The sequence below is a fragment of the Bacillus sp. CR71 genome (assembly GCF_003429245.1).
Classification (GTDB): Bacteria; Bacillota; Bacilli; order Bacillales; family Bacillaceae_G; genus Bacillus_A; species Bacillus_A thuringiensis_S.
This window is the reverse complement of record NZ_CP031748.1, coordinates 4,901,048-4,958,718: the sequence shown is the minus strand read 5'-3', so window position 1 is coordinate 4,958,718 and position 57,671 is coordinate 4,901,048. Positions and strand designations below refer to the sequence as shown.

Below are 57,671 nucleotides of genomic sequence, written 5' to 3'. Positions count from 1 at the left end.
GTCGAATATTGCTGAAGTAATTCGTTTCTCTCGCGCTGGTAGTTTGCGCCGCGCGAGAGAAACAGTGAAAGATTTAGATTTTATCATTGCAACCACAGAACCAGCAGCGGTACGTGAGCATTTACTACAATTCGATAATATGATTGAAGTAATCGCAAGTGGAGATACGAAAGTTTCGGTTCGTCTTCAATATGAATATGATATTTCAATCGATTTTCGTTTAGTAAAACCAGAAGAGTTTATTACAACTCTTCACCATTTCACAGGATCAAAAGACCATAACGTAAAAATGCGTCAAATCGCAAAAGATAGAGGCGAGAAAATTAGTGAGTACGGTGTAGAAAACTTGGAAACAGGTGAAGTGAAAACATTTGAGAATGAAGAAGACTTCTTCGCTCATTTCGGTCTGCCATTTATTCCGCCAGAAGTGCGTGAAGATGGAAAAGAAATTGAATTAATTAAAGAGTATCCGAACTTAATTCAGTTTTCCGATATACAAGGTGATTTACATATGCATACAACTTGGAGTGACGGTGCTTTTTCTATTGAAGAAATGGTACAAGCGTGCCGTGCTCGTGGATATAAGTTTATGGCGATTACTGATCACTCGCAATATTTGAAAGTAGCGAATGGTTTAACGAAAGAGCGTCTTCGTGAGCAAGCGAAAGAAATTGAACGTATGAATGAAAAGTATCCAGACATTACAATTTTACGCGGAATTGAAATGGACATTTTACCAGATGCCTCGCTTGATTTTGATGATGAAGTATTAGAAGAATTAGACTATGTCATTGGAGCGATCCACTCTAGCTTCTCACAAGACCGTGAAACGATTATGAAGCGTCTGCGTACTGCACTTGAGAATAAACATGTCACAATGATTGCTCATCCGACAGGACGTCTTCTCGGGCGCCGTGAGGGTTATGATGTAGATACAGATTTATTAATTGAACTCGCAAAAGAGACAAATACAGTTTTAGAATTAAATGCGAATCCGAACCGTCTAGATTTAAGCGCGAAATTATTAAAACAAGCACAAGATGCTGGTGTAAAAGTAGCGATTAATACGGATGCTCATACACTTGAAATGTTAGAAGATATGGAAACAGGTGTAGCTGCAGCACGTAAAGGTTGGATTCAAAAAGATAACGTGATTAACACGTGGGATATTGAACGTTTATTAGACTATATTAAACGTAATAAGTAACACAAGGGGGACCTGCAACATGTTAGAAAGAACGTTGCGTGTATTAGAATACAATAAAGTAAAAGAACAATTACTTGAACATACAGCCTCTTCACTTGGCCGTGATAAAGTGAAGCATTTAGTGCCGAGCACTGATTTTGAAGAAATTGTAGAAATGCAAGATACAACGGATGAAGCAGCGAAAGTCATTCGTTTAAAAGGTAGTGCACCATTAGGTGGCATTACGGATATTCGTTCAAATGTGAAGCGTGCAAAGATTGGAAGCATGTTAAGCCCGAATGAGCTACTTGATATTGCGAATACGATGTATGGTAGTCGCAATATGAAACGTTTCATTGAAGATATGGTTGATAACGGTGTCGAGCTTCCGATTTTAGAAACTCATGTCGCTCAAATTGTATCTTTATATGATTTAGAAAAGAAAATTACAAATTGCATCGGTGATGGCGGTGAAGTAGTCGATAGCGCGAGTGATAAACTGCGTGGTATTCGTACTCAAATTCGTACTGCGGAAAGTCGTATTCGTGAAAAGTTAGAAAATATGACGCGTTCTTCAAACGCGCAAAAGATGCTGTCTGACTCGATTGTAACGATTCGTAACGAACGTTACGTAATCCCAGTAAAACAAGAATACCGCGGCGTATATGGTGGTATTGTTCACGATCAATCTGCTTCTGGACAAACGTTATTTATTGAACCGCAAGTCATTGTAGAATTAAATAATGCACTACAAGAAGCACGAGTTAAAGAAAAACAAGAAATTGAACGTATATTATTAATGTTAACAGAAGAAGTGGCAGTAGAAGCCGATATCGTTTTATCAAACGTAGAAGTAGTTGCAAATCTTGATTTCATCTTTGCGAAAGCTTTTTATGCGAAGCGAATTAAAGCAACGAAACCAATCGTAAATAACGAGCGTTATATGGATTTAAGACAAGCTCGTCATCCGCTAATCGATCCAGAAATTATTGTGCCAAATAACATTATGCTAGGTAAAGATTTCACGACAATTGTTATTACAGGACCGAATACAGGTGGTAAAACAGTTACGCTGAAAACAGTTGGTATTTGTGTATTAATGGCGCAATCTGGTCTTCACATTCCAGTAATGGATGAGTCAGAGATTTGTGTATTTAAAAACATCTTTGCTGATATTGGTGATGAGCAGTCGATTGAACAAAGCTTAAGTACGTTCTCCTCACATATGGTGAACATTGTAGATATTTTAGAAAAAGCTGATTTTGAAAGCTTAGTTTTATTTGATGAATTAGGTGCTGGAACAGACCCGCAAGAAGGTGCTGCACTAGCAATTTCGATTTTAGATGAAGTATGTAACCGCGGTGCTCGTGTTGTTGCTACGACGCATTACCCAGAATTAAAAGCATACGGATACAACCGTGAGCAAGTTATTAATGCGAGTGTTGAGTTTGATGTAAATACATTAAGTCCAACTTATAAATTATTAATCGGTGTACCAGGTCGCAGTAACGCCTTTGAAATTTCAAAGCGCCTTGGATTATCTGATCGCGTTATTGATCAAGCACGTAACCACATTAGTACAGATACAAATAAAATTGAAAATATGATTGCGAAGTTAGAAGAAAGCCAGAAGAACGCAGAGCGTGACTGGAACGAAGCAGAGGCACTTCGCAAACAATCTGAGAAACTTCATCGTGAGTTGCAACGTCAAATTATTGAGTTTAACGATGAGCGTGATGAAAAATTATTAAAAGCGCAAAAAGAAGGGGAAGAAAAAGTCGAAGCTGCGAAGAAAGAAGCAGAAGGTATTATTCAAGAACTTCGTCAATTGCGTAAAGCACAGCTTGTAAATGTGAAAGATCATGAGCTTATTGAAGCGAAGAGCCGTCTAGAAGGCACAGCGCCAGAGCTTGTGAAGAAACAAAAAGTAAACGTAAAAAACACTGCGCCGAAACAACAGTTACGGGCAGGTGATGAAGTAAAAGTATTAACGTTCGGTCAAAAGGGTCAATTACTTGAAAAAGTAAGTGATACAGAGTGGAGCGTACAAATCGGTATTCTGAAGATGAAAGTAAAAGAATCTAACATGGAATACATTAACACACCGAAGCAAACAGAGAAAAAAGCAGTCGCAAGTGTGAAGGGTAGAGATTACCACGTTTCATTGGAACTTGATCTTCGCGGTGAACGTTATGAAGATGCAATGATGCGCGTTGAAAAATATTTAGACGATGCCCAGCTTGCAAGTTATCCTCGTGTATCAATCATTCACGGTAAAGGAACAGGAGCGCTTCGCCAAGGTGTACAAGATTACTTGAAGAAGCACCGCGGCGTGAAGAATTACCGTTACGGTGACATGGGCGAGGGAGGCCTAGGCGTAACAGTTGTCGAATTAAAATAGAAAACAACGAAACAAAGGGGAAACCATTATATGTTTATGGACAAACTTGCAAAAGTATTGTTAGCTTGTTGTGGAATATTTTTGGTGATTGGGGTTATTTATTTAGTTGTTTTTGCGAATTGAAAAAGCGTCAATCGTGGCATAATGATATTGCCATAGATTGACGCTTTTAATATATGTGAAAAGGAATAAAACATGAAAATCAACCAATACATAAGCGAAGCAAAATCCTGCTCAAGACGTGAAACAGATCGCCTCATTAAAGCTGGACGCGTGGCTATTAACGGCGAAATATGTACGCACGGTGCACTCGTGAGCGATGGTGATGTAGTAACGATTGATGGGCAGGTTATTGCAAAAGAAGAGAAAGAGAAGGTGTATATAGCCTTTCATAAGCCGGTCGGAATTACTTGTACAGCAGCCGATCATATTGAAGATAATATTATTGATTATATCAATTATCCAGAGCGAATCTTTCCAGTTGGGCGATTAGATAAAGCATCAGAAGGACTTATCTTATTAACGAATGACGGTACGATTGCGAATCAAATTTTACATGGTAATCATGAGCACGAGAAAGAATATGTTGTCACAGTCGATAAACCTTTTACGGACTGGTTTATTAATGAGATGTCCAGCGGTGTAAAGATTAAAGATGGTATGACGAAGCCGTGTAAAGTGACGAGAGTCGATCAATCAACATTTCGTATCATTTTAACGCAAGGGATGAACAGGCAAATTCGTAGAATGAGCCGTGCTTTCGGGTTTACTGTAATAAAGCTAAAGCGAGTACGCATTATGAATATAGAGCTAAATGAGCTTGAAGTAGGAAAGTGGAGGAGCGTTACATCGGAGGAAATAGACATTCTAATAGATCAGTTATAGGGAGGAAAAGTTTTCTCCCAATATTTTTTGTCAGAAAAAATAAAACTATTGATTTTTTAAAAAATAGCCCATATAATAAAAAACAACAAGTTTCGACAAGATATTTTATAAAAGTAATGATGAGGACATGAGTTGTATTTTACGATTCTCAGAGAGGGGAGCCTTAGGCTGTGAGCTTCCTAATACGAAAAGACAAGCTTACCACCTCTAAACTTCAAGAGTGAACTGCATGCATGATGCATTGTAATTCTTGGCGGATAAAACCGTTATCAATTTACACGAGCTATAAAATGAGCTTATTTCGTTATAAATTCATTTTATTAGAATAAGGGTGGAACCACGATTTCAACACTCGTCCCTTTGTTAGGGACGGGTGTTTTTTGCGTTCTTTTACGGGGAAGTGTGCTTGAAAGAGGATATGTGACGGATTCTTTTTCAGAATATTTTGTCAATTAATTATTTTAGGAGGTTAGTAGAAATGAAATCATCTTTAAAGTTTTCAGAGATGTTTGCAATAAGTTTAATGTTATTTGCACTGTTTTTTGGTGCAGGTAATATGATTTTTCCACCAGCGTTAGGGCAAGGTGCTGGAACGGACGTATGGATCGCGCTGTTTGGTTTTATTGTAACAGGCGTTGGACTACCTTTATTAGGCGTAATTGTTATAGCTTTAAAGGGAGATATTAATGAGCTAGCAGGACGTGTACATCCTATATTCGCACTTGTTTTTATCACTGCCATTTATTTATGTTTAGGCGTATTCGTAAGTGTGCCGCGTACAGGAACAGTAGCTTATGAGATGAGTGTTGCACCGTTTTTACCAAGTGAGATAGCAGGTCAGTCATATCCACTTGTTATCTTTACACTTATTTTCTTTGCAGTAACTTTCTATTTAGCTTTAAATCCTTCGAAATTAGTGGGGCGTATTGGTAAAGTGCTAACTCCAATATTATTAGCTGTTATTGCAATTATCGTAGGTAAAGCACTTATTACACCAATTGGAGAATTTGGTGCACCGACAGAAGTGTATAGTGCTCCTCTCTTCAAAGGATTTATTGATGGATATTTAACTTTAGATGGACTTGCAGCACTTGTATTCGGAAATGTTGTAATTCATGCGTTAAAAGAAAAAGGCATTACAAATAAAAATAGTATTGCAAAAGTAACAATCTTTGCAGGATTTATTGCAGCGCTTGGTCTACTACTTGTGTATTTAGCGCTTGCTTATCTTGGAGCTTCTAGTGTGTCACTTGGAATGGGCGCAAACGGAGGAATTATTTTAACAAATGTGGTGAATCATTTATTTGGCAGTTACGGAACTTTATTACTAGGGATCGCAATTACAGCAGCATGTTTAACAACTTCTGTAGGTATTGTTGCAGCTTGTGGTGATTACTTCTCTTCCTTATTACCAAAGCTTTCTTATCAAAAAGTCGTTTTCATTTTCTGTGTATTAGCATTTATGGTAGCAAATCTTGGGTTAACTCAGTTAAATGCATTAGCATTACCAATCTTAATCGCTATCTATCCAATTGGAATCGTACTTATCGTATTATCACTTGTTGAAAACTACGTTCGTCTTCCATTAGCGATGTATGTGGGGGGGATTGTAGGAGCATTTGCAATCAGTTTCTTTGATGGATTACACAATGCAAACCTTCAAATTGCAGCGCTAGCACCTATTTTAGATAAGATTCCATTATATAGTGTAGGAATTGGTTGGTTAGTTCCAGGCATAATCGGTATAGGATTTGGTTATATAGTTTCTAAGTTTCAAAAGCAGGAAATTGCTGTAGAAAAATAGAGAAAAGAGGCTTTCTATAATAGAAAGTCTCTTTTTTTGTAGAAAAAGCCATATATAGAGAAATTCAGATATTAAAAATTTTATACGTAATATAGTTGACAAAAAATTTATGAGTAGGCTAAGATTGACTTAGTTGTGGAAATATTGGAAGGGAAGTGAGGGATAAGGGGTTTCTATAACTATAGTGTTGTTATGGGAAGAGGTGAAAGAAGAGGCGAAGAGATAGTTTATTTTTTTTGATTTATATTGAGAATGATAATCAATAAAAAAGTTTTATAATTTTTTCTCAGTTTCTATGCCTTTGTATAAGGAATAGGGTGAGATATTATTTTTAATATTCAATGAGAATGATAATCAATAATACTTATGTTACATAAAAGAATGCTAATTAAATAATAGGTAAAAGAGATTATTTTTTTCTTATAAATTGAGAATAATTATCATTTTCAAAAAGTGAAATGAAAGATAACCAAGGAGGAAACAAGAAAAATGAAAAAGGTTTCTGTATTACCCGCTTTTATTATAACGTTCGTATGTATGCTAGCTTTTCTTGTAATGCCATACGGAAATGCTTCAGCAAAACTAGCTGATGGTACTTACGATATTAATTACGTAATTCAAAAAGCGGAAAATGATTCAGCTTCAATGGCAAATGACTATTTTGAAAAGCCAGCAAAATTAGTAGTGAAAAACGGTGAGATGAGAGTACAAGTTCCGATGAATCATAGTGCTTGGATTACAGAATTTAAAGCACCAGAGAACGGGGATTTTGTTGATGCGAAAGTTGTTAGTAAAGATGAATCGGCAGATAAAAGAACAGTAGAGTTTAAAGTAGATGATTTATCCAAACCGGCAGCTGTAAAAATTCATGTTGTTGTACCAAATGCAAACTATGACCACCACTACACAATTCGTTTTGCTTTTGATGCAAATGTAAAAGCTGTAGGTGGCGATAACGGCATAGCTGCTACTACAAAAAATAATGATCAAGCGAAAACAGATACACAAGTAAAAGAAGAGAAAACAAAAGTAGAGAGTAAGGAAACAGCTAAAGAAGTGAACAAAGAAACAAAAAATGAAAATGGAAAAGCTGAAAAAACAGATAATCCAAAAACAGGCGATGAAGCACGTATTGGATTGTTTGCAGCGTTAATTCTTATTTCAGGTGCTTTCTTAATTCGTAAAGTGAAGTTGAGTAAATAAATCTTTTGAAGGGTGATGAATATATGTTTAAACAATTTAAAATGATTATTGCCGTATTTGCTATTTTATTTACGTTTATCGCAACACTAGGTTTACAAGATGCAAAGGCTGCTACAAAACTAGCTGATGGAAAATATAATATTGCTTTTACTGTATGGAAAGGCGATAAAGATGAATCGTCTAGAATGAATAGTTATTTTGAAAGCCCAGCAACATTAACAGTTAAAAATGGAAAACAATATGTTTCATTTAAAGTGAAAGATAGTGCTTCTATTAAAAGTTTCCAAGTAGAAAAAGATGGTCAATTTGTAGAAACAACCGTGTTAAGTGAAAACAAAAAAGATAATACTAGAGTTGTAGAATTTGAAGTTGCTGACTTGTCAAAAAAACTAAATGGCAAGGTGAAAATTAATATTCCAATTATTAATTATAATGCTTCGTATGATATTCGCTTTGTATTTGATGGGAATAGTATTAAATAATTTTCAAAAGGGAGAGTCGTTCCATTGAACAGGTATACAAAAATTATTGTTGCTATGTTTTTAATGATATTTACATTCGTATCAACATTACAACCACTTGCAGTTCAAGCAGCTACCAAGTTGGCTGACGGTGAATATTCAATTGGCTTCAAAGTTTTAAAAGATACATCAGATGAAGAATCAATGATGAATCAATATTCAGTAAGCCCGGGAACTTTAAAAGTGAAGGATGGGAAAAAGAAAGTATCCTTTACATTAACAAATAGTTCATGGATTACGAAGTTTGAAACAGAAAAAGCAGGTAAGCTAGTTGCGACAAATGTAATTAGTGAAGATAAAGAAAAAGATACAAGAGTAGTAGAATTTGATGTAGAAGATGTAGAGAAGGTATTAAATGCAAAAGTAAAAGTAGATATTGATTTTTTAAATTATCATCATGAGTACGACGTTCGTATTGCATTTGATCAAAATAGCATTACACCAATTCATGTAGAAAAACCAAATGAAAAAGAGGACCCAGCTAATAAGCCAGATCCAAATGAAACTACCGATCCAGGTCAGAAGCCCGACCAAAAGCCTGACCCAGATCAACAACCAAATTCTAACACAATTACAGATGGTGCGTACAGCATTCCATTTAAAGTATTAAAAGATCAAACAGATGAAGAATCTAAGATGAATACTTACATGGTAAATCCAGGAGTATTAAAAGTAGAAAACGGTAAGAAAAAAGCAATTGTAACACTAAAAAGTAGCTCATTAATTAAAAATTTCCAAACGGAAAAAGATGGCGCATTTGTTGATGCAAAAGTAGTGAGTGAGGATAAGGAAAAAGATACAAGAGTAGTAGAGTTTGAAGTAAACGATTTATCTAAAAAACTAAATACAAAAGTATTTATCGAAATGGCATCAAGAAATTATAAGCAAACGCATGATGTACAACTTTTATTTGAACAAGATAAACTTGAACAAATTAAAAATGAAGAGAAACAACCAGAAGTAGAAAAACCAGAAGTAGAAAAACCAGAAGTAGAAAAACCAGATGAAAATAAAAAACCAGATGCTGAAACAATTAAAGATGGTGAATACAGCATCAATTTTAAAGCGTTAAAAGATCAAACAGACGAAATTTCAATGATGAACACATATACAAAAAGTCCAGGTGTGCTAAAAGTAAAAGATGGTAAGAAGTATGTATCATTTACGTTAACGAACAGTTCTTGGATTACAAAATTTGAATTTGAGAAAAATGGTTCGTTTGTTGATGCAAATGTAATAAGTGAAGATAAAAAAGCTGATACACGCGTAGTGGAAGTAGAAGTGCCAGACTTATCGAAAAAGTTAAATGCAAAAGTAAAAGTAGATATCGATTCAATGAATTATCACCATTTTTACGATATTCAATTTGCATTTGATAAAGGTAGCATTAAGCCGTTAGATAACCAAGGTGGAAACGACAATCAAGGCGGAAACAACAACCAAGGTGGAAATAACAACCAAGGCGGAAACAACAACCAAGGCGGAAACAACAACCAAGGTGGAAACGACAATCAAGGCGGAAATAACAACCAAGGTGGAAACGACAATCAAGGTGGAAACAATAACCAAGATAATAACACAACAATTGATCCAAAAGCTCTTAAAGATGGTGAATACAGCATTGGCTTTAAAGTGTTAAAAGATCAAACAGATGAAATCTCAATGATGAACACATACACAAAAAGCCCAGGTGTATTAAAAGTAAAAGATGGTAAGAAATACGTATCGTTTACATTAACAAATAGTACATGGATTACGAAATTTGAATTTGAGAAGAATGGTTCTTTCGTTAATGCAAAAGTGTTAAGTGAAAATAAAGAACAAAATACAAGAGTAGTAGAAGTAGAAGTAAACGATTTGTCTAAAAAATTAAATGCAAAAGTAAAAGTTGATATTGATTCAATGAATTATCACCATTTCTACGATGTTCAATTTGTATTTGATCAAGACAGTATTAAAGCTTTAGGGAACCAAGGTGGAAACGACAACCAAGGCGGAAACGACAACCAAGGCGGAAACGACAACCAAGGCGGAAACGACAACCAAGGTGGAAACAACAACCAAGGTGGAAATAATAACCCGAGAGTAATAGTTGATCCGAAAAATTTAGTAGATGGCCAATATGATATTACATTTAAAGTATTAAAAGATAAAACAGATGAAATTTCAAAGATGCATGACTATGTTGTAAATCCAGCGAAATTAATCGTAAAAGATGGTAAAAAATACATTGAGATGACGCTGAAAAATAGTGCGTGGATTACGAAATTCCAAACGGAAAACAAGGAACTATTCGCTGATGCGAAAGTAGTAAGCGAAGATAAAAATGCAAATACGCGAGTAGTACAGTTTGAAGTAGAAGATCTATTTAAAAAATTAAACGCAAAAGTAAAGGTAGACATCGATGAGATGAACTATCATCATTTCTACGATGTACAAATTCAATTTGATACAAATAATATCGGCGCGTTAGGAACTATTAAAGAGGAACCGAAGAATGAACCGGAAAATCCAGTGACTACACCGAAAGTAGATAATGTAAAAACAGTAGGTACTCCTGATTTTAACCGAAATGCAGATGGTCAGAAGAAAAAAGAAGATACAAAAAATGATTCAAAAAAAGAGAAAAACTCAAAAACTGCAGATACAGCACAACTTGGTTTATATATGGTGTTACTGCTAGGTTCACTTGCTTTACTAGTTCGTAAATATAGAGCAGGTAGATTGTAATTTTTGGAGTCTTGATGCATGTTCGCGTGCATCAAGACTTGTTTCATATTGTATGGAAGGGAGTGGTGATTGAGAGTGAAGAAAATCGTAAGTGTACTAATGGCTATCATTTTGTTAATGAGTATAGCCGGGTGCTCGTCACCAAAAAAAGAAACAGCAAAGCAGGTAAAGAGTGAGAGTAAAGAGCGCGTTGTTGCAACAACAGTGGCTGTTACTGAAATTATGGATGCGTTAGAAGTAGATTTAGTCGGTGTTCCAACAAGTTCTAAAACTTTACCGAAGCGATATAAAGGTTTACCTGAAGTTGGGAATCCAATGAGTCCAGATATGGAAAAGGTAAAGTCATTAAAGCCTTCAGAAGTGTTATCTGTGACAACACTTGAATACGAATTAAAGCCAGTTTTTGATGGTGTGGGTATGAAAGCAAACTTTTTAGATTTAACGAGTTTAAAAAATATGCAAAGTTCTATTAGCGATTTAGGTAAGAAATATGGACGTGAAAAACAGGCTGAAGCAGTAGTAACTAAGTTAGATAAAAAGGTTGCTAGCATTCAAAAGGAAGTAAAAGGAAAGAAAGAACCGACAGTGCTTATTTTATTAGGTGTGCCGGGAAGTTATTTAGTAGCAACAGAGCATTCTTATATTGGAGATTTAGTAAAACAATTAGGTGGTAAAAATATTGTGCAAGGTGAACAAGTAGAATATTTAGCTTCTAATACAGAGTATTTAAAGAAAGCTGATCCAGATATTATTTTACGAGCAGCTCATGGTATGCCTGATGAGGTTGTAAAAATGTTTGATAAAGAATTTAAAACAAATGATATTTGGAAACACTTTGCTGCGGTTAAAAATAACCGTGTTTATGATTTAGAAGAGCGTTTATTTGGAACGACAGGCAATTTAGCAGCAATTGAAGCTTTAGATGAATTGAAAAAAATGATGTATCCGTGATGCATTTTAATATAAAGGAAGAGTAGAATGAATAAAAAAACTTGGAGTTTCCTCATTGTTACTGCATTGCTCATTGTTATGACATCATTGTCAGCGATGAAAGGGAGTTTAGAAGTAGGTATTGTTGAACTTGTACAAGGGATATTTATAGGTGGAAATGAAGATGTTGAAGTCATTAAAGATTTACGTTTCCCTCGTATTATTATTGCGCTGTTCACTGGAGCGGCTCTTGCTGTTTCAGGGGTGCTTTTTCAAGCTGTTATGAAGAATCCACTCGCTGATGCTGGGGTAATCGGTATATCTTCAGGAGCAAGTTTTATGACACTCGTTATTATTACTTTGTTCCCGCAATTCTTTTTCTGGACCCCCGTATTCGCCTTTTTAGGTGGTGCGCTTGCGTGTTATCTCGTTTATTCGTTTTCATGGAAGTCAGGGTTAAGCCCACTTCGCATTATTTTAATTGGTATTGCCATTAATGCGATGTTTACTGGATTAAATGAATCATTCGTTACGATTTGTGGGTATTTTATTAAAAGTATTAAGCAAACGACGACTTCTAACATAACAATGAAGACGTGGGGCGATGTAGAAATAATGGTGACTTATGGAACGATTGGTCTTATTCTTGCTCTGTTCGTAGGAGCTTGGTGTAACTTATTATCGCTACAAGATAAGACTGCGAAAAACTTAGGCTTGCACGTGACGAGAGTTCGTCTTATTATTTCTGCCATTGCAGTACTCTTAGCGGCAGTATCAACAGCGATTGCAGGTGTTATTGCTTTTGTAGGATTGCTAGTTCCGCATATTTCAAGACAATTGGTCGGTTCAGACCATAAAGTATTAATTCCATTTTCTGCTCTTGCAGGGGCGTTATTAATTTTGACGGCGGATACGATTGGAAGGTTAATTGTGCCACCTAATGAAATTCCAGCAGCAACAATTATGGCGGTTATTGGTGGTCCATTCTTAATATTCTTGCTTAGAAAGAGTGATAAAGTTCATGGAAATTAAAAATGTAACCTTTTCATATGATAACGTAACAAATCGTTTAAAGTCTGTTAGTAGTGAAATAGAAATTGGGAAAATTACAACAATCATTGGCCCGAATGGATGCGGGAAATCAACATTACTTAGTGTCATGTCTAGAAATCACGTTCCTAGCAGTGGAGAAGTAATACTTGATGGGAAAGCGATTAGTGAATATAAACCGAAAGAGTTTGCTAGAAAGCTAGCAGTTGTCCACCAACAAAATGAGGCTCCAGCAGATATTACAGTGGAAAAGCTAATAAGCTTTGGGCGTATGCCATATAAAAATATTTTCTCTCCGCAAACAGATGAAGATAGAGAAGCGATAGAGCGTGCACTAGTATGTACGAATTTACAAAGTAAGCGTGATAAGCCAATCTATGCTTTATCCGGTGGAGAGAGGCAGCGAGTTTGGATCGCAATGACATTAGCTCAAAATACACCAATGCTTTTCTTAGATGAACCGACAACCTATTTAGATATTTACTATCAGCTAGAAATATTAGAATTAGTGAAAGAGTTAAATGAAGTGTATGGATTAACGATTGTAATGGTATTACATGATATTAATCAAGCCATTCGTTATAGCGACCATATTATCGTTATGAAAGATGGAGAGATCATTACGAAAGGTAATCCTAATGATGTAATAACAGAAGAGATGGTTAAAGCAATATATGGTGTAGATGTCATTGTAAAACAGGATGAAGATACTGGATTGTATATGGTACCTATGGGAATCTAAAGGCTGAGTATAATCCGTTTTGAGGTGATAATTTGAATAGCAAGAACGGACGGAAAAAGAATTCTTTTTTTCAACGCATACTTACAATTGCGTTTTTAGGAATCTTTTTCTATTCAATGTATGAGTTGGGTGGGATTTTCATGGATTATTATGAAAATCGTAAAGTAATGGCTGAGGCACAACATATTTATAAAAGAAGTCCAATGGAAGAAAAATCGGAAGACGGAGAGGTACGTAAACAGTTTCAGGATCTCCAGAAAATTAATCCAGAGATAGTCGGATGGATTACGATGGATGATACACAAATTAATTATCCAATCGTTCAAGCAAAAGATAATGATTACTATTTATTTCGTAATTATAAAGGTGAAGATATGAGAGCGGGAAGCATTTTTATGGACCATCGTAATGATGTGAAATCTCAAAATCGAAATACGATTTTATATGGCCATCGTATGAAAGACGGTTCTATGTTTGGTAGTTTAAAAAAAATGTTGGATGAAGACTTTTTCATGTCCCATCGTAAATTATATTACGATACATTATTTGAAGGATACGACGTTGAAGTTTTTTCAGTATATACGACAACAACGGACTTTTATTACATTGAAACGGATTTTGAAAATGATGCAGTATATACATCGTTCTTAAAGGAAGTTCAAGAAAAATCACTGTACAAAACGGATACGGAATTGACGGCTAATGATGAAATCGTAACACTTTCTACTTGTGACTATGCGCTTGATCCAGAGGCTGGAAGGCTAGTTATACACGCAAAGTTAGTAAAAAGAAATTAAAGAAAAAAGTATAGAATATGAGAAGTGATAGATAACGCTTCTCATATTCTATACTTTAAAAAAGAACTGTTTTTACTGTGCTGCAGCCATTGGCATACGTACAACTTTTACATCATAGTAAGCAATTTTATTATCAAGAATATATTCTGGCATTCCACCTTGATGTGAGTGAGCATCTTTAAATGCGGCGCTCTTTGTCCAACCTTGGAAATCTTCTTTTGCATTCCATCGAGTGCTAATTGTTACCTCATCATAATCAACTGTATTTTGCGTTAAAAGAACTTCTAGACCTAAAAAGCCTGGCATCGTTTCAACTTTACCTACTTTATTAAAACGCTCAATTAATTTATGTCCATTTCCCTTTGTAATTTTAGCTGTATTTGTAACAATAATCATGTTTATTCCTCCTATAAATGTAGCTATATTTTCAAGAACTCATATACATTAAATGATAATGAAAATCATTATCATTGTCAATGGTAAATGTGAAATATATAATTTTTTTCTATTATTTTGGACAGTGAGATTTCCATTTCAAAACGTAGTAAATATGTGGCGGTTAAGTGCGAGAATGAGCGAGTTGTACTAGCAAAGCAATAATATGGTATAGTGAAACGAGGCTGTTTTTTCGGGCTCGTTTTTTAAATGCTTCCTATAGAGAAAGCATGCAAATGGAAAGGAAGTTATTATATGCGATCAGAAGTAACTATAAAAATAAAACCGAAATTTATAAAAGAAATTAAAAGTGGATATCCACTTATTTTAAAAGATGCAATTCAAAATTTAAACGATGTTCGTGAAGAAGGGACAATCATCAAAGTAGTAGATGAGAAGAACAACTTTGTCGGAAAAGGTTATTATGGAAAACAAAATAAAGGATACGGCTGGATTTTAACGAGAAAAGAGAGTGAACAAATTAATCAATCTTTCTTTGAAAGTAAAATCAAATCTGCCTTACATAAACGAAAACAATTTTATAAATCAAGTGATACGACAGCATTCCGCGCCCTAAACGGTGAAGGTGATGGTCTTGGCGGACTAATTATCGATTATTATGACGGCTACTACGTAGTAAGTTGGTATAGTGAAGGGATTTATACTTTCAGAGATGAGATTATAGCAGCTCTGCAAAAAGTAGCAAACTTTAAAGGCATTTATGAGAAGAAGCGTTTTGATACGAAAGGGAAATATATTGAGGGTGATGATTTCGTAGCAGGAGAGCGCGGTGAGTTCCCGCTTATCGTAAAAGAGAACGGTGTGAACTTCGCTGTTTATTTAAATGACGGGGCAATGGTTGGTGTATTTTTAGATCAACGTAACGTTCGAAAACAAATTCGTGATAAATATGCAAAGGGAAGAACAGTGTTAAATATGTTCTCTTATACAGGTGCTTTCTCTGTATTTGCAGCGCTTGGCGGAGCGAGTAAAACGACGAGTGTTGACCTTGCAAATCGTAGTTTAAGTAAAACGATTGAGCAGTTTAGTGTCAATGAAGTTGATTATGAAGCACAAGATATTATTGTAGAAGATGTATTTCTTTACTTCAAATATGCAGCTAAGAAAAAGATGAAATTTGATATGGTCGTACTTGATCCTCCAAGCTTCGCCCGATCAAAAAAATATACATTTAGTGCAGCAAAAGATTATAAAAATTTATTGAAAGAAACAATTGCTATTACAGAAAATAACGGTATTATCGTTGCTTCTACAAATTGTAGTGCATTCGATATGAAAAAGTTTAAAGGCTTTATCGATACAGCCTTTAAAGAAATGAATGGCAAATATAAAATATTAGAAGAACATTCTTTACCAGAAGATTTCCGTACCATTGATCAATTTAAAGAAGGAGACTATTTAAAAGTAGTTTTCATCGAGAAAATTAAAGGTTAATAAAGAAAAAGGAGCTCGAGTTTACTTGAGCTCCTATTCTTATTGAACGATATTTTGTACTCTACCGACTTGCCCGTCCTGCAATCGCACTTTAATGCCATGTGGATGGGAAGGGGAGTTTGTTAAAATATCTTTTACAATGCCACGTGTTAATTTGCCTGTTCGTTGATCTTGTTTTAATACAATATCAACTTCAAGGCCGGGTGCGATATTAGAACGTTTTTGTCCGTTCATTTACACACCTGTACGTCTACGTTGGTTGTTTGTCTTCTTTGTTTGTTGGTTTTGTAATTTTTTCGTTTCTTGGTTTTGATTTTTTGCATTTTGACCATTTCCATTTCCTTGCTTTTTCTTAGCAAGTTGTTCACGCATTAAATCAGCTAAGCTTACTTTTTTGTTTTCTGACATGATAAGTCTCCTTTATATAAAGTTAATTATGAACAATCGTAGTGAATTTCATCATATCATTGTTAAGGAAGGAAGGGAAGTTGGTTTGAAAATTCATATAACTGTTTCCAGCATTCATTCGTTGCGATACAATTGATATGTTAATGTTTGTAAAAAAAGGGGATAGACATATGTCACATCATATTTTATTAGTTGAAGATGATATTTCAATTCAAGAGATGGTGGAAAAATATTTATTAAAGGAAGGCTTTCAAGTTACGATGGCGTCTGACGGGGAAGCAGGGGTGCAAACCTTTTTTAAATCATCTTTTGATTTAGTGATCCTTGATATAATGATGCCGAAGTTAGACGGATTAGAGGTTGTACGTATTATTCGTGAAAAAAGTGCTGTTCCGATTTTAATGATGTCGGCAAAAGATACAGATGTTGATAAAGCTGTTGGCTTAGGACTTGGAGCAGATGATTACATTTGTAAGCCATTTTCTATGATTGAATTGGCTGCACGTGTAAAAGCAGGGATTCGGCGGTCTACGAAATACTCGGCTACAGAAACAACAGAAAAGATGATTCAGATTGGCGATTTAACAATCGATCCAATTAATTTTACTGTAGAAAAAAACGGGAACCCTCTCAAGCTCACTTTAAAAGAATTTGAGATTTTAAAACTGTTCGTAAAAAATCAAAATCGTGTATTTACAAAAGCGCAAATATATACGTTAGTTTGGAATGAAGAGTATTACGGTGATGATAACGTTATTAATGTTCATATGAGAAGATTGCGTGAGAAAATTGAAAGTGATCCATCTAATCCAGAATATATTAAAACGTTATGGGGCATCGGCTATAAGTTGGAAGTGATGTAATATGGTCAATTTGTTAATAGGTATTATTTTTATATTGTTATGTGTCATTTATATGCAATATAAAATGAGAAAAAATAGTAGTAAAAATTTACGATACACATATGAAAAGTTAGAAAGTATTGTAAATGACAAAACAGGCGAGACGTTACTCGTTATGACAGATGATCTAGAATTGCAAAAATTATTAGTGGCAATTAATCAATTATTAGATGCAAAACAGAAAACGAATGCAGATCATGCCAAAGTAGAAATTTCGATGAGAAAAATGCTTTCAAATATTTCGCATGACTTGAAAACACCACTAACAGTTATTCTTGGATATACAGAAATGTTAAATAAGGATAAAACGATAAGTGAAGAAGAACAACAAATATTACTTGAAAAAGTGCATACGAAAACATTAGAAGTGATGGAGCTAATTCATAAGTTTTTTGATTTGGCAAAATTAGAATCTGGTGACAAAGCAATTGAAATGACAAAAGTAAATATGAATGAAGTTTGCCGCGAGAAGATTTTATCTTTTTATGATTTAGTGACGACGAAAGGTTTTCAGGTTCATATTGATATACCAGAAAGAAATATATACGCACTTGGAAATGTAGAAGTATTAGGCAGAGTATTGAATAATTTAATATCAAATGCAATTACATATGGAGATGATGGAAAGACACTCGGTATGACTTTAAGAGATGATGAAACGAGTGTGTATATAGACGTATGGGATAAAGGAAAAGGAATTGATGAATCTCATATTGATAAAGTGTTTGAGCGAATGTACACACTTGAAGATTCAAGAAATAGATCGTACCAAGGAAGCGGTCTAGGATTAACGATTACGAAACGGCTTGTGGAAGCGATGGACGGAGAAATACATCTTTCTAGTAAGCCCTATGAAAAAACAATTTTTACAGTTGTATTAAAAAAGATGCTGTTTTAGCTTGTAGAGAAGTAAATTCTACAAGCTTTTTTTCAGCGTAAGGAATTTGTAAGGAACGGGTAAGAAAAAAGAGATTTCTGTTGTCTATTATAGAAATATAGAGTATTGCGAAAGGGGAAAGTAACATGACATATATAGTAAAAACAAACCAGTTAACGAAAGTGTTTAAAGGGAAAGAAGTTATTTCCGGTGTTAACATGCATGTGAAAAAAGGAGAAATTTATGGTTTTTTAGGACCAAACGGTGCTGGTAAAACAACGATTATGAAAATGATTACAAATTTAATAAAACCGACGAGTGGTGATATAGAAATTTTCGGTGAGAAATTAACAGATACATCGTATGAAGTATTAAAAAGAATGGGGACAATTATTGAATACCCAATCTTTTATGATAAATTAACGGCGAAAGAAAACTTAGACCTGCATTGTGAATATATGGGCTACTACGATAAAAATGCAATTGACCATGCTTTACATTTAGTGAAACTACAAGGGGTAGATAATAAAAAAGTAAAAGATTTTTCATTAGGAATGAAACAACGACTCGGTATTGCAAGGGCAATCGTGACAAAGCCAGAATTGCTCATTTTAGATGAACCAATTAACGGTTTAGATCCAATTGGCATTAAAGAGTTACGAGACTTATTTAAAATGCTCTGCAAAGAATACGGTATTACATTATTAGTTTCTAGTCATATTTTAGGTGAGATGGAATTAATGGCCGATACAATTGGTGTGATTCAAAATGGAAAACTAATAAAAGAAGTTTCAATGAAGAGTATTAACGGAAAGCAAACAGAGTACATTGAAATCACTGTTCCTGATGTGAAACGTGCAGCTTATATTTTAGAAGATAAACTTGGTATAAAAAACTACAAAATAATGAGTGGAACCATGATTCGTGTGTATGATACGTCAGTGTCTCAGCAGGCCATTTCAAAAGCACTTATTATGAACGATGTGGAAATTGAAAGTATTAATAAGAAACATAGTTCCTTAGAAGAATATTTCTTAAATGTAATGGATGGAGAAGGTATTCATGCTTAATGGACTGTGGCTGAACCTGGTAAGTGGATTTATCGTAATGCTAATAAGTGGAATTTTATATTATAGAAAACCAGAGCGGAAATGGTTGTTAATTCTACTAGTGATAGGAATGTTAAGCTTCGTTACTGCTGGAATTAGAATGTTAGCAGCATAAAGACAGTTATATAAAGAATGGAGGAGTGGTTTGTATGCTTAGATTAATGAAGCCCGAATGGAAGAAACATAAATTATCTAGTTACTTTAAAGGGGTAGCAATTTGTATTATAGCAATTTTCGCTGCAGTAAGCCTTATGGCGTTGGGAATTAAAGCCGAGGGAGACGTGCTCTTCTTTGACTTCACGCAACAAATGGTTTTAATAAACACTTTTATTAGGATAACATTCATTATTTTTAGTTCGGTCATTTTATCACGGTTAGTAATAGACGAGTATAAGAACAAAACAATGCAACTATCGTTTATGTACCCGCTGCAAAGGAAAATGCTAATGAGGGCGAAATTAACAATTGTTTTTTGTTTTTGTTTTGTGAGCACGATTATCGCTACTTTCATTATTAGTTTGCTCGTTTATTTTGTGAGTCCAATGATGGGACTGATTGAAACACCTGCTACGATAGGCGAAATAATAGCTATCGTTCCAGCTACTATTATAAGTGCATTTATGATATCTGGTATAAGTTTAATTCCTTTATTTTTTGGAATGAGAAAGAAATCGACACCTACAACGATTACTTCCGCAGTAATAATTGGTATGCTGATTAGTGGTAACGTTGGGGCTGGAAACGGTCAAGTAAGTATGTTTGATTTTATAGCTATCCCAATTGTGCTCTGTTTATTAGGGATTTTCATTAGTTATCTATCTTATCGTAAAATCGACAAGGTTGATGTGGCATGAAGTAAGCTTAAAACAACAACGAACTGGGGTATGAATGGTGAAAAAGATAATAGTAATTGCAATTTTACTTATTACAATTGCTAGTGTGGTTTTGGGGGTTAAGGTGTTTCAGGGGAAAGGAGGACTATCATGTTACGTCTTATGAAGCTAGAATTGAAAAAGTTTAAGCTTGGCTGGTACGTAAAAGGGGCAGTTATTGCAAATATTACTATACTGGCATTAATGATCTTTACGAGCATCGTTGCTCAAGTAGAAGGTGATCCGGAAATAAGAGATCCGCAGATGATGTTGTTAACGGCTAGTACATTAGTAAGAGCAACATTTATTGTTTTTGGTAGTGTGTTAATCGCAAGGTTAATAATTGGTGAATATAAAAATAAAACAATAATACTTATGTTTTCTTATCCTATTAATCGGAGAAAAATGATGATTAGTAAGTTGGTCATTACAGCGACATTAACATTTATAACAGTTATTGTATCTAACATTTTAATAGTAGGAGTTTTCTTTGGGATAGATAGCTATTTTTCAATTCTTCCTAATCCATTTACAGTAGATCAATTAGTGCAAGAAGGAATAAATCTTGTTCCTTTAGCTATTGCAACTGCGGGAATAAGTTTAATCCCGCTATATTTCGGAATGCGTAAACGTTCAGTGCCAACTACAATTGTTTCATCTATTATTGTTGTGTCAATCGCAATTAATAACCAGCCAATATTTCCGATAGCGACTTTTCTACCTCTTCAATTCACATTTTCAGCGATCGGTATGGTGATTGCTTATTTTGGGATTAAAAATATTGAGAGTGAAGATGCATTATAAAGTTTCACATGAAACAAGTTACAGAAAAAGACAAGATATGTAAACATCTTGTCTTTTTTGTCGTTACATTTTAGGAGCTTCCATTCCAGCCGCAGCCCATTCTTCTTTTGCGGGACCATATACGCCAGGAACTGTTAAGCCGGCTTGTCGCATTAAAACCGTCATTTGCCCGCGGTGGTGATTTTGATGATTAATGAGTGTCATTAAAAATATAGAATTCGGCATAGGGCGACCAAAGAAGTCATTAATAGTAGCTAAGTCTTTATCAGTCCATTTACTTTGAAGTGTTTCAACAAAAGCCGCGTTTACTTTACGGTATTCATCTGCAATTGTTTTTGCAGAAGTTGGAACAGGATAATCTTTCGATTCTCCTTCAAACTTTAGCCCTGTGCCAGATAGTATAACAGGAATTGCCGTCACGATGTGCCAAGCAACTCTTCCTAAAGTCCAATGTTCAGGTGCAATTTCCTGTGATAAAGATGCATCGGTTAATGAATCAAGCATTTTCTGAGTAGACTCTGCTTCGTATGTCCATGATTGTAAAAAGCCTTCAATTGTTTGGTACATTATTGTTATCCCCCTCTACTTATGTTCATAGATTAAGTTCGAGAAGAAATGACAAGTTCCCTTTATGTTTTAATGATGGTATTTAAAATTTTATATATAAATTTTATGATACTATTGAGTGTATATAGAATTATATTAATTTAGGGAGATATTATGAAAAGATTGATTTTAGGAATCATAATTTTATTTTTAATGGTAGGATGTAGCAATGAAACCTATAAAAAAGCAATGGATCAAGGGAAATTGGCGTTAGCGAGTAAAGAATATGACACGGCAGTAGCATCATTTGAGCTAGCATTAGAAGAGAAAAAGGATGATAAAGAAGCAAAGGTATTAAAAGACCAAACTACTAAGATGATAAGTTCGATAAAAGAGAAATCGAGTGGAAATATAGAACAAGCAATAGGTTTGTTTCAAGAAGTAGAAAAGATGAAAGATGGTTCCGCAATCCTTCAAAGTCAAGCGAAAGAACAAAAAGATTCGCTCATAGAGCATAAAGAGTTAAAAGGTCAATATATAGGTCAATTGGAAAAGGCAGAGAAGTTAAAGAATGATAAAAAGTATGAAGAGGCTAAAGGGATAGTAAATAAAATTGTTAACGATACTGGCCAAAATCAACAATTTATTTCGGAAAATCAACGGGCCGAAGAGCTGAATAAGCAAATCGATGGCTTACTAACTCAACAAGCAGAAGTTAAGAAAAAAGAGGAAGAGTTAAAAAATGAAAAGAAAAAAGAGGCTGATATTGGAAAGTTAAAGGGGTCTTGGATGTCATCAGAAAGTACAGACAGGCCAGTTGGGTTGGAAATAGAATCTATTAATAGTGAGAAAACAGGCGGAGAATTTATGGAACATAATATTTTTGGGAAAGGGACTACTATAGGAGACTTTCGAATATTAAGTGTGGACCAAGGGATTATTTCTGTAGAGCTTGTATTTTTAGTGGGGGAAATAAAGCATAAGGCTGATTTGAAAATTGAGGAGAACACATTAACTGTACATCATGAGTTTATGGGGAGTACTAAATCTGTGAAATTAGTGAGATCAGAGTAATTTATCCGGCTATTCGTCGAACAGTAAAACTTCCACCTCAAGATTCGGCTGGAGCAAAGAAGTTAGGTGGGAGATCCACTGCTCATAAAAGTCCGATTGGTGTGGGCTAATAATCAGCGGGGATGAAGAACCCCTCCACTAATTAAAGTTTCACTTTATTTAGTATATAAAAAGGAGGCTTCTAAAACGAAGCCTCCTTTTTAATTAACCTTCTTCCCACTCTTCCTCATCAACCATAAGAAATAAGGTGCTCCAAGTACAGCAACGACAAGTCCAGAAGGAATTTCTTTCGGATATGCAATTGTTCGTCCGAGTAAATCAGCAATGGAAAGAAGGATTGCTCCAAATAGTGCGGAGCAAACGAATAATCTTTGATGATTCATACCAACGACGATTCGTGCTAAGTGTGGCGCAACAAGACCTAGAAAGGCAATTGTACCGACAGCTGCGATATTTACAGATGCAAGTAGTGTTGCTAACACAATGAGGGCAAGGCGCGTTTTATTTACTGGTTGCCCGAGTCCCGTTGCTAAATCGTCTCCAAGTACGAGAACATCAAGTTGTTTTATTAAGAAAAAGATAATGAATACAAGAATTAGCGATGGATATAGAATGATATTTTCTAAGTGATTCCATCCTCTTGCATACGTGCTACCTGATAGCCATGTTAAAGCAGCAGCAACGTTCAAATTTGCTCTAACGATAAAGATTTGAATAATCGCTGAACCGAGAGCTGAAATACCAATTCCTATTAAAGCAAGGGCTGTTGGGCTAAATCCTGATTTCCATGAGAAGAAGAGAACAATTCCAACTGAAAGTAGTCCGCCGATAAATGCACCAATTGGTAGGAAGAAACCAGGAAGTGCGGGAAAGACATACATAATAGTTAAAGCACCAACACCAGCTCCCGATGAAATACCAATAATAGAAGGATCGGCGAGTGGGTTTCGTAATATACCTTGGAAAACAAGCCCACTTATTGCAAGGCATGCGCCAGCAATAGCAGCAACGAGCATTCTTGGTAAACGAAGGTTCATCATCATATTTTTATCAAATTGTGTTAATTGTCCTGATATAACATTTGTAATACTTTCGATATAAGCGTTACTACCGATTGTAACACCAAGAGTAATTGTCACAATGCAAAGTGTGATAGAGATAATGATTACCTTTTTATAAGAGTAATAGCGAGAACTAGCTCCAGCTGCATTCGCTCCGTTATCATTCATATATTGTTTCGATTTCATCATTCGATAGACTAAGTAAATAAGCCAAGGTGATCCAATCATTGCCGTGACTGCTCCGACAGGAAGTTCAGCCCCAGTTGGATCTATTAGTCTACCAACGACATCAGCTCCAAGTAATAGTACAGCTCCCCATAAGAAAGAAGAGAGAAGGAGAGTAAAGTGTTGACGGTAGCCAATAAGACGCATTAAATGTGGTGCAACTAAGCCAACAAATCCAATTGGTCCAACAACAGTTACAATTACTGCTGTTAAAAAGATCGCAGCAATGAAGGCGATAAGACGTGTTACTGCTGTTTTTTCACCAAGAGAAACAGCGACATCATCACCAAGTAAGAGAATGTTGAGTTTACGAGACATAAATAGTAAAACTAGGAAAGAAATAATGATAAATGGAAAAGCAAATTGAACGCCATCCCAGTTATTTTGAATAAGAGATCCAGCTCCCCATAAAAATAAACCAGCTGTTTCATTTTCATAGAAAAGCTGCATCGTTCCAGTAAAGGCAGAAAGCATTAATGTAACGACCATACCAGCTAGTGCCATTCTAAGTGGGGTTCCCTTTTTTCCACCAGAAATACGGTATACAAATAAAGCGGTAATAGCACCGCCGATAAATGTGAAAAGAAGTGAATTAATTTGCAGACCTTTTGGTAAAAAAATTGTAGCCGCTACTAGAAAGAAATATGCGCCAGAGTGAATACCCATTGTACTGGATTCAGCAAGTGGATTTTTCGTTAATGTTTGTAAAATGACCCCAGATGCAGCAAGAGCACCTCCAGCTAAAATGGCAATTACGGCCCTAGGTAATCGAAGCATAATTAAAGTTTGATGCTCTAGTGATTGGTTCGGTGAGATAAGAGCATCAATAATCATACTATAGGAAATGTTTGCTTGACCTTGTCCGATATGAATAAAGAAAAGGAGGAGCAAGAGAGCTGCTCCTCCGAATACAAGACTTGCTCGAAGTGTATGTTGTAGGCTATTCATTGTGTAATCACTTCTTCGCTGTCATTACATCTGCTACTTGTGTTGCTAAAGATGTTGCAGACTCAGGACCACCGAAAATCCAAGTGTCGCCTTTTAATTTATACATTTTGTTTTCTTTTTTGAACTTTAATTCTTCCCAAGCAGGGTTGCCTTTTAGTTGAGTGTCAAAAATGTTATCTTCATCCGCTACAATGTAAATGAAGTTTGAATCTTGTACACTTTGTAATGATTCTACAGTTGTTTGTTTGAAACCATCTGGCTCAGATTTTCCTGCTTCAAAAGTATTTGTTAAACCTAATTTTTTTGTAACTTGTAAAGCTAAAGAATTGTCAGTTAAGATACGGAATGTTGGTACGTTTTTAGCAGTAAATGCTTGTGCCATTGCGATGTTTTTATCTTTTAAGTCTGCTTTCTCAATTTTTGCTTTTGCATCAGCGAAGGCTTTATCCATATCAGCTAATACTTTTTTACCTTCTTCTTCTTTTCCAACTGCTTTTGCAATTTGTTTAAATGTTTCTGTCATTTCAGCAAAGTGATCGTTATTGCTTGTTGATGGATCAAACATAACTGTTGGTGCAATTTGCTCTAATTCATTTTTAATTGCTTTACTACGGAATGAAGCTGTGATAATTAAATCTGGTTTTAAACGGCTAATTTCTTCTAAGTTTGGTTGTTGACGTGTCCCTACATCTACAACATCTTTACTTGGTTTTGTTTTTGTATTTACCCATTTATTATAATTCTTAATGTCTGCCATCCCTACTGGCTGAACACCAAGTGCTAATAAGTCTTCTGAATATACCCACTCAAGTACAACTACTTTTTTCGCTGGTTTATCTAACTTTGTTTCCCCTTCAGCGTGTTTAATTGTTATAGCTTGATTTTTATTGTCCGCTTTTGTTTCCTTTTTCTCCTCTTTTTGCTGTCCGCATCCAACAGCGAATAGAAGAACTACTATGAAAATACTGAGAATTTTCTTCATCTTCTGCCCCCAAATTAAGTGTTTTTTGTAACTAGCACCATAAGTGAAAATGGTTATCAATTACAACACCCAAATCATACTATGAGGATAATTTAAGTGTCAATATTTTTTTAAAATTTTGAATAAAAATAACAAGTTATACGGATTTTTATATATTATAGTTGCTATTTATGAAGAATCAGCCTCTTTACTAAAAAGATTGGCGAATGTGGAAAGTTTAAATGGGAACTTGTCTGTGTACGAAAGCGTAATGTGTATGGTTAATAATCTGTGGAGATGGGGCGAAAGTACAAGCAAAAGGAGAGTGAATCGCATGTAATAATTACTAGAATGTATGGAGGAAATCTGTGTTTTATCCCCCACTAGGCTAAGTATTTCTTTGTTATTTAGATAGGTGTTTTTTGATTCGGTGATTGCGCTAAAAAGATCGAATGTAAAGGAAGTGATCAACATGTCTTCATGGAGTAATAACATAAATGGATATTGTGGGTGTAATAATCAAAATGGTGTACATGTTGATTCATGCTGTTTTAGTTGCGATGGGACAGTTCCTAAGGTTGGTCCAACCGGTCCGACGGGAGCGACAGGAATAACAGGAGCAACAGGCTCAACGGGAGCGACAGGAGTAACAGGCGACACAGGGGCAACGGGAGCGACAGGAGTAACAGGAGCGACGGGAGTAACAGGCGATACAGGTCCAACGGGAGCGACAGGAATAACAGGGGCAACGGGAGCGACAGGAATAACAGGAGCAACAGGCCCAACGGGAGCGACAGGAGTAACAGGCGATACAGGGGCAACGGGAGCGACAGGCCCAACAGGAGCAACAGGCACAAGTATAACGGCAACATACGCATTTGCAAATAATACGTCGGGAACAGCAATATCGGTACTACTAGGTGGAACAAATGTCCCGCTTCCAAACAATCAGAATATCGGTCCAGGTATTACAGTGTCTGGGGGGAACACAGTATTTACGGTTGCAAATGCAGGGAACTATTATATTTCATATACAATTAATATAACCGCTTCATTATTAGTTAGTTCACGAATTACAATTAATGGGGCACCGCTTGCTGGGACTATTAATTCTCCTGCATTAGCAACGACATCATTTAGTGCGACAATTATTACGACCCTTGCGGCGGGGAGTGCAATTAGTTTGCAATTATTTGGTTTGTTAGCTGTTGCGACATTATCAACAACTACCCCAGGAGCGGTATTAACGATTATAAGATTAAGTTAATGACAAACTCTCTTACTCTTTTAAGATTAGGAGAGTTTCTACATATAATAAGAAGTTAATGAAGTAAAGCATAGTTATAAAAAAGTCAGAATATTATGATTGTAACGCTATGGTGACTATAATATAATGAAAATAACCATCATGAATGAACATTCATTTATCCCGCATTAACGGGCAGTAAGATCCCGCCTCAAAATTCAGCGAAAGTAAAGAAGTTAGCTGGGTGATTAACTGCCCGTAAAATCCCGATTGGTGTGGGCTAATAATCAGTGGGGCTGAAAAATCCCCACTGATTAAAGTTTCACTTTATTTTTTATGTATTTGAAGGGGGAATGAAGGTGGAAAAAACATGGTTGAAAAGTTATCCAGAGGAAATTCCTAGTACGATTTCTTATGATATTCAGCCACTTCATGGATATGTAGAACAGATGGCTTCTCGCTACCCAGAAAAGAAAGCGCTTCACTTTTTAGGGAAGGATATTACGTTTTCGGACTTCCATGATAAGGTGAAGAGGTTTGCAAATTATCTTCAAAAGCTCGGTGTGGAAAAGGGTGATCGAGTTGCTATTATGTTGCCGAATTGTCCGCAAGCTGTAATTGGTTATTACGGTACATTACTTGCGGGAGGTATCGTAGTACAAACCAATCCACTGTATACAGAAAGGGAATTAGAATATCAGCTTCATGACTCGGGAGCAAAAGTAATTCTTTGTCTCGATTTAGTGTTTCCAAGAGTAACGAATGTTCAATCTGCTACAAAAATTGAGCATATTATCGTAACTCGTATTGCAGACTTTTTACCATTCCCTAAAAATCTATTGTATCCATTTGTGCAGAAAAAACAGTCGAATTTAGTTGTGAAAGTATCAGAGAGTGAAACGATTCATCTTTGGAATTCAGTAGAAAAAGAAGTGAATACGAATGTTGAGGTGCCTTGTGATCCTGAAAATGATCTAGCTCTTTTACAGTACACAGGAGGAACAACCGGATTTCCGAAAGGAGTTATGTTAACGCATAAAAACCTCGTCTCTAACACGTTAATGGGAGTTCAATGGTTATATAATTGCAAAGAAGGAGAAGAAGTCGTTCTTGGGGTTCTTCCATTTTTCCATGTTTATGGTATGACAGCTGTTATGAATTTAAGTATTATGCAAGGATACAAAATGGTCCTTATTCCAAAGTTTGATATGAAAATGGTTTTTGAAGCGATTAAGAAGCATAAAGTGACATTGTTTCCAGGGGCACCAACTATTTATATCGCTCTTTTAAATAGTCCGCTTTTAAAAGAATACGATATTTCTTCTATTCGTGCTTGTATTAGTGGATCAGCACCACTGCCAGTAGAAGTACAGGAAAAGTTCGAAAAAGTTACAGGTGGTAAACTAGTAGAGGGATATGGTTTAACAGAATCATCTCCGGTTACACATAGTAATTTTTTATGGGAAAAGCGAGTGCCGGGTAGCATTGGAGTTCCGTGGCCAGATACAGAGGCAATCATTATGTCACTTGAAACTGGTGAGGCATTACCACCAGGAGAAATAGGGGAAATTGTAGTGAAAGGTCCTCAAATTATGAAAGGATACTGGAATAAGCCAGAGGAAACAGCGGCTGTATTGCAAGATGGCTGGCTCCATACAGGTGACGTTGGATACATGGATGAAGATGGATTCTTCTATGTAAAAGATCGCAAGAAAGATATGATTGTCGCGAGTGGATTTAATGTGTATCCTCGTGAAGTTGAAGAAGTATTATATGAGCATGAAAAAGTGCAAGAAGTAGTGACAATTGGAGTTCCAGATCCGTACAGAGGAGAGACAGTTAAAGCATTTGTTGTGTTAAAAGAAGGTACGGAGTGCTCTGAGGAAGAATTAAATCAGTTTGCACGTAAATATTTAGCGGCTTATAAAGTGCCGAAAGTATATGAGTTTAGAGATGAATTGCCGAAAACGACAGTAGGGAAAATTTTACGCCGTGTTTTAATGGATGAAGAGAAGAGAAAGAATGAGGATGAGCAAACGGGCTAAGGCCCTTTCTTTTTGAAAAAATAGGATTGACACTTTTCTAAATAGTCAGTATTATAAGAATATGAATGACTATTCATTCAGTCATCTTCTTGAAGGGGACAGTAAAGTGAAGAAAAATAGACCGAAATACAATCAAATTATTGATGCGGCAGTCATTGTGATTGCGGAGAATGGGTACCACCAAGCGCAAGTTTCTAAAATCGCAAAGCAAGCTGGGGTAGCTGATGGCACGATTTATTTATATTTTAAAAATAAAGAAGATATATTAATATCCTTATTCCAAGAGAAGATGGGAGATTTTGTCGAAACAATTCGTCAAAAAACAGCAGGAATTGAAAGCGCTGTATCGAAGTTATTCATGTTGGTAGAAACGCACTTCTTGCTGTTGTCACAAAATGATCCCCTTGCTATCGTTACGCAATTAGAGCTCAGGCAGTCCAATCAAGACTTGCGCCTTAAAATAAATGAAGTATTAAAAGGCTACTTACAAGTTATGGATGAGATTTTAGAGACTGGTATAAAACAAGGTGAATTTCAAGCAGATTTAAATGTTCGCGTGGCAAGACAAATGATCTTTGGAACAGTAGATGAAGTTGTGACCAATTGGGTAATGAGCGATCATAAGTATGATCTGGTCGCACTTTCAAAAACGGTACATGGGCTACTCATTGCAGCTTGTGGTTATCGTCAATAATGGGAGGGATCATGTTGAAATTCCTATCTGTAAGAGTTGAAGATCATATCGCGGTGGCGACGTTAAATCATGCACCAGCAAATGCGATGTCTTCACAAGTTATGCATGACGTTACTGAATTAATTGATCAAGTGGAAAAGGATGATAACATTCGTGTTGTTGTTATTCACGGTGAAGGACGTTTCTTCTCAGCAGGAGCAGATATTAAAGAATTTACATCTGTTACTGAAGCGAAGCAAGCAACAGAATTAGCACAGCTTGGACAAGTTACGTTTGAGCGTGTTGAAAAATGTTCAAAACCAGTTATTGCGGCAATTCATGGAGCGGCACTGGGCGGCGGCCTTGAGTTTGCTATGTCTTGCCACATGCGCTTTGCAACTGAAAGTGCAAAACTTGGTTTACCTGAATTAACACTTGGATTAATTCCTGGCTTTGCAGGTACACAGCGCTTACCACGTTATGTTGGGAAAGCAAAAGCTTGTGAAATGATGTTAACAAGTACACCAATTACTGGTGCAGAAGCATTGAAATGGGGACTTGTTAACGGATTGTTCTCTGAAGAATCACTTTTAGATGATACGCTTAAAGTCGCAAAACAAATTGCTGGAAAAAGTCCAGCAACAACTCGTGCTGTACTAGAGTTATTGCAAACGACCAAATCGTCTCATTACTATGAAGGTGTACAACGTGAATCACAAATTTTTGGTGAAGTATTTACGAGTGAAGATGGAAGAGAAGGTGTAGCTGCATTTTTAGAAAAGCGTAAACCTTCATTTAGTGGCAGGTAGTTCAATTATTTTTTTAATATAAATTAACAGAAAATTAAAATTGATAGAATCTTTCTGAAAAACAAGGGGGTAAATGGAATGAACATCTACGTACTCATGAAACGAACATTTGATACAGAAGAAAAAATCGTAATTAAAAACGGTGCAATTTACGATGGCGAAGCGGAATTCATCATCAACCCTTACGATGAATATGCAATTGAAGAAGCAATTCAAGTAAGAGACGCACAAGGTGGAGAAGTTACAGTTGTAACAGTCGGTGGCGAAGATAGTGAGAAAGAACTTCGTACTGCATTAGCGATGGGCTGTGATAAAGCGGTATTAATTAATATTGAAGATGATGTAGAAAATGGTGACCAGTTCACGACAGCAAAAGTGCTTGCTGAATATTTAAAAGATAAAGATGCAGATCTAATTTTAGGTGGAAACGTTGCAATTGATGGTGCATCTGGACAAGTAGGTCCACGCGTAGCTGAAGCGTTAAATATTCCGTATGTAACGACAATTACAAAACTTGAAATTGACGGTACAAATGTGAAGATTGAGCGTGATGTTGAAGGTGATACAGAAGTGATTGCAACTTCATTACCAGTGTTAGTAACAGCACAGCAAGGTTTAAATGAACCTCGTTATCCATCGCTTCCAGGTATTATGAAAGCGAAGAAAAAGCCACTAGAAGAATTAGAATTAGATGATTTAGATTTAGAAGAAGATGATGTGGAAGCAAAGACAAAAACAATTGAAATCTATTTGCCTCCTAAGAAAGATGCAGGAAAAGTGTTACAAGGCGAGCTGCAAGATCAAGTAAAAGAACTTGTATCGTTGCTCCATACAGAAGCGAAAGTAATCTAATAAAATACGAAATTATATATGCAGGAGGGAAAATCTATGGCTCGTAAAGTATTAGTAATGGGTGAAGTTCGTGATGGATCGCTACGTAACGTTTCGTTTGAAGCGGTAGCAGCAGCAAAAACAATTGCAGAAGGCGGTGAAGTAGTAGGTCTTCTAGTTGGAGACAGCGTTGCCTCTTTTGCAAATGAATTGATTCATTACGGTGCAGATCGCGTTGTGACAGTTGAAAATGATAAATTAAAATCATATACATCTGATGGTTATGCACAAGCGTTTTTAGCTGTACATGCTGAAGAAAATCCAGAAGGTATTGTCTTTGGACATACAGCACTTGGTAAAGATTTATCACCAAAATTAGCAGCGAAGCTTGAAGCTGGTTTAGTTTCTGACGTAACTGCTTTAGAGGTTGAAGGTGGAAATGTTATCTTCACTCGTCCGATTTACTCTGGTAAAGCATTCGAGAAGAAGATTGTAACAGACGGCATCTTATTTGCGACAGTGCGTCCAAATAACATTGCAACTCTGGAAAAAGATGAGTCTCGCAGCGGTGACGTATCTTCTATTACAGTTGATGTGAAAGATTTACGTACAATCATTCAGGATGTTGTCCGTAAAACAGCAGAAGGTGTTGATCTTTCTGAAGCGAAAGTTATTATCGCTGGCGGACGCGGTGTGAAGAGTGAAGAAGGATTTAAACCATTAAAAGAGTTAGCTGACGTACTAGGCGGCGCTGTTGGGGCATCTCGTGGTGCTTGTGACGCTGAATACTGTGAGTACTCATTACAAATTGGTCAAACTGGTAAAGTTGTTACGCCAGACTTATACATTGCATGTGGTATTTCTGGTGCGATTCAGCATTTAGCAGGTATGTCTAACTCAAAAATAATCGTTGCGATTAATAAAGATCCAGAAGCAAGTATCTTCAAAGTAGCTGACTACGGTATTGTCGGTGACTTGTTCGAAGTTGTACCTCTTTTAACAGAAGAGTTTAAAAAGTTAAAAGTACATTCATGATTTAAGTACCCTTGAGTTCCAAGTGAAGTACCCCTATATATAGAAAAAGGTGAGAGATCCCCTGTCTCTCATCTTTTTAGTATTTAATCCGTATTTTTATATAGTATAAAGGAACATTTTTTTGTTACAATACATAACGATACATATTATTCGCCACGTATATAAGTTAATGATATACTCTTGGTAGAATATACTTGAAGGAGGAAATAAAATGGCAATTGTAAACGCAAATGACCAAAGCTTCGCAGCTGAAACTAGCGAAGGTGTTGTATTATTAGATTTCTGGGCACCTTGGTGTGGACCTTGTAAAATGATCGCTCCTGTATTAGAGGAAATCGATGCAGAATTAGGCGAAAAAGTAAAAGTAGTAAAAGTAGATGTTGATGAAAACCAAGAAACTGCTCGTCAATTCGAAGTAATGAGTATTCCAGCTCTTTTCGTATTAAAAGACGGTAAAGTAGTTGATCAAGCGTTAGGTTACAAACCGAAAGAAGCGTTAGTAGAATTAGTTTCTAAACACTTCTAAAATAAAAAAAGCTACCAAATGGTAGCTTTTTTTATTTTCTTTTTTAGATCCTTTCCGTTACAATAAAGGAACGTATGTTGGGTGTTTTGGCATAGTATGTTTTCAAGTGAAAATAAAAATGCTAAGCATGTAGAAATGGAGGGAGACGAGTGCACGAACATTTGAAAGAAAAGTTGGCTATTTTACCAGATCAACCTGGTTGTTATTTAATGAAAGATAAGCAAGGAACGGTTATATATGTCGGAAAGGCAAAAGTGCTTAAAAATCGTGTGCGCTCGTACTTTACTGGTTCACATGATGGGAAAACACTGCGGCTTGTAGGAGAAATTGTTGATTTTGAATATATTGTAACCTCTTCGAATTTAGAAGCACTTATTTTAGAGTTAAATCTAATTAAAAAATATGATCCGAAATATAATATTCAATTAAAAGATGATAAAACATATCCTTTTATTAAAATTACAGCGGAGAAACAACCGCGCTTACTCATTACTCGAAATGTAAAAAAGGATAAAGGAAAGTATTTTGGTCCTTATCCAAATGCACAATCTGCTCATGAAACGAAAAAACTGCTAGATCGTATGTATCCACTTCGGAAATGCACGAATATGCCAGATAAAGTTTGTTTGTATTATCATATGGATCAATGTCTAGCGCCTTGTGTGAAAGAAGTGACGGAAGAACAAAATAAAGAAATTGTAGATGAAATTATTAAGTTTTTAAATGGTGGGCATAAAGAAGTTCGTTCAGAATTAGAAATAAAAATGTATGAGGCCTCAGAGAAACTAGAGTTTGAACGTGCAAAAGAGTTGCGTGATCAAATTGCTCATATTGATGCGATTATGGAAAAACAAAAGATGATTATGAGTGACTTAGTGGATCGCGATGTGTTTGGATATGCAGTGGATAAAGGATGGATGTGTGTTCAAGTTTTCTTCGTTCGAAAAGGCAAGCTAATTGAACGTGATGTTTCTATGTTTCCGATTTACGATGAACCAGAAGAGGGCTTTTTAACGTTTATCGGCCAATTTTATGAAAACAGTAGTCATTTTAAGCCGAAGGAAATTGTCGTTCCAGGAAGTATAGACTCGGAATTAGTAGAGCGCTTTTTAGAAGTGGAAGCGACACAGCCGAAACGTGGTAAGAAAAAAGACCTTGTAGAATTAGCAAATAAAAACGCAAAAATTGCTCTTGAAGAGAAGTTTTACTTAATCGAACGTGATGAAGAACGAACGATTAAAGCGGTAGATCATTTAGGAAAGCAGCTTGGAATTGAAACACCGTATCGTATTGAAGCGTTTGATAACTCAAATATTCAAGGAACAAATCCCGTTTCTGCAATGATTGCTTTTATCGATGGGAAACCAGCGAAGAAAGAATATAGGAAATATAAAATTAAAACGGTTCAAGGGCCAGATGATTATGAGTCTATGAGGGAAGTTGTGAGACGCCGTTATACAAGGGCGCTTAAAGAAAATTTACCTTTACCGGATTTGATTATTATTGATGGCGGAAAAGGCCACTTGGCGGCTGCAAGTGATATTTTAGAGGATGAGCTCGGATTATATATTCCGATGGCAGGTCTTGTAAAAGATGACAAACATAAAACCTCCCATTTAATTATTGGAGATCCCCCGGAACCTGTGGTGCTTGAGAGAAATAGCCAAGAATTTTATTTATTGCAGCGTATTCAAGACGAGGTGCATCGATTTGCGATTACATTCCATCGTCAATTACACGGGAAATCTGTCATTCAATCAGCATTGGATGACATTCCAGGAATCGGTGATAAACGGAAAAAGGTATTGTTAAAACATTTTGGTTCATTAAAGAAGATGAAAGAAGCTTCTGTAGCAGAATTTGTCGAAGCAGGTATGCCAAAAAATGTTGCAGAGACGATTTATACGTATTTAACAGATAAGAAGACGTTGTAGTTTACAATGTCTTCTATTTTTTGTTATAATTTCTGAAGATTTAAAATAAATTGACGTGAATGAAAATACAAAAAAGTCAACTAAACTGATATGTCTAGTTGACTGTAGGTAATGCTTACACTTCAATGAGATCTTTTATATCCCATTTCACAAGAAATGTAATAGAGTCAGAACGTTTTTTCTTTTCTTCATATGACTCTGCAACGACGTTCCGTTGCTTTTGAATTTGTTCAGCGATGAATCCAGCTTCTAGTTGATAAGAAGAATGCCTTTTTTGTTTTTGACGTTCTGCAATGAGTGTGCCTTTAAGTTGGAACTGCATTTCACGACGCTTATGTTCAATAATGCTTAAAGTGCCCCAGCCAGCCTTTTCAAAGAACTGAATGACTTCTTCAATTGTTTCTAGCGGATATTTTCTTGCAAGGTTTCTACCAGACCAGTATAAAATACCATCTAAATCGTTGCCGATTAAATCAGGTAGTAATTCTTCACGTAGCAATTCATAAGCGAAGGCGTTCAATGAAACATCTTCTAAAGATGTTATATCGATTGTATTTTTACTCACAATATTCCCCTCTTTCTATAGGGATTATTATATAACATTTTTCATTTATAAAAACAGATTTTTCTTTAGGGAAATCTCAATATCTGAGAAGAAAAAAAGAATTGGCAAATTATATGCAAATTATGTATACGTTTTCTTGACGCTTCGACAAAAATAGGGGTAAAATGAACTTGTTATCAAATTATGCTGAAATATTTCGAATAATTTTTTCAGTTTTTCTTATGCCAATAGTGAAAAAACATTATTGTTATAAATTAATCTGAAAACAGCAGTCAAACATTCAAGGGGGTAATGGGGACATGAAAGGCCGCGAGTATACGTTTCGTAAGTGGCACTCATTAATGGGGGTCATCCCGGTTGGTGTCTTTTTGACGCAACATCTAATTGTAAACAACTTTGCAACAAGAGGAGCAGAGGCTTTTAACAAAGCTGCAGGCTTTATGGAGCTCCTTCCATTCCGGTATGCGCTAGAAATTTTCATCATCTTTTTACCGATACTGTACCATGCTATATATGGCTTATATATTGCATTTACAGCTAAGAACAATGCGGTTTCTTACGGTTATTTCCGTAACTGGATGTTCGTCTTCCAAAGAATTTCAGGTATCGTTACGCTGATTTTCATTTCTTGGCACGTCTGGGAAACTCGTATTCAAGCAATGTTAGGTAAAGAGGTAAACTATGATATGATGGCAGATATTTTAAACAATCCAGCTATGTTTGCATTCTACTTAGTTGGTGTTGTTTCAACAATTTTCCACTTTGCAAATGGACTATGGACATTCTGCATCAGCTGGGGAATTACAGTATCTCCACGTTCACAAAGAATCTCTACTTATGTAACATTAGCTATTTTCTTAGGTCTATCTTATGTAGGTGTGAGTGCATTATTAGCGTTCATCGATCCACAGCTAGCAAATCAGTAAGGAGTGGGAGAGCATGAAAGGGAAACTTATAGTAGTCGGCGGTGGCTTGGCTGGCTTAATGGCAACGATTAAAGCGGCAGAAGCAGGAGTGAATGTTGAACTGTTTTCTTTAGTACCAGTAAAACGTTCACATTCTGTATGTGCTCAGGGCGGAATTAACGGTGCCGTAAATACGAAAGGTGAAGGGGATTCTCCATGGATCCACTTTGACGATACAATCTATGGTGGGGACTTCTTAGCGAACCAACCACCAGTTAAAGCAATGTGTGAAGCAGCACCTGGTATCATTCATTTAATGGACCGTATGGGTGTTATGTTCAACCGTACGGAAGAAGGACTTCTTGATTTCCGTCGATTTGGTGGAACACAACATCACCGTACAGCATTCGCTGGTGCAACAACTGGACAGCAATTACTTTACGCATTAGATGAGCAAGTACGTCGTCATGAAGTAGCAGGACTTGTAACGAAATATGAAGGTTGGGATTTCTTACGAGCTGTTGTTGATGATGAAGGTGTGTGCCGAGGAATCGTTGCACAAGACTTACAAACTATGGAGATTAAAAGTTTCGGAGCTGATGCCGTGATTATGGCAACAGGGGGCCCTGGTATCATTTTCGGAAAATCAACAAACTCCATTATTAATACAGGTACAGCAGCGTCTGCTGTATATCAGCAAGGCGCATATTATGCAAATGGTGAGTTCATTCAAATTCACCCAACGGCAATTCCAGGAGACGATAAATTACGTCTTATGAGTGAATCTGCACGTGGTGAAGGTGGACGTGTTTGGACATATAAAGATGGTAAGCCATGGTACTTCTTAGAAGAAAAATATCCGGCTTACGGAAACCTTGTACCTCGTGATATCGCAACGCGTGAAATCTTTGATGTTTGCGTAGAGCAAAAACTAGGTATTAACGGTGAAAACATGGTGTACTTAGATCTTTCTCATAAAGATCCGAAAGAACTAGATATTAAACTTGGTGGAATCATTGAAATCTATGAGAAATTTACAGGTGATGATCCTCGTAAACTACCAATGAAAATCTTCCCAGCTGTTCACTATTCAATGGGCGGACTATGGGTTGACTATAAGCAAATGACGAGTATTCCAGGTTTATTTGCAGCAGGTGAGTGTGATTATTCTATGCACGGTGGTAACCGCCTTGGTGCAAACTCACTATTATCAGCAATTTATGGTGGTATGGTAGCAGGACCAAACGCAATTGAATATATGAAAGGTCTTTCTAAATCATCAGATGCTGTTTCGTCTACTGTATATGAGCAAAATGAATTAATCGAAACAGAGAAATTTAACAATATTTTAACGATGGATGGTAATGAAAATGCATATGTTCTTCATAAAGAGCTTGGAGAATGGATGACAGATAACGTTACAGTAGTTCGTGAAAATAAAAAGTTATTAGAAACAGATGCGAAAATTGAAGAGTTAATGGCTCGTTACAAACGTATTAACATTAACGATACAGCGAGATGGAGTAACCAAGGTGCTTCATTTACACGTCAACTTGCAAATATGTTTGAGTTAGCACGTGTTATTACAATTGGCGCATATAACCGTAATGAGAGCCGCGGGGCGCATTACAAACCTGAATTCCCAAATCGTGATGATGCAAACTTCTTAAAAACTACGATGGCAAAATTTGAAGGAGAAGGAAATGCACCAGCATTCCATTACGAAGACGTTGATGTTTCATTAATTAAACCACGTAAACGTGATTATTCTTCAAAACATGATGTAGCTGCTAAGGGTGAAGAGAAGGGGGATAAACAACATGTCTGAGAAAACAATCCGCCTCATCATTACGAGACAAGATGGACCAGATGCACAAGCGTTTGACCAAGAGTTTGAAATTCCATATCGTCCGAATATGAATATTATTTCGGCGCTTATGGAAATTCGTCGTAATCCTGTTGATTCAAAAGGGAATCAAACAACTCCGATTGCATGGGATATGAACTGCTTAGAGGAAGTATGCGGAGCATGTTCAATGGTTATTAACGGAAAGCCACGTCAATCATGTACGGCTCTTATTGATCAATTAGAACAGCCAATTCGCTTAAAGCCGATGAAGACATTCCCAGTTGTACGTGATTTACAAGTTGACCGCAGTCGCATGTTTAATGCTCTAAAACGCGTTAAAGCTTGGATTCCAATTGATGGTACGTATGACCTAGGTCCAGGACCAAGAATGCCTGAGAAAAAGCGTCAATGGGCTTATGAGCTTTCAAAATGTATGACATGTGGTGTTTGCTTAGAATCATGTCCAAACGTAAACAGTAAGTCTGACTTTATTGGACCAGCGCCGTTATCACAAGCTCGCTTATTCAACTCACATCCAACGGGTGAAATGCATAAAGCAGATCGCTTACGTGCAATTATGGGAGATGGAGGACTAGCGAACTGTGGTAACTCTCAAAACTGTGTGCAATCATGTCCGAAGGGTATTCCTTTAACAACTTCAATTGCGGCATTAAACCGTGATACAACAATTCAATCGTTCAAAGATTTCTTTGGTAGCGATAATAACTATTAATAAATATTGCCTCTTCATCTTGAAGGGGCAATATTTATAACTGTATTTTTCAGTTTATTCTGTTTTTTTGAGAGGAAGAGGAGATAACGTTGAAGAGAATTTCTTATATTGAAGACTTCGAGAAATGGGAAAGTGGTTTTTTATTTTACAATCCTGTAAAGGTTCGTTTTGGTGAAGTAGATATGTTTGGACATGTAAATAATGTCGTTGCTTTTACTTATTTTGAAGAAGCTCGTATCGCGTTGTTTAAAGAACTTGGATTTATGCAAGAGTGGACACATACATCATCAGACACGATGATCGTTGTTGCGGATTTACAATGTAATTTTATTAAGCAAATATATTATGATGAACAGTTGAAGGTGTATGTAAAGGCAGGATCGGTTGGGAATTCTTCTTTGGATTTACATTATATGGTGAAGAATGCAGAAGGAGAGGTTTGTTTAGTAGGTCGTGGAATGATGGTTCAAGCGTCGAAAAAAACAGGAAGAGGCGAACCGTGGCCTGAAGAATGGAAGAAGAAATTACTACAATGATAGAGTGAAAGAAAAATAAGAGAGCAATTTGCTCTCTTATTTTTTGTCTTCCATCGCTTCTTCTAATGTTAAGTGATGTTTATATAGGTATGTAGCGTATGGATTACCAACGTAGCGTAAGTGCCATGGTTCATATGCATATTCTGTTGTATCTGTTGTATCTTCTAAGTAACGAATGACAAAGCCGAATTCATGAGCGTGTTCCGCGACCCATTTTCCTTCTGCTGTCTCCCCGAAAATAGGCTCTAATTGAAATTTAGCTGTTTTTGAACTAATATCCATTGCTAAACCCGTTTGGTGTTCACTCGTACCAGGAATTGCGCTTACTGAATTAGCCTCAGCTTTTCCTTGACGCCTAACGTATGTATCATGCAACGATTTTTGGCGTTTGTATGAACGATAACCAGATACAGCTGTAAGATCAAGCCCTTCTTTTTTCGCAGCTTTGAACATGTTTTCAAGTGCCTCTGCAGCATCTTTGCGTAGCAATGTTTTTTCTTTATCTTTTGGACTAGCAAATGGTACGTTTGGTCTCGTTAAGTCTTCAGGAATGTATCCATCTGGTAGTTTTCGATGTTTATTAATTAAGACAAGATTAGATTTTGGATTTGTTACAACTGAAAAGTTATTGTCTATTTTCTTTGCATTATGATCAGCTTTTGGAAAAGCAGGAATCTCTTCTTTTGGGTGGTTAGTATGTTTTTGACTTTCGACAGCTTTCGCTTCATTATGTAGTGGTGATTTAGAACCAAAGTAAGTGAAAGATGTGATACCGATTACAATAGTAGTGGCAGAAATAATTATTATCTTTTTCATAATGCCTTGTAATCACAGTCCCTTCTTAATAAAATGTGTATCGTTTTTTTATTATAAGTCTAGTTTGTTGGAAAAGGAATATAAGAGTCATAACGTAATAGAAATGCAAAGAAAATGTCAGAAAATGTGTGAATTTGTAGTATTTTTTTATATAATTCATTTCTTATCTTTCATGAATTGCATTTTTTATGTAATATATATACATAAGAAGATGTAGCGATTATCGAGAATAAAGAACTTCTTGTATAGACTAGGAGTGAATGGGAATGGATTTTGCAACAATTATTGGACTTGTTTTAGGATTTTTAGCAGTGGTAGTAGGGATGGTCGTCAAGGGCGCTGACGTAACAGCCTTATTAAATCCTGCCGCAGCATTAATTATTTTTATCGGTACATTTGCTGCAGTATGTATTGCATTTCCGATGAATCAACTAAAAAGGGTTCCAAAACTATTTAAAGTTCTTTTTGGTTCAAATAAAAAGGATTTAAGTTATGAACAGTTGCTAGAATTATTTGTTCATTGGACATCTGAAAGTAGAAAATACGGTATTTTGTCTTTAGAGCAACAATTAGACAAAATTCAAGATGAATTTCTTTTGCGCGGTATGAAATTTGTGATTGATGGCGTATCCGCAGAAGATTTAGAGCAAATTTTGGAATCTGAATTAGAGGCAATTGAAGAAAGACATGCAAAGGGAGCTGCTATTTTTTCACAAGCTGGTACGTATGCACCGACATTAGGAGTTTTAGGTGCTGTTATCGGTCTTGTAGCTGCGCTTGGTAACTTAACTGATATTGAAAAGTTAGGTCATGCTATTTCGGGTGCATTTATTGCAACGATTTTTGGTATTTTTTCAGGGTATGTATTATGGCATCCATTTGCAAATAAGTTAAAGCAAAAATCTTCAGCTGAAATTGAGAAAAAACGTTTAATCATTGATTGTTTATTAATGTTACAAGAAGGTACATATCCGTTTATTATGAAGAACCGCATTTTAGGTGCACTTTCTGCAACTGAGCGTAAAAAGCTAGAAAAAGGAGCAGAAAAAAATGCGGAGTAAGAAAAATAGAAGAGGCAAAAAGAAAAAACATGATGAGCATATCGATGAAACGTGGTTAATCCCATATTCTGATATGTTAACGTTGTTATTTGCATTGTTTATCGTTTTATTCGCAATGAGTAGTATAGATGCTGCGAAGTTTAAACAGATGGCAGTTGCTTTTCGAAGTGAATTAGCCGGGGGAACAGGTAACAAAGAATTTTTAAGTGATCAAAAGCCAAATGATGAAAAAGAATTATCGGCAAGTAGCCTTGAGGCAGAACAAGCAAAAAAACAAGAAGAAGCTAGAGCTAAAGAAAAAAAAGAGATGGATGAATTGAAAGCATTACAAAAAAAGATTGATCAATATATTAATGAAAAACAATTATCCTCTTCTTTTCAAACTAAATTAACTGAAAAGGGATTAATGGTGACAATATTAGAAAATATACTGTTTGATTCGGGGAAAGCAGATGTGAAATTAGAATCTTTAGGGATTGCAAAAGAAATGTCTAGCTTACTTGTTTCAGCGTCACCTCGTGAAATTACAGTATCCGGTCATACGGATAATGTCCCTATTGCCAATGCACAGTTTGCGTCGAATTGGGAATTAAGTACGCAGCGGGCAGTTAATTTTATGCAAGTATTACTGCAAAATAAAGAATTACAACCAGAAAAATTTAGTGCGATTGGTTACGGAGAATACCGTTCGATTGCTCCAAACGATACACAAGAAGGAAAGGCAAAGAATAGACGTGTGGAAGTATTTATCTTGCCTTTAACAGAGAAAGCAAAATAAAGAGGATGGCGAATGCCATCCTCTTTATTTTACTTCAAATGATTTTAAGTTGTCGCGACGGATTTTATCTTTTTCTGCATCTGATTTTTTGAAATCATAATCATATAAAGCGCCTTCCCAATCGCCATACATTGGATTCGGGAAAATAATGAATTTCTCACCAAATTGTACTTTTGAATCTTCTACTGTTTGGTTACGATCTTTTACAGATTTTCCATCAAAACCTGTGAAATCAGATAAGTTATCACCGAAGAATAAGACAATATCATGAGTTTGAGAAACGAGTTCACGGCGTTTTTCTTTTCCTTTTTCTTTCGGATCTTGTAGTAATATATGTTCTTTCGTTGCTTGAGGAGCACCTACACGCTCAAGATTTTTAATTGTTGCATCTAGTTGGTTCGTTTTACGATTTGAGATATAGTAAATATCTACACCTTTAGACTCTGTATATTTTAAGAAATCAATTGCGCCTGGAAGGGCTTCAGCCTCAGCTTTGTTAATCCAATCATCCCATTTGTAAGGATAACCTTTGCCTGTTTTTACGCTCATTGCTTGATGAGGACTGTTATCTAAAACAGTTTCGTCTAAATCAAGTACGATAGCAGGTTTTTTCTCTGTCCCTTTTGCAAGAACTGCATCAAGTTTTAATTGACCAATGTTGTACCCTTGGTAGTAAAGTGCTTTCGTTTCACCGGCTGTTTGATACCATAAATCAGCCATTAATTGTTGTTCTGTTAATTTTACTTTCTCTTCTTTCGCCACTGTTTTCTCTGGTGTTCCTGAACATGCTACAAGTGATGTAGATAGAACCGCTACAGATAATAAAGTGGTAATGCCCCTCTTCATCTTCATATGTATCCTCCTTGATGTTAGAAAATCATTTTATATTATATATTAAAATATAATATTTTTATATGAACATTTGCATATTGTCTTTTATATATATAGTAGTATGTCCTATATTAGAAAGATGAGCAAAATAATAACAGTTGTTTTGACAAGTTTAATTGTCGAAATGACAATTATAATTGACAAAGAGCGCTTTATTATTTACAATTTTAACTAAATAGAACAAATGATGGATTAATGACGGTGTTTACATATAAGAGGATGAAGTGTAGCGCTATATTTTGTCTTGAATAAACATAGTCTTTGAAAGAGAGTACGAATGATACTAAAAGGGAGGCTTTAAACTTTGAGTTTACAAATTCAAAACTTAACGAAACAATTTGGGGAATCAAAAGCTGTTAACGGTTTACAAATTTCGTTACCAAAAGGTGAAGTACTAGGGTTACTTGGACGAAATGGTGCAGGGAAAACAACAACAATCAAAATGCTTCTCGGATTATTAACGCCTAATGAAGGTTCGATTACGTGGGATGGAAAAGCATTTGGGAATAGTGGCGTAACAATTGGGTATTTACCAGAAGAAAGAGGTTTATATACAAAAAGTAGAGTAATAGACCAGCTGCGATATTTTGGTAGATTAGAAGGGATGTCGAAGAAAGAAGTAGATCACGCTATTGATCACTGGTTAGAGCGTTTAGCGATACCAGAATATAAATTTAAAACGGCTGGAGAGCTTTCAAAAGGGAATCAGCAAAAAATCCAATTAATTGCTGCTCTTCTTCATAATCCGGAACTTCTCATTTTAGATGAACCATTCAGTGGCCTTGATCCAGTTAATGCCGGGATGTTAGCTAGTATTATTGAAGAACAAGTACAGAGCGGAAAGACGATTATTTTATCAAGTCATCGTATGGAACAAGTAGAGGCTTTTTGCCAACATGTATGTATTTTGAAAAAAGGTGAAGCAGTCGTAAAAGGACAGCTAAGTGATATTAAGAAAGAATACGGTTTCCGTAATTTAACGATTGAAGATACAGTAGAGAATGAAAAGGGATTAGAAGCTATACATGTATCGTATGAAAAACAACAAGGCCTTCTTTATGTGAAAGTACAAGGCGATGCGGAAGCTCTCGAGATTTTGCAACAGTTGCAAGAGCAAGGTGTTAGCTTACGACAATTTAAAATGTTAGAGCCGACGTTAAACGAAATCTTTGTAGAGAGGGCGAAATAACGATGCGTAAATTTTCTCACGTATTTTCATTTTATTTTAGGGAAGCGTTTTTATCTAAAAAATCATTAATTACGAGTGCGATTTTATTTTTAGTTGTGTTTGGGATTTTTGCATTTAATCATTTTACTTCAGGCGATGATAAAAATAAGGATAAAGATAAAATTGCAGTTGTAGTAGAGAGTTCCACATATAAAGTACAAAAAGATGAGCTAAATAAGCTATTGCCATCAGCAAAAATAACACTGGGTTCAAAGGATGATTTTGATAAACTGCATAAGCAAGTAGAAGATGGCGATTTAGATGGTCTATTCCATGTGACGGAAAAGGGTGGGGCTCCATCGATTACATATATGTATAATGGATTTCCAAGCCAAGCAACTTCCGCAATTATGGCAGGATATTTAAAGCAACAATATACGATGGTGACGATTGCCAAAAATAATGTTTCACCAGAAATTGCACAGCAATTACAAACAGAAATTCAAGTAAAGCAAGAAGCGATAAAAGATCGTACATCTTCTTTCGGAATTGCCTATTTCTTTACATTTGCTTTATATATGTTTATTGTAGCGTTCGGAAATACAATCGCAATGAATATTGCATCTGAAAAGGCGTCACGTGTAATGGAAGTAATGCTTCCGAAAGTGAAGCCTCTTACAATGATGTATGCGAAAATTTTAGCGGTTGTTTCAACGGCGTTATTGCAACTTGTCATATTGGCGTGTGGTTATCTTATTCCATATTTGTTGGGTTGGGTTGATTTAGAAAGTGCCTCACTATTTGGTATTCCAATTGACTTTACGAAATTAGATGCAAAGGTTATCAGCATGTTTCTTGTTTATTTCATTACGGGATATTTACTATATGCGATGATGTATGCTGCTGCTGGAGCTGTCGTGTCTAAGACGGAGGATTTACAAGCTGTATCTTTCCCGGTAATGATTTTAATTATGGCTGCATTCTTCATTAGTATTAAATCATTAAGTGATCCGAATAGTACTATCGTTGTTGTAAGTTCTTACGTTCCATTTTTTACACCGATGGTTACCTTCTCACGTATTGTAGCTGGTGAAGCAGGTATGCTAGAAATTACGATAACATTAGCGGTCTTATTGGCGACAATTGCGGTATTAAATGCTGTTACAAGCCGCATTTACGTAAACGGCGTAATGAATTACTCAGATAAAGTTAAATTTAAAGATTTAGCGAAATTTATAAAGCGTCAATAATGAGAGAAAAGCATGATTTCCTATTGAAATCATGCTTTTTCTTTATGTATAAATTAAAAATAGTATATAATAATAAGAGTTGTCTTTTAATAGAATGAATAAAAAGGAGGGTGTGCAGATGGGGATTAGTAGTCGTTTTACAGTAGGTGTTCATATGCTGACATTACTTGCGATAGATCGAAACTCTCGCTGTACCTCTGAATGGATTGCCGGTAGTGTGAATACAAATCCAGTTGTGATTCGTCGCATTACAGGAATGTTGAAGAGAGCAGGACTTGTTGATGTACAAGCTGGTAAAGGTGGTACGACACTTGCTCGAGATTTAGAAGAAATTACATTACTTGATGTATATAAAGCAGTGGAAGTTGTAGAAGAAGGACAGCTATTTTCCTTCCATGAAAATCCCAACATTGAATGTCCAGTAGGAGCTAATATTCAATCAGTATTAGAAATTATTTTAATGCAAGCGCAAGAAGCGATGGAAAACGTACTTGCAAATGTAACGGTAGATCAATTAGTTACAAATTTAAAGTCTAAAATGAAAGAATAAAAAAGCGAGCTTCCTCATAATGAGGGCTCGCCTTTTTTTATTCAGAAATATTGAAAATTCTATTTTTCAGTATTTAAAATGAATTTACCTACGATAGCTGCGAAGATACCACCAAGAATTGGTGCTACGATGAATACCCATAGTTGAGAAAGTGCTTCTCCACCAACAAATAAAGCTGGTGCGATACTACGAGCTGGGTTAACAGATGTTCCAGTTAACGGAATTCCTAATAAGTGAATTAAAACTAATGTGAAACCAATTACTAGTCCCGCTAAAGAAGAACTGCCTTTTTTACCTGTTACAGCGACGATAACTAAAATGAATACGAAAGTTAAAATGAACTCAACTAAAAATGCTCCAGATAAACCAAGAGTTCCGAAACCATTTTGTCCTAAATTATCTAAAGGTGTTTTAGCAGATTTTAAAATTGTTACTAACGTTGCAGTTCCTAATAAACCACCTAAAATTTGAGCTAATACATAATAACAAAGTTCCATAGCGTTCATTCGTTTGTTGATGAACATAGCTATTGATACTGCTGGGTTAATGTGACATCCAGAAATTGTTCCGATGCTATATGCCATAGCTACAATAGATAGACCGAAAGCCATAGCGATTCCTAATGTTCCAATTCCTTCAATTCCGCCGCCAGTGACAGCTACTCCAGTTCCGAATAATACAAGTACAAATGTACCAATAAATTCAGCGATTGCTTTTTTTAACATAATTTACCTCCTATTAATGCGCATGAAACGTATTATAACATAAGTTTTAGTATAAACAGCCAATGAAGTACTATTCTGATAAGGCGAAATAGGGGGACAATAAAAAAGGGTATGGTTCATCTCTATAGAACCATACCCTTTTTTTATGCTGATTTTTTCTGTTTAACGACTGGAACAGAACGGTTTAAAATACTATTTGCAACCATTCCTAACATAATAATAATCATTCCAAGTAGGGAAAGCCCGCCAGGAAACGAACCATTCAAGAAAACAATTTCTCCAAGTACGGTAAAGACCATCGTTCCAGCTTGTGTTGCTTCAACAGCTCCAAGTAAAGCCAGGTTATCTTTTGCTAAGTCAGTAGCAAAGAAAAATGTCATCGTTGCAATAACGCCGGAACATAATGCTAATAAAAGCCCTTGAAGCATTTGGCTGGATGTTGGAATGCCAGTAGTAGAAAATCCATATACACCAAGCAAAATTGTTATAGGAAGACTTCCAATAGCCATTCCTAATACACGTTGGAACGTATCAAGGCGTCCGCCAACAAGTTCCATCATTTTTCGGTTACCGAACGGATATAAGAAAGCGGCTAATACGACAGGTAAAAAACCTGAAATGAACTGAGTCATTGTAATATGGCCTGCTGCAGTTGCTTGCATACAAATTACACCAAGTAAAATAAATAATGCAACATATAAGCTACGAAGTGGAATTTTTCCACGTACAAGTTTCGTACCTGATTTTGTTTCTATTTTCACGAAAAATAGTGGTGATAGTAGTAAACCAGCTAAAATCGTAACTTGCCAAGTTCCAGCAACGAGCCAAGCTGGAGAAAAGACAGCTGCGAAACTTAATAAAGAATAAAAACCAATACCTGCAACGGAACCCCATCCGATCCATGCTAATGGATGTTTTTTTAATTCTTCCCATAATCCCCTAAAGTTTTTGCGAAATAAAACGATAAGGAATAAAATAGGAAGAGCAAATAAAAAACGGAAGGAAGCTGTCCAAGCCCAGCTCGTTCCAGATACATTCATTGCTCTATTAATAATAAAGGTTGCAGAAAAAAAGGCAGATGATAAAAGACCTAATAAAATTGCGCGCATAAAGTATAGCACTCCTTTCGAAAATAAATAATTATGTATAGTATGATATACTTTAATTAAATAAAAGTAAACTATTTTATACTTTAAGGTGGTTTTATATATGAAAGAAAATGAAGATATACAAACGAAAGAAGTCATTCAACAAGTTGGACAGTTATTGAGACAAATTCGAAATGAACAGAAATTAAGTTTAGAAGAATTAGCTCATAAAACAGGAGTAAGTAAATTAACATTAGGAAAAATTGAAAGAGGGGAAACAAATCCGACGCTAGCTGTCATTTGGAAAATAACGAAAGGGTTATCAATTCCTTTATCCAGATTGATGGTTGTTGGAGAACCTGTAGCTGTTGCGCGCTGTGGAGAAGGATTTGCAGTAGATGAAGGACAATCGTGGCATTTAGAAACGATGTTCCGTTATACGAAAGAAACAGGGATGGAAATGCACCGTGCTTGTTTACGATCAAATAGTATATATGAACCAGAAGCTCATCATGAAGGTGCGATTGAGCTTGTAACAGTAATGAAAGGGAAAGTATCGATTCAAGTAGAAAGCGATGTATACGAATTAAATGAGTTTGATTCCATCCAATTTGAAGCGAATAAGAAGCATGTTTATAAAAATGAAGAAGAAGAAGTGGCGGTATTACATTTAACGATGAAATATTCTTCATGAAAAAATCACCTATAGAATTCTATAGGTGATTTGCTCTTCTTAAGTATATGAAATGATACCATTAGTACGAACGTGGCATAAGTAATAAACAAATGAAATAAACTAAAAATCCTGTCCCAAAACATAAAACAGCAATAACCCAAATGATACGAATAAGAGTAGAGCTAATATCAAAATATTCTCCTAAACCACCACATATACCAAATAGCATTTTATCAGTTTCGGATTTACATAACTTTTTTGACATATTCCAATCAACTCCTTTTTATATCAAACTGCATACTTTTATTCTATATGGAAATTTATGAGAAGACTATGGGGTTGTATTACATTTTTTTTGAGAGACGATCATATTAATTGTCTTAATTTTCAGTGGATATTAAACTTGTAGTTATGAGGTGATTTTTAATAAAGGGTGGGGAAATAGGGATGACAGTATATTGGTTGACTAATGTAATGCTTGAATCAAGGTATACATATGAAGAAGAGAGAATTTCGCGAACAGAAACAGAATTATGTAGTTTACTCATTGAAGATGGACGAATTAAAAAAATTATAGAAGGGGTTGTTCAAGAAGAAGATATAGTAATGCTTGATGCTAAGCACTTATTGATGTTGCCAGCTTTCGAAGAGATGCACATTCACATTGATAAAACATATTATAGTGGCCCCTGGAAAGCTTGTAAGCCAGCAGAAAGTATTTTTACACGTTTTAATGAAGAAGAAAAAATTTTACTAAAGCAATTAGCAACTGCTCAAGATAGAGCGGAAAATATGCTAGAGTTACTACTGCGAAATGGTGCAACGAATATTAGAACGCATTGTAATGTTGATCCGATTATTGGACTTGGTAATTTGGAGGCGACGTTAGCGGCATTAGAAACATATAAAAATCGAGTGTCTAGTAGAATTGTTGCGTTTCCGCAACATGGATTATTGCGCAGTAATTCTGTGCAACTCGTGAAAGATGCGATGCGTATGGGTGCTCATCTAGTCGGAGGAGTAGATCCAGCTACAGTGGATAATGACATTGAAAAATCATTACATACAATTATGGATATCGCAGTAGAATTTAATGCGGATGTTGATATTCATTTGCATGATGCGAATAATCTTGGAACATTTACGATGAAGAGATTGGCAAGTTTAACAGAAGAAGCAGGATGGCAAGGTCGTGTAACAATTAGTCATGCACTTGGACTTGGTGGTGTTACTGATAAAGAGGCTGAAGAAGTGGCAGAAAGACTCGCAAATGTAAATATTGATATTACTTCAACGGTACCAATTGGTAAACAAGTAATCCCAATTCCGTTATTAGATAAAAAAGGTGTTAAGGTTTCATTAGGGAATGATAGTATTACAGATCATTGGTCACCGTTTGGAACAGGTGATATGCTTCAAAAGGCGAATCGATTAGCAGAGCGTTTTGGGTGGAGTGACGAAAGGTCTTTAGGAAAAGCACTTCGCTTTATTACAGGAGGAAAAGAAACGTTAAATAATGAAGGGAAGCGAGTATGGCCGAATGTAGGGGATGAAGCGAGTTTTGTTTTGACAAATGCGACATGCGCTGCTGAAGCAGTAGCGCGTCAAACAGAAAAACGTTTAGTCGTGTATAAAGGAAATATTGTTGTTGGAAGTTTAAATGAGGTGGAATTAAATAATCTTGTGTAGAAGAATCGTTTAAATATTTTGAGGGGGGTTCTAATGGTAAGTCTAGAACTCTTCTTTTTTATTCTTACAATATATTTTTTATAGGAAAGCTAGAAGGGATGAAAATTTTGGACAATCAACATAACCAAAATCATATTATGGGAACTTTGCAATGGTTTATATTTTTATTAGCAAATTCAATCGCACTACCAATTGTCGTTGGCGGATTATTTCATCTTACGACGGAAGAAATATTTTATTTAATGCAGCGTACGTTTTTTGTAGTTGGTATATCTTCTTTCTTACAAGGATGGCTTGGGCATAGACTGCCAATTGCGGATGGGCCGGCTGGATCTTGGGTTGGTGTATTTACCGTACTTGCTTATGCAACGGCCGGACAGGATCAATTACATAGTACACTGCAAATTTTAGAATTAGGAATGATAATCTCCGGTGTTCTTTTAATAGGATTAGGAGTAACTGGTTTTATAGGACGTATTTTATTTTTATTTACGCCGCTTGTGACAGGGACGTTTTTACTTTTATTATGTTTACAATTAAGTGGTGTATTTTTAAAAGGAATGTTAGGAATTACAGCTACTATTTCTCAAATCGACGGATTTACAGCAATGATCGCGTTTAGTATATTTTTGTTCGTTATTATACTATCTAATTTCGGAAAAGGCTTTGTCAAAAGTTATGCAGTTTTAATAGGATTAATTAGTGGGTGGATTATTTTTCTCATTGCAGGAAAAGTGACAATCCCATCTCAAGTAACTCATTTTGTGCAACTTCCACATATATTTGCTTGGGGACTTCCGAAATGGAATACAGGTATGGCTGTGTCAAGTTTCGTTATGGTATGTATTTTAGTTTCGAATACGGTGGCAGCTATTATAGCAATTAATCAAGCAACTATTCATAAAGCGACTATTGAACAAAAACAGTTGAAAGATGGAACATGGGTTGGGGGGATTTCACATATCATCTCTTCTGTATTTTCAACTGTAGGTGTCGTTCCGTTACCAGCAACGGCAGGATTTATACGTTTAACAAAACAAAAGTATATACGATCGTTCTTAATGGCATGTGCGTTACTAGTCGTAATGTCTCTTTTTCCAAGTATTATTCGTTACTTAGCATCTTTACCATCTGCTATCGCATCGGCTGTTTTAATGGCTTCGTTCGTACAGTTAATTGGAATTGGATTTAATAATATAAAACAAGTGCCGATGAGTGAAAGGAATGTAACGATTTTAGGCGTTGCAGTATTATTTGGCAGCGGCGTTATGTTTTTACCGTCTGGAGCACTCCAATCCTTGCCGTCTGTTATGCAATATATATTCGGTAATGGTTTATTTGTAGGTACGGTTGTAAGTATATTGCTAGAACAAATATGGCGCGTTGGAAAGTAAGTGGATAAAAAGAGTGTACGCACTGTATAAAAGTCTAAAATAACATAGGAAATAAAGCCCATTTTCATTCACCACCTGCACATTTCGTTCATACAATATCTTGACTAAATAAACACCCAACTTACACATACACAGCTCTGGCTTAAGCAAGGAGGGTTATACCAGTTGAAGGAAAAAGCGTATCAATCTAAACCTTTACTCACAAAGAGAGAAAGAGAAGTATTTGAATTACTGGTTCAAGATAAAACAACGAAGGAAATTGCAGGTGAACTTTTTATAAGTGAAAAGACAGTTCGCAACCACATCTCAAACGCAATGCAAAAGCTAGGGGTTAAAGGACGTTCACAAGCAGTTGTGGAGCTTCTTCGTATGGGAGAGCTCGAACTATAAGAAAGCAGCCGACTTTTATACAAAGAGTCGGCTATTTTTTTGTTTGCTTCACTTGCTATATGAATGATAAGAACACTCCATACATAAATAGGTAATAAGGAGGGGATATGTTGAAAAGGATACTGTTAGTTTCAACAAGTGCTCATGATATGAATGGACACCCGACGGGTTTGTGGCTTGAAGAGCTCGCAGCTCCTTATCATTTATTTAAAAAGGCTAAGTTTGATGTTGATATTGTGTCAATAAAAGGCGGGAGAGTACCTATAGATAGAGTGTCTATTCCGAATGGTATACCTCGCGAATTCAAGCATGTAGCTTCTTTATTACAAAATACGAGGCCGATTTCAAATGTTCATTTCTCGGATTATGATGCGGTTTTATTTGGTGGTGGGCACGGGGCGATTGTAGATTTTCCAGGCAATCCATATGTAGCAAATTTGATTGAGAATATGTATAACAATAACCGGATTGTAGCGGCTGTTTGTCACGGAGTAAGCTCCTTAGTCGGTGTGAAAAATAAGGATAGCTCGTTTTTTGTTGCCGGTAAGCGTATAACAGGTTATACAAACGATGAAGAAAAAGCTGTACATTTAGAAAAGCGCGTTCCGTTTTTGTTAGAAAGTAAGTTGAAAGAAGAAGGAGCTTTGTTTTATGTAGCGCCTAATTTTACGCCGCATGTGGTAGTAGATGGGCATTTAATTACAGGGCAAAATCCACAGTCTAGCGTGGAAATAGGTAAGGCTATAAAAAGGGCTGTAAATAAATTATAGAAAAAGTACCCGCTACTAACAAAGGTAGTGGGTATTTTTATCCTAAAATTCCCCCCTCAAAATTGGTTTGTAACTGTCCAGTTGGTGATAATGGATTCTAGTTCTTTATGTATAGTATATGAAAATGTAATAAACTAAAAAAGCATAATGAGTATAATAACTTCATTTATAATCATTCGTGAATTTGCTATACTATTTTGTATGGACAAAAGGGGAGGCTCTTTTAAATGAGAAAAGTCGCATGTGCAAATACTTATATTAATAAAATAAAGCCCGTTATTAGAAAGACGAGTTTTAGCCAATTGAAAATAGATGAAATTGCGAAATATATGGATATTAGTAAAGCTACTTTATATAAACGTTTTTCTTCGAAAGATGAAATTATTGAGGCGGTAGTAGAGGATTTTATGAATTATCTACTCGAAGGTGATGCGGACAATCAAGATGAAAGCATGTCTTTTGCAGAACGTTTCCAAAAGACGTTTATCCACTCTTTAAAATGTGTGACATATATTTCGGATGTTTTTTTGCAAGATTTGAAAGAAGCATATCCGCATTTGTCAGATCAATTAGTCGCTGCACAACAAAATCGTAATCATAATTTGCAAATGTTTTTTGAAGCGGGTATGGAACAAGGTTATTTTAATAAAATGAATGCACAATTATTTATGGTACAAGATGATGTGATGTTACGACGTATTATAGATCATTCTTTTTGTATTCAGTACGATATTACTTTAAAGAAAGCGATATTTGATTTTTATCAATTAAAGAAGTATCAACTTTTTAAACCAGAGTATATAGAAGCAATTGATGATTCTGAAATTGAAAAAGAAGTTATTGCTATTTTGCAAATGATTTCGTAAAAAAGCAGATCTCCCTTAGTAGAGGGGAATCTGCTTTTTTAGTACATATTATTTTTGCAACTGTTTTAATACTAATTCGGCTACTGAACCACCTGAAGCTGGGTTTTGACCAGTGATAACACGATTATCTTCTAGAGAAAAAGCTTCCCAAGGCTGTGCAGCTTTTTCGTAAAGTCCTCCATTTTTAATGAGTTCATCTTCTGTTAAAAATGGAACGAATTGATCTAATTCAGCTAATTTTTCTTCTTCATTTGAAAAGCCTGTTACCTTCTTACCGCTAATTAAACGATCCCCATTACTTAATGTAATATGAAATAAACCAGCTGCTCCATGACAAACGGAAGAAACAATACCGCCGTTTTCATAAATATTGCGGCTAATATTTTGAAGTTCTTTATTTTCTGGGAAGTCCCAAATAACCCCGTGACCACCTGCGTAATAAATAACAGCGTAGTCTTCTGGATTCACTTCACTTGGTTTCATTGTAGAACCGAGGCGATTCATAAACTCTTTCTTTTGGTACCATTCCCAATCGATGCTCTCCGCCATTGCTAAACTATGTGGATCAATTGGTGTATAACCGCCTTGTGGACTGACGTAATCAACTTCGTAACCCGCTTCTTCTACTTTTTTTACGAAATGTACAGCTTCACCGAGCCAAAGTCCGGTAGCCCTATTTAAATTTGGGTATTTTTCTACGCTTGTTAATACAACTAACATTTTTTTCTTCATCATAATCCTCCTATAATGTCTCTTCTATATAAAAGTTCTGTGTTCGTTTCATTTTATTAAGTTAAAAAATGCAAATTTGAATAATCATGCCAGTCCTCCTTATATCAGCTTCGAAATTAGTGTATAATAACTTTTGAACAAAGTAAACTAAAAAGACTAAATTAGTTTACTTTGTATGTTTTTCGTTGACAAACTGTAATGCTGAAACTATGATAGTTCCATGAATATCGAACAATATACGTGTTTCGTTTCGAATTCAATTTATCGCGCGATAAATTAGCACCATTTATACATTTAATGAAGTTGTTTAGTGGTGATACAACATTTAAATAACTTCATTTTTTTATCTATAGTTTGACAGTTTTAAAATTGCAATCAGGAGAGTGTTACACATGGGGAAAGATATAAGTAACCATTCGAAATGGTTTGTTTTTACATTATGTTTTATTGTTTTGTTAGGACCGATGAACGCTGTGTTATTTAATGTAGCGCTAGAGGATATTGCCAATGATTTATCAATTAGTCAATTGAAAGTAAGTTGGGTTGTAGTAGGGTATTCTTTAGTCGTCGGTATCGGTTCGATGATATATGGAAAACTGGCTGATCGTTACAGTGTAAAAAGGCTATTAATTATTTCTATTATCATATTTGTAGCGGGTTCTATTGTTGGTTTTTTGAATCAATCTTATGAGATTATCATTTTCGCAAGGTTAGTGCAGGCGAGCGGAGGAGCAGCGTTTATTGCGCTTAGTATGATTGCGGTGGCGAAATTAGTTGCTCCAACTAAAAAACCGGGTGCGTTAGCAATGATTAGTTCTTCTATTGCATTAGCGGTTGGTATTGGACCTTTAGTTGGTGGGGCAATTACAAATACGTTAGGGTGGCCGTATTTATTTTTATTTATGGTTATTTCAATGGTTGGTATTTTCTTGCTCGTAAAATTTATGCCAGAAGAGGTGCAACATACCGATGAAGTGTTTCACTTGGATTTCATTGGAGCAGTTTTATTATTTGTATTGATTACGACCGTTTTATTAGGAGTGAATATTAATAGTTGGCTTTTTTTGTTATCTGTTGCTTTCCTATTTTTATTCAAGGCTCATATGAAGAGAGCAGAGTCGCCGTTTATTGATATTGAGTTGTTTACAAATAAACCATTACTGCGTTTAATAGCGGTCGGATTTATCATTAATGTGGCGTTATGTGCTAGTTTATTATTATTACCATTACTGTTAGGAAGAGGGCACGGATTGTCTCCGTTCGTTATTGGAATTGTATTGTTTGTTGCATCTCTCTTTGGTATTGTATCTAGTTTTATTACCGGAAAGATTATTCCTGCGTTTGGGAATGTGAGGATGATGTATGTAGCGTCTGTAGTTATGATCATTGGCTTTTTAATTTTAGGGATTATTCCAGACGGGAACTTACTCTTTATTTTATTTGCGGTTATTTTAACATTTATGAGTTATTCGGCAATTCAAGTATCATTAAACACATTTATTCCGAAAACATTAAATCCAGCTAAAGTTGGAGTTGGCCTTGGTTTATATAATTTAATTAACTTTTTCGGTATGGCATTCGGACCAGCTGTAGCGAGCAAAATTATGGAATCTACAAATAGTTATCGATTGAATTTTATTTTGATCGTCATTTTAATTTCTGTTCATTTCGTCTTATTAATGGGAATGTCTTCTTTTCAAAAAAAGATGGATCAATGAATATGCACTTTATATAGAAGAAACCGACTTTCTTATAGAAGGTCGGTTATTTTTCTATCTTGCAAATTATGAAAAAAAGGAGCAAAATAAAAAAGGTCCTAGTCTATACATGGGCAAATGAAAATTTTCATACAGAAGCATTTGAAGTGAGCGAACTTAAAGTGTGTAAAATATAATGATAAACATAAAAGATGATGAATGAGAAAATGGGTGATGAAGTTGAATAGAGCAATCGGTGTTATCGATTCAGGAGTTGGCGGTTTAACAGTAGCGAAGGAATTAATTCGTCAGTTGCCGAAAGAGCGTATCATATATTTAGGAGATACAGCACGTTGTCCTTATGGTCCACGTTCTCGAGAAGAAGTACGTCAATTTACGTGGGAAATGACGGAGCATTTACTAGATTTAAATATTAAAATGTTAGTTATTGCGTGTAATACAGCAACTGCAGTTGTATTAGAAGAGATGCAAAAACAATTACCAATTCCAGTAGTAGGAGTTATTCACCCAGGATCACGTACAGCTTTAAAAGTGACAAACACGTATCACGTTGGGATTATTGGAACGATTGGAACGGTGAAAAGTGGTGCATACGAAGAGGCGTTAAAGTCTATTAATAACCGTGTTATGGTAGAAAGTTTAGCTTGTCCACCTTTCGTTGAACTTGTAGAGAGTGGGAATTTCGAAAGTGAAATGGCGTATGAAGTTGTAAGAGAAACGCTGCAACCACTGAAAAGTACCGATATTGATACACTTATATTAGGGTGTACACACTATCCGATTTTAGGACCTGTTATTAAAAAAGTAATGGGAAATAAAGTACAACTAATTAGTTCTGGTGATGAAACAGCACGTGAAGTAAGTACAATCTTATATCATAGTAAAATGTTGAATGAAGGAGAAGAACAAAGCGATCATCTCTTCTTAACAACAGGAAAAATAGGCTTGTTTAAAGAAATTGCATCAAAATGGTTCGGTCAACCGATTGAAAATGTGAAGCATATTCATTTAGAAAAAGAATAATAGTAGAATTCATATAAGTGAGCTCCTGAGAAATCAGGAGTTTTTTGTTTTATCTTGCTATTTGCTGGGCAGTTAGACCCTCCACTGATTAAAGTTTCACTTTATAAGAGGCACAGCTTGTTCTAAAATGTGAAACGGCTCGTATACATAATAGTACAAACTTAGATTTTAGGGGGGAATGGCATGCCTAAATCCACTTTTAAATGGGTTGTTGGTGCTACTGTGAGCGCTGTTTTACTAACAGGGTGTGGCTTTATAAATCAGGAGAAAGCAACTGAACAAATTGATCCGCCAAAACAAGTTACGTATACAGAGGGTGGGAAGAAAGAAGTAGCTAAAAAAGATAAGCAAGGGCAAATGGTAAATAGAGAACTATACCTTGTTGATAAAAATGGTTATGTTGTACCACAAACGTTAGCTATACCTACTCCGAAAGCAAATGAGACTGTGAAGCAAACGTTAGAATACCTTGT

Annotated in this window: 58 protein-coding genes and 1 other annotated feature (2 of these 59 running past the window's edge); of the genes, 45 read left to right on the top strand and 13 right to left on the bottom strand. The window is 35.8% G+C overall.

Annotated elements, in window-relative coordinates; translation table 11 throughout:
- The 11 genes from polX to srtB form a co-directional block, all read left to right on the top strand.
- Positions 1-1,207: the 3' portion of a DNA polymerase/3'-5' exonuclease PolX gene (polX, locus tag DOS87_RS24935; protein ID WP_000867525.1), read on the top strand. Its footprint begins 512 nt before the window's first position; the window shows 1,207 of its 1,719 coding nt (coding positions 513-1,719); the start codon falls outside the window, past its left edge; the stop codon is at positions 1,205-1,207.
- Positions 1,208-1,226: 19 nt separating this feature from the next.
- Positions 1,227-3,587, top strand: a complete 2,361-nt coding sequence (locus DOS87_RS24930; protein ID WP_000893725.1) for an endonuclease MutS2 — start codon at positions 1,227-1,229, stop codon at positions 3,585-3,587.
- Between the two features lie 195 nt (positions 3,588-3,782).
- Positions 3,783-4,472 carry a 23S rRNA pseudouridine(2604) synthase RluF gene (locus tag DOS87_RS24925; RefSeq protein WP_086413545.1) on the top strand — a complete coding sequence of 230 codons (690 nt, stop codon included), beginning with the start codon at positions 3,783-3,785 and terminating at the stop codon, positions 4,470-4,472.
- 107 nt (positions 4,473-4,579) lie between these two features.
- Positions 4,580-4,835, top strand: a binding site (T-box leader).
- Positions 4,836-4,950: 115 nt separating this feature from the next.
- The gene (gene brnQ6, locus DOS87_RS24920) at positions 4,951-6,276 is read left to right on the top strand and encodes a branched-chain amino acid transport system II carrier protein BrnQ6 (protein ID WP_000842652.1); all 1,326 of its coding nucleotides are present in this window, start codon (positions 4,951-4,953) and stop codon (positions 6,274-6,276) included.
- Between the two features lie 489 nt (positions 6,277-6,765).
- Positions 6,766-7,479 (top strand): heme uptake protein IsdC, encoded by a 714-nt coding sequence (isdC, locus tag DOS87_RS24915; protein WP_000757956.1) that lies wholly within the window; start codon positions 6,766-6,768, stop codon positions 7,477-7,479.
- 23 nt (positions 7,480-7,502) lie between these two features.
- Positions 7,503-7,961, top strand: coding sequence for an NEAT domain-containing protein (locus DOS87_RS24910; RefSeq protein WP_016125940.1), 459 nt, complete (start codon positions 7,503-7,505; stop codon positions 7,959-7,961).
- Between the two features lie 24 nt (positions 7,962-7,985).
- The gene (locus tag DOS87_RS24905) at positions 7,986-10,730 is read left to right on the top strand and encodes an NEAT domain-containing protein (RefSeq protein WP_208730135.1); all 2,745 of its coding nucleotides are present in this window, start codon (positions 7,986-7,988) and stop codon (positions 10,728-10,730) included.
- 69 nt (positions 10,731-10,799) lie between these two features.
- On the top strand, positions 10,800-11,681 hold the full coding sequence (isdE, locus tag DOS87_RS24900; RefSeq protein WP_001264109.1) for a heme ABC transporter substrate-binding protein IsdE: 882 nt from the start codon (positions 10,800-10,802) through the stop codon (positions 11,679-11,681).
- A gap of 27 nt (positions 11,682-11,708) precedes the next feature.
- Positions 11,709-12,692 (top strand): FecCD family ABC transporter permease, encoded by a 984-nt coding sequence (locus DOS87_RS24895; protein WP_001036829.1) that lies wholly within the window; start codon positions 11,709-11,711, stop codon positions 12,690-12,692.
- Positions 12,682-13,452, top strand: a complete 771-nt coding sequence (locus tag DOS87_RS24890) for an ABC transporter ATP-binding protein (protein ID WP_000403765.1) — start codon at positions 12,682-12,684, stop codon at positions 13,450-13,452. Before DOS87_RS24895 ends, DOS87_RS24890 begins: the two co-directional genes overlap by 11 nt.
- Positions 13,453-13,484: 32 nt before the next feature.
- Positions 13,485-14,249, top strand: a complete 765-nt coding sequence (srtB, locus tag DOS87_RS24885; protein ID WP_002162479.1) for a class B sortase — start codon at positions 13,485-13,487, stop codon at positions 14,247-14,249.
- A gap of 72 nt (positions 14,250-14,321) precedes the next feature.
- On the opposite strand, the gene isdG is transcribed toward srtB, so the two are convergent.
- Complete coding sequence (gene isdG, locus DOS87_RS24880; protein ID WP_000587818.1) at positions 14,322-14,645, bottom strand: heme oxygenase; 324 nt, start codon at positions 14,643-14,645, stop codon at positions 14,322-14,324.
- A gap of 294 nt (positions 14,646-14,939) precedes the next feature.
- Here isdG and DOS87_RS24875 point away from each other — a divergent pair, with 294 nt between their 5' ends.
- Positions 14,940-16,139, top strand: coding sequence for a class I SAM-dependent rRNA methyltransferase (locus tag DOS87_RS24875; RefSeq protein WP_001255945.1), 1,200 nt, complete (start codon positions 14,940-14,942; stop codon positions 16,137-16,139).
- Positions 16,140-16,178: 39 nt separating this feature from the next.
- On the opposite strand, the gene DOS87_RS24870 is transcribed toward DOS87_RS24875, so the two are convergent.
- The gene (locus DOS87_RS24870) at positions 16,179-16,373 is read right to left on the bottom strand and encodes a YwbE family protein (RefSeq protein WP_001014310.1); all 195 of its coding nucleotides are present in this window, start codon (positions 16,371-16,373) and stop codon (positions 16,179-16,181) included.
- Positions 16,374-16,547, bottom strand: a complete 174-nt coding sequence (locus DOS87_RS24865) for a hypothetical protein (protein WP_001293576.1) — start codon at positions 16,545-16,547, stop codon at positions 16,374-16,376.
- Between the two features lie 170 nt (positions 16,548-16,717).
- Here DOS87_RS24865 and DOS87_RS24860 point away from each other — a divergent pair, with 170 nt between their 5' ends.
- The 6 genes from DOS87_RS24860 to DOS87_RS24835 all read left to right on the top strand — a co-directional run bounded on the left by DOS87_RS24860 (position 16,718) and on the right by DOS87_RS24835 (position 21,111).
- A complete protein-coding gene (locus DOS87_RS24860) occupies positions 16,718-17,410 on the top strand; it encodes a response regulator transcription factor (RefSeq protein ID WP_000018046.1) in 693 nt (230 codons plus the stop codon).
- A gap of 1 nt (position 17,411) precedes the next feature.
- Positions 17,412-18,347, top strand: coding sequence for a HAMP domain-containing histidine kinase (locus tag DOS87_RS24855; protein WP_000247674.1), 936 nt, complete (start codon positions 17,412-17,414; stop codon positions 18,345-18,347).
- 125 nt (positions 18,348-18,472) lie between these two features.
- Entirely contained in the window at positions 18,473-19,396 is a 924-nt protein-coding gene (locus tag DOS87_RS24850) for an ABC transporter ATP-binding protein (protein ID WP_000221121.1), read from the top strand.
- Positions 19,389-19,550 (top strand): hypothetical protein, encoded by a 162-nt coding sequence (locus DOS87_RS24845; RefSeq protein ID WP_000931814.1) that lies wholly within the window; start codon positions 19,389-19,391, stop codon positions 19,548-19,550. Before DOS87_RS24850 ends, DOS87_RS24845 begins: the two co-directional genes overlap by 8 nt.
- 34 nt (positions 19,551-19,584) lie before the next feature.
- Positions 19,585-20,289, top strand: coding sequence for an ABC transporter permease (locus DOS87_RS24840; protein WP_208730134.1), 705 nt, complete (start codon positions 19,585-19,587; stop codon positions 20,287-20,289).
- Between the two features lie 129 nt (positions 20,290-20,418).
- A complete protein-coding gene (locus DOS87_RS24835; RefSeq protein ID WP_000945188.1) occupies positions 20,419-21,111 on the top strand; it encodes an ABC transporter permease in 693 nt (230 codons plus the stop codon).
- Between the two features lie 63 nt (positions 21,112-21,174).
- On the opposite strand, the gene DOS87_RS24830 is transcribed toward DOS87_RS24835, so the two are convergent.
- Positions 21,175-21,678 (bottom strand): DinB family protein, encoded by a 504-nt coding sequence (locus DOS87_RS24830; RefSeq protein ID WP_000284973.1) that lies wholly within the window; start codon positions 21,676-21,678, stop codon positions 21,175-21,177.
- Between the two features lie 153 nt (positions 21,679-21,831).
- On the opposite strand from DOS87_RS24830, the gene DOS87_RS24825 reads away from it, so the two are divergent.
- Positions 21,832-22,731 carry a tetratricopeptide repeat protein gene (locus DOS87_RS24825; protein ID WP_081143665.1) on the top strand — a complete coding sequence of 300 codons (900 nt, stop codon included), beginning with the start codon at positions 21,832-21,834 and terminating at the stop codon, positions 22,729-22,731.
- A gap of 200 nt (positions 22,732-22,931) precedes the next feature.
- Here DOS87_RS24825 and fhuB read toward each other — a convergent pair whose 3' ends face one another.
- Both fhuB and DOS87_RS24815 read right to left on the bottom strand, forming a co-directional pair.
- On the bottom strand, positions 22,932-24,965 hold the full coding sequence (gene fhuB, locus DOS87_RS24820) for a Fe(3+)-hydroxamate ABC transporter permease FhuB (RefSeq protein ID WP_208730133.1): 2,034 nt from the start codon (positions 24,963-24,965) through the stop codon (positions 22,932-22,934).
- Positions 24,966-24,972: 7 nt separating this feature from the next.
- A complete protein-coding gene (locus DOS87_RS24815; protein WP_000722824.1) occupies positions 24,973-25,947 on the bottom strand; it encodes an ABC transporter substrate-binding protein in 975 nt (324 codons plus the stop codon).
- Positions 25,948-26,398: 451 nt separating this feature from the next.
- Between DOS87_RS24815 and DOS87_RS24810 the strand changes: the two genes are divergently transcribed.
- The 8 genes from DOS87_RS24810 (at position 26,399) to uvrC (ending at position 35,025) form a co-directional block, all read left to right on the top strand.
- Positions 26,399-27,193, top strand: coding sequence for a BclA C-terminal domain-containing protein (locus DOS87_RS24810; protein ID WP_199669628.1), 795 nt, complete (start codon positions 26,399-26,401; stop codon positions 27,191-27,193).
- Between the two features lie 338 nt (positions 27,194-27,531).
- Complete coding sequence (locus DOS87_RS24805; RefSeq protein WP_000416318.1) at positions 27,532-29,217, top strand: long-chain-fatty-acid--CoA ligase; 1,686 nt, start codon at positions 27,532-27,534, stop codon at positions 29,215-29,217.
- 61 nt (positions 29,218-29,278) lie between these two features.
- The gene (locus DOS87_RS24800) at positions 29,279-29,911 is read left to right on the top strand and encodes a fatty acid metabolism transcriptional regulator FadR (protein WP_002008659.1); all 633 of its coding nucleotides are present in this window, start codon (positions 29,279-29,281) and stop codon (positions 29,909-29,911) included.
- A gap of 11 nt (positions 29,912-29,922) precedes the next feature.
- Positions 29,923-30,699, top strand: a complete 777-nt coding sequence (locus DOS87_RS24795) for an enoyl-CoA hydratase (RefSeq protein WP_000911292.1) — start codon at positions 29,923-29,925, stop codon at positions 30,697-30,699.
- Between the two features lie 78 nt (positions 30,700-30,777).
- Positions 30,778-31,551, top strand: coding sequence for an electron transfer flavoprotein subunit beta (gene etfB / locus DOS87_RS24790; RefSeq protein ID WP_001029028.1), 774 nt, complete (start codon positions 30,778-30,780; stop codon positions 31,549-31,551).
- Positions 31,552-31,587: 36 nt separating this feature from the next.
- Positions 31,588-32,565 (top strand): electron transfer flavoprotein subunit alpha, encoded by a 978-nt coding sequence (gene etfA, locus DOS87_RS24785; protein WP_000101957.1) that lies wholly within the window; start codon positions 31,588-31,590, stop codon positions 32,563-32,565.
- A gap of 211 nt (positions 32,566-32,776) precedes the next feature.
- Positions 32,777-33,091, top strand: a complete 315-nt coding sequence (gene trxA, locus DOS87_RS24780) for a thioredoxin (RefSeq protein ID WP_001018943.1) — start codon at positions 32,777-32,779, stop codon at positions 33,089-33,091.
- 149 nt (positions 33,092-33,240) lie between these two features.
- Positions 33,241-35,025: an excinuclease ABC subunit C gene (gene uvrC, locus DOS87_RS24775; RefSeq protein ID WP_000544289.1), complete on the top strand. Its 1,785-nt coding sequence runs from the start codon at positions 33,241-33,243 to the stop codon at positions 35,023-35,025.
- Positions 35,026-35,140: 115 nt separating this feature from the next.
- Here the strand turns inward: uvrC and DOS87_RS24770 are convergent, their stop codons facing one another.
- A complete protein-coding gene (locus DOS87_RS24770; protein WP_000042214.1) occupies positions 35,141-35,590 on the bottom strand; it encodes a YslB family protein in 450 nt (149 codons plus the stop codon).
- A 299-nt stretch (positions 35,591-35,889) separates the two neighbouring features.
- Here DOS87_RS24770 and sdhC point away from each other — a divergent pair, with 299 nt between their 5' ends.
- The 4 genes from sdhC to DOS87_RS24750 all read left to right on the top strand — a co-directional run bounded on the left by sdhC (position 35,890) and on the right by DOS87_RS24750 (position 39,613).
- The gene (gene sdhC / locus DOS87_RS24765) at positions 35,890-36,516 is read left to right on the top strand and encodes a succinate dehydrogenase cytochrome B558 (protein WP_000678354.1); all 627 of its coding nucleotides are present in this window, start codon (positions 35,890-35,892) and stop codon (positions 36,514-36,516) included.
- A gap of 13 nt (positions 36,517-36,529) precedes the next feature.
- A complete protein-coding gene (gene sdhA, locus DOS87_RS24760; protein ID WP_000676742.1) occupies positions 36,530-38,323 on the top strand; it encodes a succinate dehydrogenase flavoprotein subunit in 1,794 nt (597 codons plus the stop codon).
- Positions 38,316-39,077 carry a succinate dehydrogenase iron-sulfur subunit gene (gene sdhB, locus DOS87_RS24755; protein WP_001291827.1) on the top strand — a complete coding sequence of 254 codons (762 nt, stop codon included), beginning with the start codon at positions 38,316-38,318 and terminating at the stop codon, positions 39,075-39,077. The genes sdhA and sdhB overlap by 8 nt, the downstream gene beginning before the upstream one ends.
- 89 nt (positions 39,078-39,166) lie before the next feature.
- Positions 39,167-39,613, top strand: coding sequence for an acyl-CoA thioesterase (locus DOS87_RS24750; RefSeq protein ID WP_000822726.1), 447 nt, complete (start codon positions 39,167-39,169; stop codon positions 39,611-39,613).
- A gap of 36 nt (positions 39,614-39,649) precedes the next feature.
- Here the strand turns inward: DOS87_RS24750 and DOS87_RS24745 are convergent, their stop codons facing one another.
- Entirely contained in the window at positions 39,650-40,429 is a 780-nt protein-coding gene (locus DOS87_RS24745; protein ID WP_098578089.1) for a M15 family metallopeptidase, read from the bottom strand.
- Between the two features lie 266 nt (positions 40,430-40,695).
- Here DOS87_RS24745 and motA point away from each other — a divergent pair, with 266 nt between their 5' ends.
- On the top strand, positions 40,696-41,490 hold the full coding sequence (gene motA / locus DOS87_RS24740) for a flagellar motor stator protein MotA (protein ID WP_000344862.1): 795 nt from the start codon (positions 40,696-40,698) through the stop codon (positions 41,488-41,490).
- A complete protein-coding gene (motB, locus tag DOS87_RS24735) occupies positions 41,480-42,268 on the top strand; it encodes a flagellar motor protein MotB (protein WP_001256733.1) in 789 nt (262 codons plus the stop codon). The genes motA and motB overlap by 11 nt, the downstream gene beginning before the upstream one ends.
- Before the next feature lie 24 nt (positions 42,269-42,292).
- Here the strand turns inward: motB and DOS87_RS24730 are convergent, their stop codons facing one another.
- Positions 42,293-43,120 (bottom strand): 5'-nucleotidase, lipoprotein e(P4) family, encoded by an 828-nt coding sequence (locus DOS87_RS24730; protein WP_000782773.1) that lies wholly within the window; start codon positions 43,118-43,120, stop codon positions 42,293-42,295.
- A gap of 343 nt (positions 43,121-43,463) precedes the next feature.
- On the opposite strand from DOS87_RS24730, the gene DOS87_RS24725 reads away from it, so the two are divergent.
- From DOS87_RS24725 to DOS87_RS24715, 3 genes are all read left to right on the top strand, one after another.
- Positions 43,464-44,348, top strand: coding sequence for an ABC transporter ATP-binding protein (locus tag DOS87_RS24725; protein WP_000058118.1), 885 nt, complete (start codon positions 43,464-43,466; stop codon positions 44,346-44,348).
- 2 nt (positions 44,349-44,350) lie between these two features.
- Complete coding sequence (locus tag DOS87_RS24720; protein ID WP_001224985.1) at positions 44,351-45,577, top strand: ABC transporter permease; 1,227 nt, start codon at positions 44,351-44,353, stop codon at positions 45,575-45,577.
- 118 nt (positions 45,578-45,695) lie between these two features.
- Positions 45,696-46,127 carry an Rrf2 family transcriptional regulator gene (locus tag DOS87_RS24715; RefSeq protein WP_000512998.1) on the top strand — a complete coding sequence of 144 codons (432 nt, stop codon included), beginning with the start codon at positions 45,696-45,698 and terminating at the stop codon, positions 46,125-46,127.
- A gap of 59 nt (positions 46,128-46,186) precedes the next feature.
- On the opposite strand, the gene DOS87_RS24710 is transcribed toward DOS87_RS24715, so the two are convergent.
- Both DOS87_RS24710 and DOS87_RS24705 read right to left on the bottom strand, forming a co-directional pair.
- Positions 46,187-46,852, bottom strand: a complete 666-nt coding sequence (locus tag DOS87_RS24710; protein WP_000913211.1) for an aquaporin — start codon at positions 46,850-46,852, stop codon at positions 46,187-46,189.
- Positions 46,853-46,995: 143 nt separating this feature from the next.
- Positions 46,996-47,961, bottom strand: a complete 966-nt coding sequence (locus tag DOS87_RS24705; protein ID WP_098424652.1) for a DMT family transporter — start codon at positions 47,959-47,961, stop codon at positions 46,996-46,998.
- Positions 47,962-48,061: 100 nt separating this feature from the next.
- Here DOS87_RS24705 and DOS87_RS24700 point away from each other — a divergent pair, with 100 nt between their 5' ends.
- The gene (locus tag DOS87_RS24700) at positions 48,062-48,634 is read left to right on the top strand and encodes a helix-turn-helix domain-containing protein (protein ID WP_208730132.1); all 573 of its coding nucleotides are present in this window, start codon (positions 48,062-48,064) and stop codon (positions 48,632-48,634) included.
- Positions 48,635-48,695: 61 nt separating this feature from the next.
- On the opposite strand, the gene DOS87_RS24695 is transcribed toward DOS87_RS24700, so the two are convergent.
- A complete protein-coding gene (locus tag DOS87_RS24695; protein ID WP_000038411.1) occupies positions 48,696-48,881 on the bottom strand; it encodes a PspC domain-containing protein in 186 nt (61 codons plus the stop codon).
- 182 nt (positions 48,882-49,063) lie between these two features.
- Between DOS87_RS24695 and DOS87_RS24690 the strand changes: the two genes are divergently transcribed.
- The 5 genes from DOS87_RS24690 (at position 49,064) to DOS87_RS24670 (ending at position 53,725) form a co-directional block, all read left to right on the top strand.
- Complete coding sequence (locus DOS87_RS24690) at positions 49,064-50,305, top strand: amidohydrolase family protein (RefSeq protein WP_098578088.1); 1,242 nt, start codon at positions 49,064-49,066, stop codon at positions 50,303-50,305.
- Between the two features lie 98 nt (positions 50,306-50,403).
- Positions 50,404-51,699: a purine/pyrimidine permease gene (locus DOS87_RS24685; protein ID WP_016512274.1), complete on the top strand. Its 1,296-nt coding sequence runs from the start codon at positions 50,404-50,406 to the stop codon at positions 51,697-51,699.
- A 165-nt stretch (positions 51,700-51,864) separates the two neighbouring features.
- Entirely contained in the window at positions 51,865-52,089 is a 225-nt protein-coding gene (gerE, locus tag DOS87_RS24680; protein ID WP_000659484.1) for a spore germination transcription factor GerE, read from the top strand.
- A gap of 107 nt (positions 52,090-52,196) precedes the next feature.
- Entirely contained in the window at positions 52,197-52,859 is a 663-nt protein-coding gene (locus tag DOS87_RS24675) for a type 1 glutamine amidotransferase domain-containing protein (RefSeq protein WP_016512275.1), read from the top strand.
- 227 nt (positions 52,860-53,086) lie between these two features.
- Positions 53,087-53,725 carry a TetR/AcrR family transcriptional regulator gene (locus DOS87_RS24670; protein ID WP_016512276.1) on the top strand — a complete coding sequence of 213 codons (639 nt, stop codon included), beginning with the start codon at positions 53,087-53,089 and terminating at the stop codon, positions 53,723-53,725.
- A gap of 48 nt (positions 53,726-53,773) precedes the next feature.
- On the opposite strand, the gene DOS87_RS24665 is transcribed toward DOS87_RS24670, so the two are convergent.
- On the bottom strand, positions 53,774-54,457 hold the full coding sequence (locus DOS87_RS24665; protein WP_016512277.1) for a type 1 glutamine amidotransferase domain-containing protein: 684 nt from the start codon (positions 54,455-54,457) through the stop codon (positions 53,774-53,776).
- 392 nt (positions 54,458-54,849) lie between these two features.
- On the opposite strand from DOS87_RS24665, the gene DOS87_RS24660 reads away from it, so the two are divergent.
- The 3 genes from DOS87_RS24660 to gerM form a co-directional block, all read left to right on the top strand.
- The gene (locus DOS87_RS24660; RefSeq protein ID WP_000513860.1) at positions 54,850-56,175 is read left to right on the top strand and encodes an MFS transporter; all 1,326 of its coding nucleotides are present in this window, start codon (positions 54,850-54,852) and stop codon (positions 56,173-56,175) included.
- Between the two features lie 213 nt (positions 56,176-56,388).
- Positions 56,389-57,198 (top strand): glutamate racemase, encoded by an 810-nt coding sequence (racE, locus tag DOS87_RS24655; RefSeq protein WP_016512279.1) that lies wholly within the window; start codon positions 56,389-56,391, stop codon positions 57,196-57,198.
- A gap of 183 nt (positions 57,199-57,381) precedes the next feature.
- Positions 57,382-57,671 carry the 5' end (the start) of a spore germination protein GerM gene (gene gerM, locus DOS87_RS24650; protein ID WP_001126743.1) on the top strand. Its footprint extends 760 nt past the window's final position, so the window shows 290 of its 1,050 coding nt (coding positions 1-290); the start codon lies at positions 57,382-57,384; the stop codon falls past the right edge of the window.

Excerpts from the sequence above, each read along its gene's own strand:
- DOS87_RS24930 (WP_000893725.1), top strand. The coding sequence starts at position 1,227 with ATGTTAGAAAGAACGTTGCGTGTATTAGAATACAATAAAGTAAAAGAA.
- DOS87_RS24925 (WP_086413545.1), top strand. The coding sequence starts at position 3,783 with ATGAAAATCAACCAATACATAAGCGAAGCAAAATCCTGCTCAAGACGT.
- brnQ6 (WP_000842652.1), top strand. The coding sequence starts at position 4,951 with ATGAAATCATCTTTAAAGTTTTCAGAGATGTTTGCAATAAGTTTAATG.
- isdC (WP_000757956.1), top strand. The coding sequence starts at position 6,766 with ATGAAAAAGGTTTCTGTATTACCCGCTTTTATTATAACGTTCGTATGT.
- DOS87_RS24910 (WP_016125940.1), top strand. The coding sequence starts at position 7,503 with ATGTTTAAACAATTTAAAATGATTATTGCCGTATTTGCTATTTTATTT.
- DOS87_RS24895 (WP_001036829.1), top strand. The coding sequence starts at position 11,709 with ATGAATAAAAAAACTTGGAGTTTCCTCATTGTTACTGCATTGCTCATT.
- DOS87_RS24890 (WP_000403765.1), top strand. The coding sequence starts at position 12,682 with ATGGAAATTAAAAATGTAACCTTTTCATATGATAACGTAACAAATCGT.
- isdG (WP_000587818.1), bottom strand. The coding sequence starts at position 14,645 with ATGATTATTGTTACAAATACAGCTAAAATTACAAAGGGAAATGGACAT.
- DOS87_RS24875 (WP_001255945.1), top strand. The coding sequence starts at position 14,940 with ATGCGATCAGAAGTAACTATAAAAATAAAACCGAAATTTATAAAAGAA.
- DOS87_RS24870 (WP_001014310.1), bottom strand. The coding sequence starts at position 16,373 with ATGAACGGACAAAAACGTTCTAATATCGCACCCGGCCTTGAAGTTGAT.
- DOS87_RS24865 (WP_001293576.1), bottom strand. The coding sequence starts at position 16,547 with ATGTCAGAAAACAAAAAAGTAAGCTTAGCTGATTTAATGCGTGAACAA.
- DOS87_RS24860 (WP_000018046.1), top strand. The coding sequence starts at position 16,718 with ATGTCACATCATATTTTATTAGTTGAAGATGATATTTCAATTCAAGAG.
- DOS87_RS24855 (WP_000247674.1), top strand. The coding sequence starts at position 17,412 with ATGGTCAATTTGTTAATAGGTATTATTTTTATATTGTTATGTGTCATT.
- DOS87_RS24850 (WP_000221121.1), top strand. The coding sequence starts at position 18,473 with ATGACATATATAGTAAAAACAAACCAGTTAACGAAAGTGTTTAAAGGG.
- DOS87_RS24845 (WP_000931814.1), top strand. The coding sequence starts at position 19,389 with ATGCTTAATGGACTGTGGCTGAACCTGGTAAGTGGATTTATCGTAATG.
- DOS87_RS24840 (WP_208730134.1), top strand. The coding sequence starts at position 19,585 with ATGCTTAGATTAATGAAGCCCGAATGGAAGAAACATAAATTATCTAGT.
- DOS87_RS24835 (WP_000945188.1), top strand. The coding sequence starts at position 20,419 with ATGTTACGTCTTATGAAGCTAGAATTGAAAAAGTTTAAGCTTGGCTGG.
- DOS87_RS24830 (WP_000284973.1), bottom strand. The coding sequence starts at position 21,678 with ATGTACCAAACAATTGAAGGCTTTTTACAATCATGGACATACGAAGCA.
- DOS87_RS24825 (WP_081143665.1), top strand. The coding sequence starts at position 21,832 with ATGAAAAGATTGATTTTAGGAATCATAATTTTATTTTTAATGGTAGGA.
- fhuB (WP_208730133.1), bottom strand. The coding sequence starts at position 24,965 with ATGAATAGCCTACAACATACACTTCGAGCAAGTCTTGTATTCGGAGGA.
- DOS87_RS24815 (WP_000722824.1), bottom strand. The coding sequence starts at position 25,947 with ATGAAGAAAATTCTCAGTATTTTCATAGTAGTTCTTCTATTCGCTGTT.
- DOS87_RS24810 (WP_199669628.1), top strand. The coding sequence starts at position 26,399 with ATGTCTTCATGGAGTAATAACATAAATGGATATTGTGGGTGTAATAAT.
- DOS87_RS24800 (WP_002008659.1), top strand. The coding sequence starts at position 29,279 with ATGAATGACTATTCATTCAGTCATCTTCTTGAAGGGGACAGTAAAGTG.
- DOS87_RS24795 (WP_000911292.1), top strand. The coding sequence starts at position 29,923 with ATGTTGAAATTCCTATCTGTAAGAGTTGAAGATCATATCGCGGTGGCG.
- etfB (WP_001029028.1), top strand. The coding sequence starts at position 30,778 with ATGAACATCTACGTACTCATGAAACGAACATTTGATACAGAAGAAAAA.
- etfA (WP_000101957.1), top strand. The coding sequence starts at position 31,588 with ATGGCTCGTAAAGTATTAGTAATGGGTGAAGTTCGTGATGGATCGCTA.
- trxA (WP_001018943.1), top strand. The coding sequence starts at position 32,777 with ATGGCAATTGTAAACGCAAATGACCAAAGCTTCGCAGCTGAAACTAGC.
- sdhC (WP_000678354.1), top strand. The coding sequence starts at position 35,890 with ATGAAAGGCCGCGAGTATACGTTTCGTAAGTGGCACTCATTAATGGGG.
- sdhA (WP_000676742.1), top strand. The coding sequence starts at position 36,530 with ATGAAAGGGAAACTTATAGTAGTCGGCGGTGGCTTGGCTGGCTTAATG.
- sdhB (WP_001291827.1), top strand. The coding sequence starts at position 38,316 with ATGTCTGAGAAAACAATCCGCCTCATCATTACGAGACAAGATGGACCA.
- DOS87_RS24745 (WP_098578089.1), bottom strand. The coding sequence starts at position 40,429 with ATGAAAAAGATAATAATTATTTCTGCCACTACTATTGTAATCGGTATC.
- motA (WP_000344862.1), top strand. The coding sequence starts at position 40,696 with ATGGATTTTGCAACAATTATTGGACTTGTTTTAGGATTTTTAGCAGTG.
- motB (WP_001256733.1), top strand. The coding sequence starts at position 41,480 with ATGCGGAGTAAGAAAAATAGAAGAGGCAAAAAGAAAAAACATGATGAG.
- DOS87_RS24730 (WP_000782773.1), bottom strand. The coding sequence starts at position 43,120 with ATGAAGATGAAGAGGGGCATTACCACTTTATTATCTGTAGCGGTTCTA.
- DOS87_RS24720 (WP_001224985.1), top strand. The coding sequence starts at position 44,351 with ATGCGTAAATTTTCTCACGTATTTTCATTTTATTTTAGGGAAGCGTTT.
- DOS87_RS24715 (WP_000512998.1), top strand. The coding sequence starts at position 45,696 with ATGGGGATTAGTAGTCGTTTTACAGTAGGTGTTCATATGCTGACATTA.
- DOS87_RS24710 (WP_000913211.1), bottom strand. The coding sequence starts at position 46,852 with ATGTTAAAAAAAGCAATCGCTGAATTTATTGGTACATTTGTACTTGTA.
- DOS87_RS24705 (WP_098424652.1), bottom strand. The coding sequence starts at position 47,961 with ATGCGCGCAATTTTATTAGGTCTTTTATCATCTGCCTTTTTTTCTGCA.
- DOS87_RS24700 (WP_208730132.1), top strand. The coding sequence starts at position 48,062 with ATGAAAGAAAATGAAGATATACAAACGAAAGAAGTCATTCAACAAGTT.
- DOS87_RS24695 (WP_000038411.1), bottom strand. The coding sequence starts at position 48,881 with ATGTCAAAAAAGTTATGTAAATCCGAAACTGATAAAATGCTATTTGGT.
- DOS87_RS24690 (WP_098578088.1), top strand. The coding sequence starts at position 49,064 with ATGACAGTATATTGGTTGACTAATGTAATGCTTGAATCAAGGTATACA.
- DOS87_RS24685 (WP_016512274.1), top strand. The coding sequence starts at position 50,404 with ATGAAAATTTTGGACAATCAACATAACCAAAATCATATTATGGGAACT.
- DOS87_RS24675 (WP_016512275.1), top strand. The coding sequence starts at position 52,197 with ATGTTGAAAAGGATACTGTTAGTTTCAACAAGTGCTCATGATATGAAT.
- DOS87_RS24670 (WP_016512276.1), top strand. The coding sequence starts at position 53,087 with ATGAGAAAAGTCGCATGTGCAAATACTTATATTAATAAAATAAAGCCC.
- DOS87_RS24665 (WP_016512277.1), bottom strand. The coding sequence starts at position 54,457 with ATGAAGAAAAAAATGTTAGTTGTATTAACAAGCGTAGAAAAATACCCA.
- DOS87_RS24660 (WP_000513860.1), top strand. The coding sequence starts at position 54,850 with ATGGGGAAAGATATAAGTAACCATTCGAAATGGTTTGTTTTTACATTA.
- racE (WP_016512279.1), top strand. The coding sequence starts at position 56,389 with ATGAAGTTGAATAGAGCAATCGGTGTTATCGATTCAGGAGTTGGCGGT.